The 57,671-nt window shown below is 60.0% G+C and carries 41 protein-coding genes and 1 tRNA gene (2 of these 42 running past the window's edge); 25 read left to right on the top strand and 17 right to left on the bottom strand.

All coding sequences use genetic code 11. The features are described 5' to 3' along the window. From ROSERS_RS05695 to ROSERS_RS05670, 6 genes are all read left to right on the top strand, one after another. Nucleotides 1–115, top strand: the end of a protein-coding gene (locus ROSERS_RS05695) for a protein-tyrosine phosphatase family protein (protein ID WP_011955866.1). It extends 431 nt beyond the left edge of the window; only the last 115 of its 546 coding nucleotides appear in the window; the start codon falls outside the window, past its left edge; the stop codon is at nucleotides 113–115. A gap of 83 nt (nucleotides 116–198) precedes the next feature. Continuing rightward, nucleotides 199–2,226 carry a hypothetical protein gene (locus ROSERS_RS05690; protein WP_232282775.1) on the top strand — a complete coding sequence of 676 codons (2,028 nt, stop codon included), beginning with the start codon at nucleotides 199–201 and terminating at the stop codon, nucleotides 2,224–2,226. Beyond that, nucleotides 2,223–3,413: a glycosyltransferase gene (locus tag ROSERS_RS05685; protein WP_011955864.1), complete on the top strand. Its 1,191-nt coding sequence runs from the start codon at nucleotides 2,223–2,225 to the stop codon at nucleotides 3,411–3,413. The genes ROSERS_RS05690 and ROSERS_RS05685 overlap by 4 nt, the downstream gene beginning before the upstream one ends. Before the next feature lie 14 nt (nucleotides 3,414–3,427). Next, nucleotides 3,428–4,141: a class I SAM-dependent methyltransferase gene (locus tag ROSERS_RS05680; protein ID WP_011955863.1), complete on the top strand. Its 714-nt coding sequence runs from the start codon at nucleotides 3,428–3,430 to the stop codon at nucleotides 4,139–4,141. A gap of 1 nt (nucleotide 4,142) precedes the next feature. Beyond that, a complete protein-coding gene (locus ROSERS_RS05675; protein ID WP_041333107.1) occupies nucleotides 4,143–4,340 on the top strand; it encodes a hypothetical protein in 198 nt (65 codons plus the stop codon). 129 nt (nucleotides 4,341–4,469) lie between these two features. After that, a complete protein-coding gene (locus ROSERS_RS05670; RefSeq protein WP_157040981.1) occupies nucleotides 4,470–6,098 on the top strand; it encodes a hypothetical protein in 1,629 nt (542 codons plus the stop codon). An 80-nt stretch (nucleotides 6,099–6,178) separates the two neighbouring features. Here the strand turns inward: ROSERS_RS05670 and ROSERS_RS26675 are convergent, their stop codons facing one another. Next, nucleotides 6,179–6,478: a hypothetical protein gene (locus tag ROSERS_RS26675; RefSeq protein ID WP_232282774.1), complete on the bottom strand. Its 300-nt coding sequence runs from the start codon at nucleotides 6,476–6,478 to the stop codon at nucleotides 6,179–6,181. Between ROSERS_RS26675 and ROSERS_RS05665 the strand changes: the two genes are divergently transcribed. The 5 genes from ROSERS_RS05665 to ROSERS_RS05645 all read left to right on the top strand — a co-directional run bounded on the left by ROSERS_RS05665 (nucleotide 6,471) and on the right by ROSERS_RS05645 (nucleotide 19,353). Next, nucleotides 6,471–8,123 carry a phospholipid carrier-dependent glycosyltransferase gene (locus ROSERS_RS05665; RefSeq protein WP_232282773.1) on the top strand — a complete coding sequence of 551 codons (1,653 nt, stop codon included), beginning with the start codon at nucleotides 6,471–6,473 and terminating at the stop codon, nucleotides 8,121–8,123. The two genes, ROSERS_RS26675 and ROSERS_RS05665, sit on opposite strands and share 8 nt — an antisense overlap. A gap of 157 nt (nucleotides 8,124–8,280) precedes the next feature. Beyond that, nucleotides 8,281–10,866, top strand: coding sequence for a phospholipid carrier-dependent glycosyltransferase (locus tag ROSERS_RS05660; protein ID WP_232282772.1), 2,586 nt, complete (start codon nucleotides 8,281–8,283; stop codon nucleotides 10,864–10,866). Nucleotides 10,867–10,961: 95 nt separating this feature from the next. Next, complete coding sequence (locus ROSERS_RS05655; RefSeq protein ID WP_011955859.1) at nucleotides 10,962–12,161, top strand: glycosyltransferase family 4 protein; 1,200 nt, start codon at nucleotides 10,962–10,964, stop codon at nucleotides 12,159–12,161. 89 nt (nucleotides 12,162–12,250) lie between these two features. Continuing rightward, complete coding sequence (locus tag ROSERS_RS05650; RefSeq protein ID WP_011955858.1) at nucleotides 12,251–17,497, top strand: Ig-like domain-containing alpha-2-macroglobulin family protein; 5,247 nt, start codon at nucleotides 12,251–12,253, stop codon at nucleotides 17,495–17,497. A 47-nt stretch (nucleotides 17,498–17,544) separates the two neighbouring features. Further along, complete coding sequence (locus ROSERS_RS05645; RefSeq protein WP_011955857.1) at nucleotides 17,545–19,353, top strand: glycosyl hydrolase; 1,809 nt, start codon at nucleotides 17,545–17,547, stop codon at nucleotides 19,351–19,353. A 52-nt stretch (nucleotides 19,354–19,405) separates the two neighbouring features. On the opposite strand, the gene ROSERS_RS05640 is transcribed toward ROSERS_RS05645, so the two are convergent. From ROSERS_RS05640 to ROSERS_RS05630, 3 genes are all read right to left on the bottom strand, one after another. Next, on the bottom strand, nucleotides 19,406–20,308 hold the full coding sequence (locus ROSERS_RS05640; protein ID WP_011955856.1) for an ABC transporter permease: 903 nt from the start codon (nucleotides 20,306–20,308) through the stop codon (nucleotides 19,406–19,408). A gap of 27 nt (nucleotides 20,309–20,335) precedes the next feature. After that, nucleotides 20,336–21,259 (bottom strand): ABC transporter permease, encoded by a 924-nt coding sequence (locus ROSERS_RS05635; protein WP_011955855.1) that lies wholly within the window; start codon nucleotides 21,257–21,259, stop codon nucleotides 20,336–20,338. An 80-nt stretch (nucleotides 21,260–21,339) separates the two neighbouring features. Continuing rightward, nucleotides 21,340–23,229 carry a peptide ABC transporter substrate-binding protein gene (locus ROSERS_RS05630; RefSeq protein WP_011955854.1) on the bottom strand — a complete coding sequence of 630 codons (1,890 nt, stop codon included), beginning with the start codon at nucleotides 23,227–23,229 and terminating at the stop codon, nucleotides 21,340–21,342. A gap of 411 nt (nucleotides 23,230–23,640) precedes the next feature. On the opposite strand from ROSERS_RS05630, the gene ROSERS_RS05625 reads away from it, so the two are divergent. Further along, nucleotides 23,641–26,955 carry a S41 family peptidase gene (locus ROSERS_RS05625; RefSeq protein ID WP_011955853.1) on the top strand — a complete coding sequence of 1,105 codons (3,315 nt, stop codon included), beginning with the start codon at nucleotides 23,641–23,643 and terminating at the stop codon, nucleotides 26,953–26,955. A 374-nt stretch (nucleotides 26,956–27,329) separates the two neighbouring features. Further along, complete coding sequence (locus ROSERS_RS05620; RefSeq protein ID WP_011955852.1) at nucleotides 27,330–28,151, top strand: class I SAM-dependent methyltransferase; 822 nt, start codon at nucleotides 27,330–27,332, stop codon at nucleotides 28,149–28,151. A gap of 102 nt (nucleotides 28,152–28,253) precedes the next feature. On the opposite strand, the gene ROSERS_RS05615 is transcribed toward ROSERS_RS05620, so the two are convergent. Continuing rightward, a complete protein-coding gene (locus ROSERS_RS05615) occupies nucleotides 28,254–28,463 on the bottom strand; it encodes a YgaP family membrane protein (RefSeq protein WP_011955851.1) in 210 nt (69 codons plus the stop codon). A gap of 152 nt (nucleotides 28,464–28,615) precedes the next feature. On the opposite strand from ROSERS_RS05615, the gene ROSERS_RS05610 reads away from it, so the two are divergent. Next, entirely contained in the window at nucleotides 28,616–29,704 is a 1,089-nt protein-coding gene (locus tag ROSERS_RS05610; RefSeq protein WP_011955850.1) for an aminotransferase-like domain-containing protein, read from the top strand. 47 nt (nucleotides 29,705–29,751) lie between these two features. Here ROSERS_RS05610 and ROSERS_RS05605 read toward each other — a convergent pair whose 3' ends face one another. Next, nucleotides 29,752–30,546 carry a response regulator transcription factor gene (locus ROSERS_RS05605; protein ID WP_011955849.1) on the bottom strand — a complete coding sequence of 265 codons (795 nt, stop codon included), beginning with the start codon at nucleotides 30,544–30,546 and terminating at the stop codon, nucleotides 29,752–29,754. A 353-nt stretch (nucleotides 30,547–30,899) separates the two neighbouring features. Between ROSERS_RS05605 and ROSERS_RS05600 the strand changes: the two genes are divergently transcribed. Next, complete coding sequence (locus ROSERS_RS05600; RefSeq protein ID WP_011955848.1) at nucleotides 30,900–31,292, top strand: hypothetical protein; 393 nt, start codon at nucleotides 30,900–30,902, stop codon at nucleotides 31,290–31,292. Nucleotides 31,293–31,306: 14 nt separating this feature from the next. Next, nucleotides 31,307–31,924, top strand: a complete 618-nt coding sequence (locus tag ROSERS_RS05595; protein ID WP_011955847.1) for a sulfite oxidase-like oxidoreductase — start codon at nucleotides 31,307–31,309, stop codon at nucleotides 31,922–31,924. Nucleotides 31,925–31,973: 49 nt separating this feature from the next. Here the strand turns inward: ROSERS_RS05595 and ROSERS_RS05590 are convergent, their stop codons facing one another. Together ROSERS_RS05590 and ROSERS_RS05585 are read right to left on the bottom strand one after the other, a co-directional pair. Then, complete coding sequence (locus ROSERS_RS05590; protein WP_011955846.1) at nucleotides 31,974–32,891, bottom strand: sugar phosphate isomerase/epimerase family protein; 918 nt, start codon at nucleotides 32,889–32,891, stop codon at nucleotides 31,974–31,976. An 18-nt stretch (nucleotides 32,892–32,909) separates the two neighbouring features. After that, nucleotides 32,910–34,058 (bottom strand): Gfo/Idh/MocA family protein, encoded by a 1,149-nt coding sequence (locus ROSERS_RS05585; RefSeq protein ID WP_011955845.1) that lies wholly within the window; start codon nucleotides 34,056–34,058, stop codon nucleotides 32,910–32,912. A gap of 189 nt (nucleotides 34,059–34,247) precedes the next feature. On the opposite strand from ROSERS_RS05585, the gene deoC reads away from it, so the two are divergent. From deoC to ROSERS_RS23965, 7 genes are all read left to right on the top strand, one after another. Further along, nucleotides 34,248–34,994, top strand: coding sequence for a deoxyribose-phosphate aldolase (gene deoC, locus ROSERS_RS05580; protein ID WP_011955844.1), 747 nt, complete (start codon nucleotides 34,248–34,250; stop codon nucleotides 34,992–34,994). A 364-nt stretch (nucleotides 34,995–35,358) separates the two neighbouring features. After that, nucleotides 35,359–36,435: a zinc ribbon domain-containing protein gene (locus ROSERS_RS05575; protein WP_011955843.1), complete on the top strand. Its 1,077-nt coding sequence runs from the start codon at nucleotides 35,359–35,361 to the stop codon at nucleotides 36,433–36,435. Between the two features lie 20 nt (nucleotides 36,436–36,455). Then, the gene (glgA, locus tag ROSERS_RS05570) at nucleotides 36,456–37,970 is read left to right on the top strand and encodes a glycogen synthase GlgA (protein WP_011955842.1); all 1,515 of its coding nucleotides are present in this window, start codon (nucleotides 36,456–36,458) and stop codon (nucleotides 37,968–37,970) included. Between the two features lie 2 nt (nucleotides 37,971–37,972). Then, entirely contained in the window at nucleotides 37,973–39,571 is a 1,599-nt protein-coding gene (locus tag ROSERS_RS05565; protein ID WP_011955841.1) for a hypothetical protein, read from the top strand. Nucleotides 39,572–39,580: 9 nt separating this feature from the next. Then, nucleotides 39,581–39,880 (top strand): DUF507 family protein, encoded by a 300-nt coding sequence (locus ROSERS_RS05560; RefSeq protein WP_011955840.1) that lies wholly within the window; start codon nucleotides 39,581–39,583, stop codon nucleotides 39,878–39,880. Nucleotides 39,881–39,943: 63 nt separating this feature from the next. Continuing rightward, nucleotides 39,944–40,018 (top strand) — tRNA-Lys (locus ROSERS_RS05555). Nucleotides 40,019–40,219: 201 nt separating this feature from the next. After that, entirely contained in the window at nucleotides 40,220–40,609 is a 390-nt protein-coding gene (locus ROSERS_RS23965; protein WP_049767471.1) for an alpha/beta hydrolase-fold protein, read from the top strand. Between the two features lie 1,923 nt (nucleotides 40,610–42,532). On the opposite strand, the gene ROSERS_RS25855 is transcribed toward ROSERS_RS23965, so the two are convergent. The 3 genes from ROSERS_RS25855 to groES all read right to left on the bottom strand — a co-directional run bounded on the left by ROSERS_RS25855 (nucleotide 42,533) and on the right by groES (nucleotide 44,784). Next, complete coding sequence (locus tag ROSERS_RS25855) at nucleotides 42,533–42,670, bottom strand: hypothetical protein (protein ID WP_157040979.1); 138 nt, start codon at nucleotides 42,668–42,670, stop codon at nucleotides 42,533–42,535. 173 nt (nucleotides 42,671–42,843) lie between these two features. Then, nucleotides 42,844–44,484 (bottom strand): chaperonin GroEL, encoded by a 1,641-nt coding sequence (groL, locus tag ROSERS_RS05540; protein ID WP_011955839.1) that lies wholly within the window; start codon nucleotides 44,482–44,484, stop codon nucleotides 42,844–42,846. A gap of 3 nt (nucleotides 44,485–44,487) precedes the next feature. Continuing rightward, nucleotides 44,488–44,784: a co-chaperone GroES gene (groES, locus tag ROSERS_RS05535; protein WP_011955838.1), complete on the bottom strand. Its 297-nt coding sequence runs from the start codon at nucleotides 44,782–44,784 to the stop codon at nucleotides 44,488–44,490. A 213-nt stretch (nucleotides 44,785–44,997) separates the two neighbouring features. Here groES and ROSERS_RS05530 point away from each other — a divergent pair, with 213 nt between their 5' ends. Next, nucleotides 44,998–47,385, top strand: a complete 2,388-nt coding sequence (locus ROSERS_RS05530) for an ABC transporter permease (RefSeq protein WP_232282771.1) — start codon at nucleotides 44,998–45,000, stop codon at nucleotides 47,383–47,385. Nucleotides 47,386–47,388: 3 nt separating this feature from the next. On the opposite strand, the gene ROSERS_RS05525 is transcribed toward ROSERS_RS05530, so the two are convergent. From ROSERS_RS05525 to ROSERS_RS05505, 5 genes are read right to left on the bottom strand one after another with little or no spacing between them, the layout of a single operon-like run. Then, on the bottom strand, nucleotides 47,389–48,813 hold the full coding sequence (locus ROSERS_RS05525) for a dipeptidase (RefSeq protein ID WP_011955836.1): 1,425 nt from the start codon (nucleotides 48,811–48,813) through the stop codon (nucleotides 47,389–47,391). 11 nt (nucleotides 48,814–48,824) lie between these two features. Further along, a complete protein-coding gene (locus tag ROSERS_RS05520; protein ID WP_011955835.1) occupies nucleotides 48,825–51,368 on the bottom strand; it encodes an SDR family NAD(P)-dependent oxidoreductase in 2,544 nt (847 codons plus the stop codon). 40 nt (nucleotides 51,369–51,408) lie between these two features. Continuing rightward, nucleotides 51,409–52,833, bottom strand: a complete 1,425-nt coding sequence (locus tag ROSERS_RS05515; RefSeq protein ID WP_011955834.1) for a pyridoxal phosphate-dependent decarboxylase family protein — start codon at nucleotides 52,831–52,833, stop codon at nucleotides 51,409–51,411. Next, a complete protein-coding gene (locus ROSERS_RS05510) occupies nucleotides 52,830–54,167 on the bottom strand; it encodes an MFS transporter (RefSeq protein WP_011955833.1) in 1,338 nt (445 codons plus the stop codon). Before ROSERS_RS05510 ends, ROSERS_RS05515 begins: the two co-directional genes overlap by 4 nt. 43 nt (nucleotides 54,168–54,210) lie before the next feature. Then, nucleotides 54,211–54,876, bottom strand: a complete 666-nt coding sequence (locus ROSERS_RS05505) for a TetR/AcrR family transcriptional regulator (protein WP_041333098.1) — start codon at nucleotides 54,874–54,876, stop codon at nucleotides 54,211–54,213. 413 nt (nucleotides 54,877–55,289) lie between these two features. Here ROSERS_RS05505 and ROSERS_RS05500 point away from each other — a divergent pair, with 413 nt between their 5' ends. Further along, nucleotides 55,290–56,069: a Uma2 family endonuclease gene (locus tag ROSERS_RS05500; RefSeq protein ID WP_011955831.1), complete on the top strand. Its 780-nt coding sequence runs from the start codon at nucleotides 55,290–55,292 to the stop codon at nucleotides 56,067–56,069. Between the two features lie 109 nt (nucleotides 56,070–56,178). On the opposite strand, the gene ROSERS_RS05495 is transcribed toward ROSERS_RS05500, so the two are convergent. Beyond that, on the bottom strand, nucleotides 56,179–57,671 hold the end of the coding sequence (locus tag ROSERS_RS05495) for an SdrD B-like domain-containing protein (RefSeq protein WP_011955830.1). Its footprint extends 14,008 nt past the window's final position; only the last 1,493 of its 15,501 coding nucleotides appear in the window; the start codon falls outside the window, past its right edge — the gene reads right to left on this strand; it ends in the stop codon at nucleotides 56,179–56,181.

The following is a 57,671-nucleotide window of genomic DNA, read 5'->3' as shown; positions in this document are numbered from 1 at the left end:
GAGCGTTGCGGCGCTGGAACAGGTGCGTCGTGCGCGACCGATCATTGGTCTCAACGAGCGCCAGATGCAACGTCTGATCGAGTGGGAACAGGCTGTGCGCGGATATCTGCTATAATTGCCGACCTGATGAAGCCCTTTGAAGTTGCGCCACATACACATATCCTTCGTTTCCGCGAATGGATGACGCGATACGCCGTCATGCCATTGTTGCTGGCGCTCGGATGGGTCGGGGCGCTCGCGCTCCTGGGATCGTCTGATGTTCTCTGGTGGGCGCTGTCGAATGCAGGGCGACTTGCATTGCTGGCAGGATCAGCGCTGGCGTTGTGGGTGGCGCCGGGTATGGCGCTGATCCGGTTGCTCTGGCGCGATCACAATCTGTCCGTGATCGAGTATATCGGCGTGGCGTGGGGCGTCGGCACCGCTCTGCCGCCGCTTCTGTTGCTTGCGATGGATATCGTGAACCTCCCATGGAATCGCACCGCAACTGTGGCATACGTTGCCGTGGCTGCGATGATCTGGCTGTTCACGATATGGCGGCAGGCGCCGCGTGCGAGCGATGAGCGCCGCAATGTTCCGCTGCGTCTGTCGGGTTCTGTAACGGCGGTGATGGTTGGTCTCGTGGTGCTGGCGCTGATTGCCCGGCTCTATACCACGCGCAATCTGCTGGTTGGGGCGAATGTCGATAGTTACCACCATACTCTGATCGTTCAATTGCTGGTTGAACACCAGGGATTGTTCCGTTCTTGGGAACCGTATGCACCGCTGGTGACGTTTACCTATCATTACGGTTTTCATGCCAGCGCTGCCTTCCTGCACTGGCTTACCGGTATTCCTGTCACTCAAGCGGTTCTCGACGCCGGGCAGATGATGAACGCGGCAACGCTCCTTGCCGTCTTTGCGCTGACTGTTCGACTGACCGGCAGCAGTGTTGCCGGTATGTGGGCGGCATTGATTGTCGGTTTCTACAATACGCTGCCGGCGTTCCTGGTGTTTTGGGGACGTACCACGTCTCTCACCAGTCACGTGGTTCTTGCTATAGTTTTGGTTATGTGGATGGCTGCCATCGAAACAGAACGCCATGACTGGCGACTGATCGCGCTGACTGCAATCGTCAGCGCCGGTCTTGCTCTGTGCCACTACCAGACGACGATCTTGGCAGCGCCAATGATCCTGGTCTACCTCCTGGTGATCCGGCTGCATTCACCGCCAGACGCGATTCTGGCGACGCTGGGGCGTGTCGTGGCGATCGGCGCCGGCGCCGGGTTGTTGATCCTGCCGTGGATGCTGAATGTGAGCAGCGGTCACCTGGACCGTAATGTGGCGCACCTGACAGGTCCAGCAACGGTAGCCAGGCAGATGTTCGAATCAACGATACCGGCGGTTGCACCACTCTTCCTCAAGGGTCCGGTGATTGGCGCAGCCATTGGCGGGATGCTGCTCGCAGGGCGACAACGTTTGTGGCGTGCGCTGCTGCCTGCCGGGTGGACGCTGGCAATGCTGGCGACGGTCATGCCGCATGTGATCGGATTACCGGGCACAGGTGTGGTTGATGGGGGATTTATCGCAATGACGTTCTACCTGATGGCGGCGCCGCTGGCAGGAATGACGCTGGCAGCAGTCTGTACGGCGCTGGAGCGTGTCGCATCGCGCCTGATATTCGTTCCGATCGTGGTATTGATAGTCGTGAGCGCCTGGGGTGTCGGCTGGCAGCGCAATCTCGTGTCTGATTATATGCGTATGGTCACGCCGGCCGATGTTCAGGCGATGGCATGGGTGCGTGAACATACGCCGCCCGACGCTCGCTTCGTTGTGAACAGCTACCCGATTTATAGCGGCGATATGGTCGCTGGCGTTGATGCCGGTTGGTGGATACCGTTCTTTGCCAGACGTCAAACGAACGTGCCGCCTATGACGTATGGCAGCGAACTGGCTGCCGATCCGCAGTATGCAGCCGAAATCCATGCCCTGGCGCGCGATCTGCGCCGCCGTCCGTTGACTGATGTGCGAGGCGTTCTGGTGGATCTGACTCTTCCCGAAACGATCGAACGGTTGCGCGCTGCCGGTTATACCTACGTCTATAGCGGCGCACAGCTGCTTGCTGGTCCTGGTCCTCTGGTGTTTGCTGCACCTGACCGGATCGATACTGCGCGGTTACGCACAAGTCCGCATTTCCGCCTGGTGTACGATCACGGTGGTGTTGAAATCTTCGAACTGGTGACGCAATGAAGATTACTCTGATCGGTCCGACCTACCCGTTCCGTGGCGGCATTGCGCACTATACGACCCTGCTGACGCATCATCTGCGCCAGCGCCACGATGTGCGGTTGATTTCCTACATCAAGCAGTATCCGAAGTGGCTCTATCCCGGCAACACAGCAATGGATCCCAGCCCCGACGAAAGCGCGCTGCGTGTGGAGTGCGACCGGGTGCTGACGCCAATGAATCCGCTGACATGGTGGCGCGCCTTTCGTATGATCCAGCGCGATAACCCGGATCTGCTGCTGCTCCAGTGGTGGACGCCGTTCTGGTCGCCGATGCTGTTTGTGCTGACCCGTCTGGTGCGACGTTATACGAATGTGCGCATTCTGTTCTTGTGTCATCACGTCATCGCTCCCGACGGCGGCATGTTCGACTGGTATCTGGCACGGCGCATTCTGTGGCGCGGTCACGCATTCATTGTGATGAGCGAGGAGGATTTTGCCCTGCTCCGGCGTGCGCTTCCGTGGGCGCGCATCCGGGGTGTCACCCATCCACCCTACGATGTGTTCAGTCGCACATCGCTACTGCGCGTCGAGGCGCGCGCCCGCCTTGGGTTGGATCCGGATGAACCGGTGCTGCTCTTCTTTGGCTTCGTGCGACGCTACAAAGGGTTGCGTCACCTGATCCAGGCGCTGCCGCTGATACGACAGCATGTTCCGGTGCGTTTGCTGGTCGTTGGCGAGTTCTGGGAAGATGACCGCCCCTACCGCGAACTGGTGCGGAACCTGAATCTTGGTGATGTGGTGCATTTCCACAGCGAATATGTCCCCAACGAGCAGATTGCAGTCTACTTCTCCGCCTGCGATGCGGTCGTTTTGCCCTATCTGGAAGCGACCCAGAGCGGCGTGGCGCAACTGGCGATCGGGTTCGAGAAGCCGATGATCGCCACCTCTGTCGGCGGTATGCCCGAAACGATTCATAACGGTGAAACCGGGTTGATCGTGCCTCCCGGTGACAGTGCAGCGCTGGCGGATGCAGTGGTGCGCTTTTTTCGCAATGGACTGGCTGAGCCGTTCACCCGGAATATCCGCACGGTGCGCGAGCGCGACTCCTGGCTGCCGCTGGTGCATCTGATCGAGGAACTGGCAGAACCGGCGAGTGCGCCGCAAACTGAACAACCTGCGCCGCAAACAGCGTCGCCAAGAGTGCTGTAGGACATTCTTCCACTATGAGGAACGCTGTCTATCGCGGTCAGCCGATCCGGTATGGGTATACGGGGATTGAAAAACGCCTTGCTGCCCTCCAGGCGATGCATTCCTGGCAGGGCGCGCGGGCGCTCGATGTCGGGTGCGGCAACGGCGCCTACACGCTGGAGATTGGGCGCGTCGCAGCGCTGGTATGGGGTGTTGATATCGACCGACGCTGGTTGTATGAATTCTTCGGTCAACCGTGTATCGCGCCATCGATTGGAGCGGCGCAGGCGGAGAGTGAGCGGTTGCCCTTCGGCGATGCTGTTTTTGATGTTGTGTTTTGCATTGAAACGCTTGAGCATGTCGCGCACGAGCGCATTACATTGTGTGAGATGCGGCGTGTCCTGCGTGATGGCGGAACACTGCTGCTCACAGCGCCGAATAAATGGTTTCCGTTTGAGACCCATGGCCTGCGCGGCATACCGCACAGTTATTTCATACCATTCGCATCGTGGCTTCCTGAGCCGCTCCATCGTCGGTATGCCAGCGCCCGCACCTATACGGCGCGCAGCATCCGAAGGGTGCTTGAAGAGACCGGCTGGCGTGCGATTCGGGTTGATTGGATGATGCCGCCGTTCGATATGCTGCGCCCACGTGAACTGCAACCGCTGTTTCGCGCTATCGCCAACACCCTTGATCGGACGCCTCTCCGTCGGTTCGGCGTCTCGCTGATTGTTGCAGCGACCAAATAGCATGCGTATTGTCTTTCTCTGCACGTCCAGTCTTGATTATCCGTCGCCGCGCGGACGCTGGCTGCCACTGGCGCGCTATCTGGCGCAGGCGGGGCATGAGCCGCATATGCTGATGCTGCATCCAACCTTCGACCGGTTGCGCAGACGGCGCTTCGTGATCGAGGGGATGCATTGTGCGTATGTCAGTAAACGCATTTGAACAAAACTTGACATTACCATCTGCCAGTGCTATAATCGCGGGCAGCCTGTAGCAAATCGTCCAGTTTGGGGTGATTATCTCTGTTACCCGGACGCTTTCTTTGAATAATTTTTGTGTACAAAGATGCTTTTGAACCAATACATAGACGCTGTATTTGCGAGAATACACAAACTTTCACCTCGCACCGTGTTTTTGACACTAATCTTTCTTTTCATCTTAGTTGTAACTACTAATGGGATAGGACCGACTCCCAAACACTATCAAGAACTATCTCAAAATCCATTTGTTGACAGTGTTGACATCGTCGACTACTGGCAAGAAAGTGTGCTTTTGCCTCTTATCGCTTATTATACTCAAATGAATTCAAAAACTTCTTTCTACATTTTATGTCTTCTCATCTATGTGATATCGTGGCTGATATTTGCTAAGCTAACTCTTAATCGGTTTGGTGTTGCACCCGCCTTGATTTTTACCTCTGTTCTAATAACCAGTCCGCTGACGACCACTACACTTTCGTGGCTGGGAAGCGTAGATAGCCTGACCTTTGCCCTGACAATGCCCTTCATTTTTACACATTCGAAGTTGTTAATACTCATTCTTTCCATTCTCGGTCCGATGAACCATATTGTTTTCATAATAGCGACGGGTGAAATTCTGGTGCTGAGGCTGATTAGTCGCAACAAGATCGTCACAGACCATCTTATAACCGCAATAGCCGGATATATAGTAGGTTTTGGATTGCTTAAGTTATTTCTGGCGTCAAATCAGTTTCATATCAGTGAATCTCGCTTAGATTTTATTCTTAACAATATAGAGCTTTGGATATATATGAATACCGCCCCATCTCACTATACGTCTTTCCTTTCACTCTTTAGTATTCAGTGGTTGGTAATTATTATTTGTGTGTTGATATTTTATAGGATAGATAGAGTTTATTATTCTCTTCTTATTACACTGCTGATATTGAACATGGGAATAACTTTCTTTACAGCAGATACGACGAGAGTTTTTTCACTCCTTTCCTGGGGCGTGCTCGCTGAATGCATGTTCTATTCTTACCGACTCGCTCTAACTCAAGAGGATAAAAATTTTCAAAAACAATATCTGGTATCTTTATTCATTATTGGACTTATATCTTTATTAGTTCCTCGTTACTATTCTTTTTTAGGATCCATCTATCATCCACCGTACTTTCAGTTTGCTGTAGATGTTGCGAACTCTCGCGCAAGTTTGACATGGATTGCAGCAGTATTTTTCATCTTCTCTGTCGGAGTACTATCTCTTCTCAAGGTCAAGATGAAACTTGTCTGGTTCTATTCAATATCTTATTTCCTGCTTACAGCAGGAATATCCCTTTCGTTGGTATTCTATTCACCATCCTATTTTCGATCTGTGGCTGCTCGTCTTCCATCTGAGGTGGGCAGGAATAATGATGGAATAAAAGAAGCCGTTGAGGGAGAACGAGGATTTCTAAGCTTCGGTCCGTACATCAATCTAAAATCGGGTGATTATGTTGCGGTGTTCACATACAAAAGCCAACCGTCCTACGAAACAATTATCGGCTGGGTTGACGTTACCACTGATAAAGGTCAAGACGTAATTGTAAAGAAGGAGGTCTATGGAACGGAAGATGTTCTCAGTCGTATTGAAATACCGTTCAGTCTTCAAGAAGATGAGAAAGATGTTGAGGTCAGGTTTTGGTACGAAGGAACAGGCTCTGTTTCGTTGCACATGCTGGAAATTAGACAACAAAAGTGACTCTGTTACCAGATTAGACCTTCGCAGGTCTGGTCTGGCGTAAACGTCTCCATAACACCATACCAGATCAGGTTGACATTTCAGCGTAACCAAAGAAGGGATGACAATTTTGTGGAAGCGGTGCGTTTGAGGCGACAGATGCCCCGCCATCTTCTGCCGGTCGTTGCCGTAACAGTCGCCGGAACCGGCACCCTGCTGGTCGCTGCGCCGGGATGGGTCATTGCCGGCGCCGTCTTCCTCATCTGCGGCGCGTGGTTATCCGCACTCGCGCCCGGTCGCTCGTCCGGCGTTCGTCCGGCAGCGCCATCGTCCATACCTTCCCCCAATCCCTGGCAGCACGTCGCTCTTGGGAGCATCGTCACCATTGCGCTTGTGAGCATACTTGTCCCCGGAATAGCAGATACAGAGAGCCGCTATCATGTCGATGAGAGCTACTGGGTTCCGGTGGGTGTTCAGGCATTTCGAACCGCATTTATCGAGCGCGATCTAGACCATCAGTTTTGGTTTGATTATCTCATGAAATTCGGTTCACCCCATCCGCAGATCGGCAAATATATCATCGGCGCCGGAGCATACCTGGCCGGGTATCACGATGTGCCGTTGCTGCCGTATGACTTTGGGCAAGACCTGGCGTGGAACAAGGCGCACGGACGGGTCTTGCCGCCGGAGATTGTCGGCGCGGCACGTCTCTCCGTTGCACTCACCGGCGCGCTGTGCGGGGCGTTCCTCTACTGGCTCGGCGTCCAGGTCGCCGGACCTGTCACCGGCATCCTCGCCGTCGTTTTGTTTATTGCAACGCCAGCCGTATGGAATCTCGCTCGCCTCGCTATGCTGGATATTCCCGCGCTGATGTTCGGACTGCTTGCGCTGAATCTGGGTATCCGCGCAGTGACCGCTCTGCGCACGGGGTCCGCCAACGCTGGCGCGTGGATTGCAGCCTGCGGCGCCGCCTGCGGCGCTGCCGTCGGCGCTAAACTGAATGCGTTGCTTATTCCCGGCATCTGCATCCTTGCGATGTGTTTGACCGGCGTTGCGCACCAGCACCAATCTGACAGGTACACATTGATCTCGGGCGTTGTGTCACTTCTCCTCTGGACGTGGGTGGTTTTCTTCTTATCCAATCCCATGCTTTACCCCCATCCCGTCGCTGGCATACAGCACATGCTTGACATGAGCAGAATAGCGGCCTCAGGCGAGTTCGCTCCGCTCCCGACGCTGGCATCGCGCATCAGCGCAGTCTGGACGAGTCTCGGCGACGGTGGAGGTATCGGCAGCGGCGGCTTGCCTGGCAGTCGGCTCTGGCTGATCATTGGCGCTATCTTCCTGGCTCGCGCATTCCTGCAACGGCGACAGGAAGCGCGCTTTTCGGCGCTGTCGGTCATAGCGCTTTGGGGAGGCATCAGTTTTGTGGGCATCACGCTCTGGATTCCTCAGAATGTGAACCGCTACTACCTGCCATTAGCGCCGATCGCCGCACTGCTCCAGGCATATGGCATCATTGAAATCATCAATGTTTATCGGGGTAGTCTGCTTTCTATTTACTCCAAAATTGGTTTCTCTCTAGGACTTGTGTTAATTTCCGTCGCAATAAACTATTACGAAACAACCTATCCTGCTGCAATAAATTCTTACGAAATAAATCACCGCTTTTACCCTGCTGCCGAACTCCCTTCCCAACTCGGGAGAGTCATTGGTAGCAGCAGAGAGATTACCAACGATATGAAAGCCTCTGGTTTCTTGAGTTACGGTCCGTATGCCAACTTGCCACCAGGCAGCTATGTTGCCATATTTGAATACAAGAGCGATGCACGTTCTGACACAAGCATTGGATTGGTTGATGTTACCGCCGACATGGGAAGGACGGTGATAACACAGCAAAAGGTGTACGGAACGAATGGGTCTCCGAGTTCTATTGAAATTCCATTTATCCTCCAAGAGAGACAGAAGATTGAAGTCAGGTTTTGGTATGACGGAAATGGAACAGGGTCTACTTCTCTGCGAAGCCTTACCATTCGTCCCAGATAGACGTCGTCAGGGTTGATGCTGGTACGTCTGATCGAGGAACTGGCGGAACCGGCGAGCGCGCCGCAAACTGAACAACCTGCGCCGCAAACAGCGTCGCCAAGAGTGCTGTAGGACATTCTTCCACATGCTGCTCGCTCGTGATCTGCAGGACAAGCCAATGACAACCAGTCGTTTCACCATTATTGCGGCTTCCGCCGTCGCCCTGATCATTCTTGCGCTTCTCGCATCGGGGCTGACGTATCCTGTCCAACCGATCACCCCCGCCGGTCTCGCCGAAGCGGACGGCTTCTGGTCGCTTGAGTTCAACAACGAGCGATCCTATCGCTGGACAAACGGGCATGCGCGCTTCCATCTTCCGGGTTTTGAAACCGCTTCGTCACTTTATGTGACGCTGACCCTTACTGCCCCCCAGTATCCCGGTGCGCGTCCCGTTGCAGCCCGGCTCCAGGTTGACGACTCGGCGCCTTTCCACTTCACCGTCGCGCCGGAGTGGCGCCGCTATCACATCCTCGCTGCGGTAACCGCACCACGCTGGCGCACGCCAGTGGTGCAACTTACCACCGCTACCTGGACGCCTGGCGTCCACGACCGCAGACAACTGGGGATTGCAGTAAGTGAAGGCGCCGTGCAGCGTCTTGGTTCTCCGCGCCTTCTTGCTGCCGTTGAGCGCGGATTGTTCCTGGCGGCGCTTGTTGCGCTGTTCTCGGTCATCGTGCGTCGTCCGCAACCCTACGGCGGGATGCTTGCGGCGATTGCGGTCGTTGCGCTGGGGATGCTCGGCGCGTGGACGCCTGCGCGTCTCGTGCAGATGCTGCCGACGAACTGGTCGCTGGCGGGCGAGATGCTCGCAGCCGCAGCCGCAGTGGAAGCAGTGCGTTTGAGGCGACGGATGCCCCCCTATCTCCTGCCGGTCGTTGCCGTAACAGTCGCCGGAACCGGCACCCTGCTGGTTGCCGCGCCGGGATGGGTCATTGCCGGCGCCGTCTTCCTCATCTGCGGCGCGTGGTTATCCGCGCTCGCGCCCGGTCGCTCGTCCGGCGTTCGTCCGGCAGCGCCATCGTCCATACCTTCCCCCAATCCCTGGCAGCACGTCGCTCTTGGGAGCATCGTCACCATTGCGCTTGTGAGCATACTTGTCCCCGGAATAGCAGATACAGAGAGCCGCTATCATGTCGATGAGAGCTACTGGGTTTCAGTGAGTGTCCAGGCATTCCGCACTGCATTTATCGAGCGCGATCTGGATCATCCATTCTGGTTCGATTATGCCTCGCTCCACATTTTGCGACATCCGCAGATCAGCAAATATATCATCGGCGCCGGAGCATACCTGGCCGGGTATCACGATGTGCCGATGCTGCTGTATAACTTCAGGCAAGACCTGGCGTGGAACAAGGCGCACGGACGGGTCTTGCCGCCGGAGATTATCGGCGCAGCGCGCTTCTCCGTTGCGCTCACCGGCGCGCTGTGCGGGGCGTTCCTCTACTGGCTCGGCGTCCAGGTCGCCGGACCTGTCACCGGCATCCTCGCCGTCGTTTTGTTTATTGCAACGCCGGTTGTATGGGATTACGCCCGCTTCGCTATGCTGGACATCCCTGCGCTGATGTTCGGACTGCTTGCGCTGAATCTGGGTATCCGCGCAGTGACCGCTCTGCGCACGGGGTCCGCCAACGCTGGCGCGTGGATTGCAGCCTGCGGCGCCGCCTGCGGCGCTGCCGTCGGCGCCAAACTGAATGCGTTGCTTATCCCCGGCATCTGCGTGCTTGCGATTGGTTTGACCAGCGTTGCGCACCAGCACCAATCTGACAGGTACACATTGATCTCGGGCGTTGTGTCACTTCTCCTCTGGACGTGGGTGGTTTTCTTCTTATCCAATCCTGGGCTTTACTCTCATCCTGTCGCTGGCATACAGCATATGCTTGACATGAGCAGGATAGTGGCTTCAGGCGAGTTCGCTCCGCTCCCGACGCTGGCATCGCGCATCAGCGCAGTCTGGACAAGTCTCGGCGATGGTGGATATATCGGCAGCGGCGGCTTGCCTGGCAGTCGGCTCTGGCTGATCATTGGCGCTATCTCCCTGACTCGCGCGTTGCTGCAACGGCAACCGGGAGCACACCTTTCGGCGCTGTCAGTCATAGCGCTTTGGGGAGGCGTCAGTTTTGTGGGCATCACGCTCTGGATTTCTCAGAATGCAGATCGCTACTACCTGCCATTAGCGCCGATCGTCGCATTGCTTCAGGCATATGGCATCATTGAAATCATCAATGTTTATCGGGGTAGTCTGCTTTCTATTTATTCCAAAATCGGTTTCTCTCTAGGAATTGTGTTACTTTCTGTTGCGATGAATTATTATGATACAACTCACCATTTTTATCCTGCTTCTCATCTTCCTTCTCAAATATGGCAAGTCAGCGGTCTCAGCAGAGAAATCACCGATGATACGAAAGAATCCGGTTTCTTGAGTTACGGTCCGTATGTCACTTTGCCGCCAGGCGGCTATATTGCCATATTTGAATACAAGAGTGATGCACGTTCTGACACAAGTATTGGATTTGTTGATGTTGCCACTGACAAGGGAAGGACGGTGATTACTCAGCAAGAGGTGTATGGAACGAACGGTTCTCCGAGTTATATTGAAATTTCATTCAGCATTCAAGAGAGACAGGAGATTGAAGTCAGGTTTTGGTATAATGGAAATGGAACAGGGTCTACTTCTCTGCGAAGCCTCACTATTCGTCCCAGATAGACGTCGTCAGGGTTGCTGCTGCTCACGGCGCCGAATACATTGAACGCCCCTGCGTCGGTTCGGCGTCTCGCTGATTGTTGCAGCGACCAAATAGCATGCGTATTGTCTTTCTCTGCACGTCCAGTCTTGATTATCCGTCGCCGCGCGGACGCTGGCTGCCACTGGCGCGCTATCTGGCGCGGGCGGGGCATGAGCCGCATCTGCTGATGCTGCATCCAACCTTCGACCGGTTGCGCAGACGGCGCTTCGTGATCGAGGGGGTGCATTGTGCGTATGTCGGTCAGATGCATGTGTATGGTTTGCCCGGTGAGCGACGGCATTTCAGTGCATCAGAACTGGCTGCCGTCTCTCTGCGCGGGGCGCTGGCGCTGGCGCTGGCAACGGTCCGATTGCGCCCCGACGTTATCCACGTTGCGAAGCCGCAGCCGATCAATGGGCTTGCCGGGGTGCTGGCGGCGCAAAGCGGGGGTGCACTGTATGTTGATTGCGATGACTACGAAGCCGAGGCGAATCGTTTCGGCAGCGCATGGCAGCAACGAGTAGTAGCGTGGTGGGAAGATCAGTTGCCGCGCATGGCGCGCGGGGTGAGTGTCAATACCCGCTTCCTCTATAACCGCCTGCATCGTCTGGGCATCCCTGAACAACGGCTACGCTACGTTCCAAATGGAGTAGACATAGAACGCTGCGAGCCGCATGATGCACGCCGGGTCAGAGCGTTGCGCGCTGCGCTTGGACTGACCGACAACCCGACGGCAGTCTATCTTGGAGCGATCAGCGCTGTCGCGCACGGTGTGCATCTGCTGATCGATGCCTGGACGCTCCTCCGCGAACGGATGCCGTCTGCTCGCCTGGTGATCATCGGCGATGGCGATGATCGTCCGGCACTGATGACCTATGCCCGGATGCGTGGTCTGCAGCAGACGGTCATCTGGGCAGGTCGTGTCCCTGCTGAAGCCGCTCCGGTGTGGCTGGCAGTCGGTGACTGCTCGGTTGACCCGGTGGACGATACCCCTGCCGCAGCAGCGCGTTCGCCGCTCAAGATCGTCGAGAGCATGGCGGCAGGCGTGCCAGTTGTAACCGGTGATGTCGGCGACCGGCGCGATATGCTTGGATGCAATGCCGGGTTGATCGTCTCCCCTGGCGATCCGCACGCGCTGGCGGACGGAATTGCGACGCTGCTGAGCGACTCTGCGCGACGCGCTCGTCTGGCGCGAGGGGCGCGTGCACGGGCGGAGAGGTACCGCTGGGATCGTCTTGCGGAGGTCTGGCAAACCCTCTACGAGATCAGTGCATAACAGGAGCGGGGTGTGCTATACTGCGACGGAGACGGCGCCTGTTGATGCATGTGCTGGTTCGCGTCGCCGCTCGTCGCTGAGGAGTGCGTGTGCGTTTTCTGCGACAGGTCGGTTTGATCTGGACTGCCGCCCTGCTGGTCGTTGTTCTGGCGTCTCTGGCGCTGCCTGGAGCGCGCTTTCTTCTTCTCCCCTGGCTCTCCGACTCGCCTGTGGTTGTGGCGGTCTCGCCGCCTGATGGGGCGCGTGATGTTTCGCCGCGCACAGCGTTGATCATTCAGTTCAACACGCCGATGAATCCGCCCGGCGTCGAACGTGCGTTGCGCATCGAACCCGAGAGCGACGTCGTCTACGCCTGGGATGATTCGCGTACAACGCTGACTGTCACACCAACGAAGACGCTCCAGGCAGGCATGCGTTATCGGGTCAGCATCGATGAGACGGCGCTGAGCCGGTTCTTCCGCCCGCTGGAGGAACCGTTCGTTTTCACATTCGAAACAGCGCCGCCGCCAGCGGTGACTTCTCTGTGGCCCCGTGATGGCAGCGTTGAGGTTCCTGTCGATACGCTCATCAGTGTGCGGTTCAGCCGATCCATTGTTCCTCCCGACCGGCTTGCCGTTCCTGAATTGTCACCTGCGTTCCGCACCGATCCGCCGGTTTCCGGCAGTGTTGTCTGGATCGATCCTGCCACGCTTCTCTTTCGCCCGGATCAACCGCTTCGTCCCGGTGTTCGTTATACCTGCTCGCTATCGCCTGATCTGACCGATCAGAGCGGTACGCCGCTTGGTCGCGCCTATTCCTGGTCGTTCACCACGCTGGCGCCAACCGTGCTCAGTGTGTCGCCGCCGCCAAATGCGCGTCAGGTTGCGCTCCGCGAGCCGCTGCGCATCGTTTTCTCGCAGCCGGTCGATCGGCAGGCGCTCGAAGCGGCGCTGTCGGTGACACCGCCGATGCCCGGCGCTCTCGAGGACGCCGTGTTGCCCGACGGAACGCAGGTTGTCACGTACACCCCGACTGCTGAATGGCAGGCTGGCGTTGTGTATACGATTGCCCTTCCAGAAAAGACGGCGGATGGAAGTCCGCTGCTGGTAAAGCCGTATCGATGGAGTTTTATGACGGCGCCAAAGCCAGCGCTGATCGGAAGGTTCCCCGGTGAGGGTCAACTGCTTCCGCCGGGAGGCAGTGTGCGGTTGATCTTCAGCACCCCAATCGATGCTGGCGCCCTGCGCGACAATCTGCGCGTCGAACCGCCGGTTGCACATCTGCGGGTCGTCACGAACGACGGTGAAGCGCGCATTGATGCGCAACTTCAGGCTGCCACCCTGTATACGATAACAATACCGGCTTCGCTTTCAGATCGCGCCGGTGTTGCGCTGGAGCGTGACTATCAGGTTCGCTTTTTTACCGCACCGGCTGCACCATCGCTCACGCTGCCGGAAGCGAATGGTCGCGTTATACGGTCGCTCCCTGATCGAGCGATTGACCTGCTGACGCGGCGGACGAACCTCTCGGAATTGCGGTTGACGCTCTATCCGCTCGATGAGGCGACGTTGTTGCGTGCGTTGAGTTTCAGCGATGCCGAGTGGACGTCGTTCGAGCCGGCGCGCTATGGTCTGTCACCTTTGCGTTTCTGGACACAGCCGCTGACCGATCCGCTCAATACAGTCGTCGAAGAGCGAGTGACGGTGACCCTCGATGGTGGCGCGCCGCTGCCGCCGGGTTTCTACTTCCTGCGCATACGCTCGCCTGAGCGTGCTGGCGCTGGCGTTCTCCTGGCGGTGTCGCGTGTCACGCTCTCGTTTCAGGTCGTCGGACAGCGCGCCATCGTATGGGTGACGGACATCGCCAGTACATCGGTCATTTCCGACACGCCGCTGGCGCTCTACCGGCAGGGAACACTGATCGCCGTCGGACGCAGTGATGAGCGCGGGGTGTGGGAAACCGATCTGTCTGGCGTCAATCCGCGCGATCTTGTCGCTGTTGCTACGCTTCTGCCCGCCTTCGCCACACCGGAGGCGCCGGTGCAATCGGCGCCTGCGCCACGCCTGCGAGTCATCCTGGCGACGGATCGATCCATCTACTCTCCGGGCGAATCGGTGGCGATCCGTGGCTTCATTCGCCAGGAGGGATCACAGGCATTCGAGATTCCTGATCCGGGACAGTCGCTGGACCTCGACATCCAGGGTCCGTCGGGTGTCCGCCTGCGAAAGCGGATTGTTCTCGATGCCTCAGGAATGATCGACGCGACGCTGGCGCTTCCCGCCAATGCGCCGTCTGGCGTCTATCGCCTCTTCACTCCTCGCGATGAGCGTGCGGCGCTCCAATTTTATGTGCATCCGCCTTCGTCGCCATTACGTGCGTCAATCACGCGCATAACGCAGGATCAGGTCGTCGTCTCTGTCCGTACACCGGAAGATCTTCCGATTGCAGGCGCAACGATTACCTGGACAATCGATCCAGAACCGATACTGCTGCCGGTCAGGGATGACTTCGTGTTCAGCCGACCGGAAACGCCGCTTGCATCTCTGTCAGGTGTCGGCGTCACTAATGAACAGGGTATGCTGACACTCGCGCTCCCTTCAGACTGGTATCACGTTCGCATCCAGGCGCAGATTGTCGAAGCTGGCGGACTGGCGGCGACGCTTGATCGAACGATCTATACAGCACCCGCACCGGCAGTCGGTCTGCGGGCTGCGACATCGCTCGTGGGTGCAGGAGGTCAGACAAGCGTCGAGGTGGTGACCCTGGCGGGCGATCAACCGCTTGCCGCGCAGCGCGTGCAGATCGATGCAGTGCGGCTCAACGGCGAGACTGCCAGTGATATGGGCGTGTCGCCATCCGAATGGCAACTCCTGAGTCGTGTGATCACCACCGATAACGATGGACGGGCGACATTCGCTGTGTCGCTTCCTGAACCGGGGGTATACCGGGTTCGTGCAGCGCTGGTCGGCGGCGGTCTGGCGTCTCCGCCGACCGATATTGTTCTGCGTGCGTATCAGCCCGGTTTTACTGCCTGGAGCGAACCTCGCACCAGCGTGTCGCTGGTTGCTGATCGCGCGCGGTATCAACCTGGCGATACGGCATTGCTTTTGCCGCTGGCGCCGATCCCGGAAGGTCTGGCATTGCTGACGGTTCAACGGGCGTCAGGGGATGTTGTGACCGAACTTCGCACTGTGCGCGCTGGAGAACCGCTGACGCTCACGTTGACCCCCGCCGATGCGCCGGTTGTCCGGGTTACGTTGACGTCTGGGGTGCAGTCGCCAGCGTATCGGCGGTTACAGGTCGATGTGCCGGTGACTGCGATCACTCCATCGCTCCTGGCGACAGTGACGACCGATGCACAGACGTATGATCCGGGAGCAACCGCAGCGCTGACGATCACCGTTACGGATGCGCGTGGCGCTCCAGTGTCTGCGGATGTGCTGGTGCGAATTACGGCAGGCGATGATGATCGGCAGGAACCCGTCGTCTGGCGCACCGGGCGAACGGACAGGAACGGCGTGATCCGCTTCGATGCACCGTTGCCCCAGACCCCAGGCACACATGAGGTGCGGGTATGGGTTGCGGGTGAACGTGGCTTTGGTGTAACCGGAGCTGCGTTGCAGGCAAGGCAACCAATTGTTGGGCAGATTGTTGCGCCACAGTTCGCGCGCGCCGGGGATCGGTTCGTTGTCGGCGTGCGTCTCACCACGCAAGAGGATGTCCCGCGTCAGACGCGCATCACAATGCGGATGCCAGATGGAACCGCCGTTGTGCAGACAACCGCAGTTCCCACAGAAGGCGCTGCGTTAGCGACGTTCACGGTGCAGGCGCCGTCATCTGGCGCTGCCATGGCGGTGCAGGCGATTGTCGAGGCCGATGACGCTTTCAGTGAGACACTGCGAACTGATCTGTCTGTGTTACCGCCAGCGACGACGGTGCTCAGCACAGGCAGCGCGCTTGTGACCGACCGGTTCGAGGCGGCGATACCGGCGCCCCAGGCAAGGTGGGGAAGCCTGGATATCGCCGTTGCGCCCTCCCTGGACGCGCTGGCGCTTGAACAGGCGCGCGCGCTTGCCGCACTGGCGGATCGCCACGCGCTCGACAATGTGGCGATCATTCTGATGGCGGCATCACTGGCGGATGCTCGCCAGGAAACACAGATAGCGGTCGATCATCTGGCGAAATTGCAGGCAGCCGATGGCGGATGGACATGGAAGCGGCAGGGATCTTCGAGTCCGGTCGTTACCGCAGCGACGCTTGAGGTGCTCGCCAGGGCGAAGGAGTCTGGTTTTGCCGTTCCGGATACAACACTGGAACGCGCAATCAACCTGGCATCCCGACTGGCGAATGATCCCGTCCTTTCGCTCGAAACGCGCATCTGCCTGAGTTATGCGCTGACGCAGCTTGACGCTCCTGTCCCGCGCGAATGGGACGAAAACGCTTTGAATGCGTCCGGGCTGGCGTGTCGCCTGTTGATGCTGCCGCCGGATCAGGCGCGCATCGACCCTGCGCTTCCCCGTCTGATCAGTCTGGCGCAACGCACACAGACGGAAGCGTGGTGGACGGCGCCAGACGGCGGCGCATTCCCGCACGATGATGTTGCAACGACTGCAATTGCAGCGCGTGCAGTTCACCACGCATCACCGCGGCATCCGCTGACTGCTAATGCCGCGCGCTGGCTGATCAGCCGTATGACGCCAGCGGGATGGGGCGACGCATATACAACGGCGCGCGTGGTGCAGGCATTGCGCGCGATTGCGCCTGCCAGCACACCGGCGACCGTTGCGATGACGCTCAACGGTGCGCCTGTCGTAGCACCTGCCGCGCCTGACGCTGTGTTACGGATCGTTCCTATTCCTCTCAGCGATCTGCGCCCGGTCAACACGCTCGTGGTGACCGGCGATGGCAACCCGGCGCTCGTTGCCTGGCAGGTGACCTCTGCGGATCACGCAGCGCTTCCTGCGGAAGGCGTCGGTCTGATCCGCGAGTTTCTCGATCCGCAAACCGGCGTTCTGCTGGATCCGGCGCGTCTCCGGGTTGGACAACTGATCAAAGTACGACTGACCTGTGTTGCTCACACCGAGCGACATTTTGTGACACTGCGCGATGCGTTCCCTGCCGGATTCGTGCCGGTCGATGCTGGATCGAGTCCGGTGTTTCGTCAAATCGATCTGTTTTCAGACCGGATCGAACTAGCGGTCGAGGCGCTTGCACCCGGCATCTATCAATACACCTATCTGGTGCGCGCGGTAACGCCGGGATCGTATGCTGTTCCGCCGCCGGAACTGATCCTGCCCGGCGCTCGCGCGCTGACCGGAACCGCCACAACGACCGTCGTGCAAATTGTGGCGCCGTAGCAGACGCGTCTCCCCCCCGCTTCCGTGAATGGTATAATTGGCGCGTTATGCGCTCAACATCACTGTTTCGCATCGGTCATATCCTGCCGGTTCTTGTTATCGTCGCACTGATCGCGCCTGCGGTCACGCCGCCGTCCGAGTCTTCGCTCGCGGTCGCGGAAACGCCGCGTCTGATGTCGAACGACTCTCCCTTCGGGATCAACTCACATCTGGCAACCCGCTACTGGGATCCCGCCTCGATGTCCATCCCGGCAGATGTCGTGGCGCGTCTGGGGGTCGGTTGGGCGCGCGAAGATGTCCACTGGTTTCGCATTCAGCCAACACCCGATGCGCCCTACGACTGGACGTACACCGATGAAGCGGTACGCGCACTCAGTCGGCGCGGCGTGAATATTCTCGGCGTCATCGGGCATCCGCCCGGCTGGGCGACACCATTCCCCGGTGATGCGCCGCACGGCGTTTCGTTCTATGCCCCCGATCCGCAGCGGTTTGCCGCCTTCGCCGCCGCTGTCGCGCAACGGTACCGCAACTACATCTCTCACTGGGAGATCTGGAACGAGCCGGATAATCCGCTCTTCTGGAAACCCGCCCCCGACCCCGCAGCATACGCAACGCTGCTGCGCCTGTCGGCTGCTGCGATCCGCTCGGTCAACCCGCAGGCAACCATCCTGATCGGCGGGGTGTACTCGTTCGAGCCATCCTTTTTGCGTCAGGTAGCGGAAGCCGGCGCCTGGTCGAGTTTTGACATTCTCGCCATTCATCCCTATGTCAGCCCAAGCGCGCCTGAGATCGGGAACCTGATCGCCGGGGTTGAAGCGGCGCGCGCCGTCGCCGAACGGTACGGCGCGCGTCCGATCTGGGTCACCGAGATCGGATGGTCGAGCGGGCGCGGCGACCGCGATCCGGTCGGCGTGGTCAACGAGCAGGATCAGGCAAACTTTCTGGTGCGGGCGACCCTGCTCCTCTGGCGCGCCGGGGTCGAAAAAATCTTCTGGTACACCCTCAAGGATGATCCCGGCAATCCCTATGGACTGGTCGATTTCGGATCTGGCTACTTCGACTACAGCCGCCTGAAGCCGTCGTTTACGGCATACCGGGTCATGACGGAATATCTCGCCGGTGCAGAACTGGTGGTGGTACGCGACCTGTTCGACCGATCATCGGTGATCGATTTCGAGAACTTTGGTTCCTGGCGACGCGGCGATCAGACCTATGGCGACTTCGCGCCGACCGGCGAACGGATGCGCAGCGGGCGCGGCGCTGCACAACTCCGCTATTTCTTCCCTTCCCGCGCAAATGAGTACGTCGTTTTCCGGCGCGAACGTCCCATACCTGTTCCTGATGGCACATATGCGTTAGGTGTATGGGTCTATGGCGATGGCTCCGGGAACACGCTGAAAGTCTGGATCCGCGATGCTGAGGGAGAAGTGTTGCAGTTTGCCCTGGGCGCGGTCGGACCACCCGGATGGCGCATTCTGGAAGCGCCGATCGGCGGAACTGTGCCACCCTGGGATCGGATCAGTGGCGATGGCAACGGACGGATCGACGCTCCGGCGCGACTCGACGCAATCGTGCTTGATGATGCCCCTGATGCGTTCGTCGGCGGCGGAACGATCTACCTGGACGACATGTTCGCCATCAGCGGACCGGAAGCCTACGATGCGCAGTTCCGGCGCGGCGACATCGCCATCGATGTCTTGTGGGCGCCTGCGCCGGTACGCGCCAGCATCAGCACCAGTGCATCCACTGCCGCGCTGATCACACGCGACGGCGCCACAGCGACGATTGTCGCCAGCGATGGGCGCCTGGTCATTGATCTCGGTCCGGCGCCGGTGTATGTGGTTCACCGGCGCTGAAGGACGGGCGTCAGGCAGAGGTCGCCAGCATATTCGCCTTCACCGCCCGACGCTACTTCCGCAGGCGCGGATCGAGTGCATCGCGCAATCCATCGCCAACGAACGAGAAACTGAGCATGATCAGGGCGATCATCAGCGTGGGCAGCAACCCCATATGCCAGTAGACACGAATATATGCTGAGGAGACGCCAACCATTTTACCAAGGCTTGCAGTCGGTTCATCAATGCCGAGACCGAGGAAACTCAGCCCCGCTTCGGTAAAAATGGCAGTCGGGATGCCCAGGGTTACCGCGATGATGAGCGGAGTAAGCGCGTTGGGGAGCAGATGCCGCCAGGCTATCTGCCACGATGGAACGCCGATAGCGCGGGCGGCTTCGATAAACTCTTTTTCGCGCAGCGAAAAGAGTTGCGCGCGTGTCAGGCGACAGATATCCACCCAGCCGATCAGGGCGATCGCCAGGATAACATTGAACATACCGCTGCCAAAGATCGAAATCAGGAAAAGGGCGAACAGCAACTGCGGGATAGCGGTGAACAGTTCGACAACCCGCATGACGAAGAAATCGACCCATCCCCCCAGGAATCCCGCGCTCAGCCCCAGTGCAGCCCCAATAACCAGCGCAATCGCCTGCACCGATATGCCAACGATCAGCGAGGTGCGGACGCCGTGGATCAGCCGTTTCAGCATATCGCGCCCGACATCGTCAGTCCCCAGGATGTATCCCGCCTCTCCGGGAAACTTGCGCGCATCGATAGGGCGGGCAAAATTGGGTTGTGGCGCCAGAACATCGGCGAACACAGCCAGAAATACCAGGAACCCGACGACGATCAACGCCCCCATCGCCAGTTTGTTCTTCGAGAAGCGAATGGCGGCATCGCGCCAGAGGTTGCTCGGAGGGCGAGCGATGATCGGGTCAACAGCAGTGACAGCATCCTTTGTCGCAATTGCGCTCATAGCACTCTCTGACAGTAGTTCATGGCGCTACGTTAGTTTCACGCGCGGATCGATCAGGGTGTACAACAGGTCGGTAAGCAGATAGACAATACCCCACAGGGCTGCAATCAGCAGCGTCAACGCCATGATCATCGGATAATCCCGGTCGAGAACGCTCTCGACAAAGAATTTGCCCAGACCCGGCACGCGAAACATCGTCTCGACGAAGATCGTGCCGGTGATCAGATCGGGAATGCGCGGACCCAGCACGGTAATAATCGGAATGAGCGCATTCTTGACGGCGTGGCGCATCACGACCATCCGCTCAGCCAACCCTTTGGCGCGTGCAGTGCGAATATAATCCGCCGTGAAAACATCGACCAGACTGGCGCGGGTGTAGCGCGTGGCGATCCCCATAGGTCCCAACCCAAGGGCAATCATCGGCATAATGATCTGACGCCAGTCATCGCCCCATCCGCCAATCGGCAGCCATTGAAGTTCGACCGCAAACACCAGGATCAGCCAGAGCGCAATCACAAAATTGGGCACGGTGAGACCAAGGGTTGCAAGAAACGTGGCGACATAATCGACAATCGTATTCTGACGGATGGCAGCGAGAATCCCGATCAGGATGCCGCTCCCAAGCGCCACGATGACGGTGACGCCGCCAAGGGTGATGCTGATGGGCCAGGTGCGCCCGATGACCTGGGCGACGGTTTCGCTTGGGCTTGAGAACGAATAGCCGAAATCGCCGCGTAGCGCATTTGAAATATAGTTAATATACTGAATATGGAGCGGTTGATCAAGACCGTATTTGCGAAGAATGTTCGCTTTAGCCGCCGGCGGCAGCGGCATATTCGGCTCGTCGAACGGTCCTCCGGGAGTTGAATGCATGAGTAAAAACGCGACGACCGACACGAGAAAGAAGACGAATGCCAGCCCTGCCAGACGCTTCAGAATGTAGGCAACCATGAGCAACTCCGTAAGAGGTGAGAGGCAGGGAAAGGTTGCATGGCGACGCTCCCCGACCCCTCACCCCCGTTCTGACCCGCTTATCTCGGAGGCGCTTTCCGATACTTCGTGACCTCGTTGCTCATATACATGGTTTGCAACGAGTCGCTCATTGATGTGAAGCCGGGCCACTGCAAACCGGAGAAACCGGCGATATTCGGCTCGAAGCACTCACCGACGACATAGGGCTTATAGATGTCGGCGACGGTACGGTGGTAGATGAAGACCGCTGGCGCTTCTTCGCACAGCAATCGCTCCGCATCCTGGAACACCTTGATACGATTTGGATCGGTGCTCTCCGACGCCGACAGCACCATCTCGTCGAATTTCTTGTTGAACCAGTTGTGGCGACCCGTGCTGAGCCAGACGCCGAGCATGTTCGACGGGTCGAGGAAGTCGATGCCATATGACACCATGCCGAACTGGATCTGAGTCGGCTTGGCATTGAGCGCATCCATGAAGGTCTTGAAGTCCTTGTTTGAGACCTCGACTTCGATGCCGTACTCCTGGGTGATGGCTGCGGCAATTGCTGCGGCGAGCGCCTGGCGGATCTGCGGCTCATTGCGCAGCCACAGGGTCAATTTGGGGAACCCTTTGCCGCCTTCGTAGCCAGCTTCCTTGAGCAGTGCGCGCCCAAGTTCAGGGTCGTAGCGCTGAATATCCTTCAACCCCTCTGAGTTCGATGCCGGGAAACCGGGCATCAGGAAGGAGTATGCCGGGATGCCCTGTGTTGGCGTGATGATCGTCTTGATCAGCGTATCGCGGTCGACGATATGGCTGAACGCCTGGCGCACGCGCACATCGTTGAACGGCGGATTCTGGCAGTCGAAGAAGAGGTAATCGGTGCGGAAGTCGCCAGCGGTCAGACGCACCTGCTTCGAGAGTTCGGGGTCTCTGGCGATGATCTCGTTGTCGGCTGTTTGCAGTTGCTCACCGGTCACGCGGTCAACTTCGCCCGCCTGGTATCCGGCGAACATGGCTTCGGGGCGTGCCGCAATCTGAACGACGCGCTCAATCCGCGGACGGTTCGTGCCTTTGTAGGTCGGGTTGATCTCGAACACCACCCGTTCGCGCGGCTTGAACTCTTTCAGAATGTACGGTCCGCACGAAATGGTCTTCTCCGGGTCTGCCGTGTAGAGACCGGAGCCGTACTCTTTCAGTTTCGCGGCGCTGAGCACTTCGCTGTAGACCAGTTTGGCGGGCAGGAAGGGCGCTGGCGTTTCAGTTTCGATCACCAGGGTGTGCTTATCTTTCGCTGTGACGCCAAGCTCTTCCAGCGGCAGTTCGCCAGCAACGCACTTGTCCCAGTTCTTGATCGCTCCCGGCGCACTGTAGTACCAGGCGAAGTCCCAGGCATGCTGCGGGTCGGCAGCGTAGCGGAAGGTTGCCACAAAGTCCTCTGCCGTCACCGGTGTGCCATCGCTCCAGACCAGATTGGGGTCCAGGTTGAACGTCCAGACCTTGCCGGTCTCATCGGACGACCACGAGAGCGCGGCAGCCGGTTGCACCTGGAAGTCCTTGTTCAGGCGCACGAGGGTATCGCCGGTCAGGTTGGTGATGCTGCCGAAGCCTCCCGACTTGTAGATCGTTTCCATCTGGTTAGGGCTGGTGAAGTCGGCGGTGATATCGAAGTAGACGACGAAGGTCTGATGTTCGAGCGGGGCGGCGTTCTCCGGCAGGGTGACGCCGAGCGAGTTCGTGACGGTGCCCGCCGGTGCAGCAGTTGGTGCGGGGGCGGCGGTTGGCGGCGGCGTTGGTTGAACCGGCGCAAGGGTTGGCGCCGTCGTTGGCGGGGGAAGCGTCGCTGGCGGCTGGGTTGGTGCGGTTGCGCCGCCGCCGCCACAGGCGGCAAGCGCCGCTGACCCGATGCCGATAGCTGCGGCGCGCAGAAACGTGCGTCGGTTCAGTCGTGCTTTTCTGTCGTGTGTCATGCGCTGGTGTTCCTTTCCGTGTCCTTGTTGAAGGCGGAGAATCTATCACGCACACGCGCTTGCGTGTTGCGCTTCCTCAGTGCGTCGCCGGTGGCATGGCAGCGTTCGTGCATAGGAACAGGTTGGTTCTGCGCAATAGTTATAGATACGGTCAAGCCGCGCCTGTGCAGCGCTATGGTGGCTTCCTGGACACCCACGGCAGGTTCGCGATGACAATCGTTGTCGGGAATCATTCACCAGAAGCGAAGAGTGGAGAAATCATAACACTACCTGAATCGCTTGTCAATGTTTGGTTAAGTCCGAAACGCTGCGCACGCGCCTGGTTCACCTTTTCCCGATCATTCCCCAATTGTGGTACACTTCCCCCATCGGATGTTATCGGGCATTCTGGCTTCATCGATTGGGAACAGTATGAGCACGCACGGATATTATCGCTGGCCAACCATTCATGACGACACCGTTGTCTTTGTTTGTGAAGATGATCTCTGGTTGGTTGCCGCATCGGGCGGCGTGGCACGACGGTTGACCGCGAACCCTGGCAGTGTGCAGTCGCCAGCGCTCTCCCCCGATGGTACATTGCTGGCATTTGTCGGACGCGATGAGGGTCCGGGGGAAGTCTTTGTGATGCTGGCAGTGGGCGGTGAAGCGCGTCGGCTGACGTTTCTCGGTGAAACAATGCGCGTATGCGGATGGAGTCGCAATGGGCGCGATATTCTGTTTGCCAGTTCTGCGCATTCACCGTTTTCGCGATCTCCCCTGCTGTACGCTGTCGCTGCCGATGGCGGCGAGCCGCGCCTTCTTCCGACCGGTCCGGCGGTTCACGTGTCGTATGGACCAGACGGCGGCATGGTCATCGGGCGCAATGAGAGCGACCCGGCGCGCTGGAAGCGGTATCGCGGCGGACGCACCGGCGATGTGTGGATCGACCCGGATGGCAGCGGCGAGTGGCGGCGTCTGATCTCGCTCCCCGGCAATATCGCCATTCCGCTGTGGGTTGGCGACCGGATCTATTTTGTGTCCGATCACGAAGGCGTCGGAAATCTCTATTCATGCCTGCCGACCGGCGAGGACCTGCAACGCCATACCTGGCACCGCGAATACTATGCGCGTTTTCCGTCCACCGATGGACGGCGGATCGTCTACCATGCTGGCGCGGATCTCTACCTGTTTGATCCGGCAACGAATGGATCGCGCAAGATCGAGATCGAACTGCACAGCCCGCGAACGCAGCGAAAGCGTCGTTTTGTCGATCCGGCGCGTTTTCTTCAAAGTGTTGCACTGCATCCGGAGGGGCACTCGCTCGTCGCCGTCGTTCGCGGCAAGCCGTTTACATTCGGCAACTGGGAAGGGGCTGTGTTGCAGTACGGCGATCCTGGCGCAGTGCGCTATCGCCTGGCTGACTGGTTGCCCGACGGCAGGCGGATTGTGGTGGTAAGTGATGCCGCAGGCGAAGAGATGCTGGAAGTCCACCCGGTCACATTGGGCAATGGTCAGGTCGCTCCCAGAACGGACGTCGCGGATGTCCAGCCTGGAACGGGATCATCGACATTGCTGTTTGAGGAACCGGTGCGCCTGGACGGACTCGATATCGGTCGTCCTCTGACGCTCGCCGTCTCACCCAAAGCGCCGCTTGTCGCGCTTGCGAATAACCGGAATGAATTGCTGCTGGTCGATCTGAATGATCGCTCCGTGCGGCTGCTTGATCGCAGTCGATATGCCTCTATGCCCGGCATCGCCTGGTCGCCAGATGGACGCTGGCTTGCGTATGGCTTTTGGGAAACGGAGCAGACATCGGTTATTAAACTGTGCGAGATCGCCACCGGGACGATCACCCCGGTCACGCGACCGGTGCTGGTCGATCGATCTCCGGCGTTCGATCCAGAGGGAAAGTATCTCTATTTTATTTCATACCGCGATCTCGATCCGGTGCGTGATGATATTCATTTCGACCTGGGATTTCCCCGCGGTGCGCGTCCATTTCTGGTGACGTTGCGCGCCGATCTGCGTTCGCCGTTTGTGCCGGGTCCGCATCCGCTGGAACGACCGACGGCGAAGCCTGCTTCAGGTGAAGCGTCGTCGGGTCAGGAAGAAGCCACTGCTCCGAAAGAGGCGTCGTCCGAGAAAAGCGTCGTGATCGATCTCGAAGGCATCGCCGACCGGATTGTCGCGTTTCCCGTACCGGTTGGGCGGTATGGGCAGATCGCGGGGATACCGGGAAAGGCGCTCTTTACTGTTTTTCCAATCGAAGGCATGCTGAGTCAGGCGCACATGTCGGGCAGTGCGTCAGCGAGTCGCGGGCGTCTCGATGTCTACGATTTCGAGACCCTGAGTAGCGACACGTTGATCGATGGCGTCTCGCGCTTTGCCCTTTCACGCGATGCGAAGACGCTGATCTACCGTTCCGGCAATCGGGTGCGCGTTGTGAGAGCAGGCGAGAAACCGAAGGATAACAGCCCTGAGCCTGGACGGAAGAGCGGATGGATCGATCTCGCGCGCATCAAACTGCTGGTCTCGCCGCCGGCGGAGTGGAGGCAGATGTACCGCGAAGCCTGGCGTCTCCAGCGCGATCATTTCTGGACGCCGGATATGTCGGGAGTCAACTGGCTGGCGGTCTATCAGCGCTACCTGCCGTTGCTTGATCGGGTTGCAACGCGCGGCGAATTTTCCGATCTGCTGTGGGAGATGCAGGGCGAACTGGGAACATCGCATGCCTACGAATATGGTGGTGATTACCGTCCTGAGCCGCGCTACAGCCCAGGCAGACTGGGCGCAGATCTGCGCTACGACGCCGAAACCGACAGTTATGTGGTCGAGCGAGTGATCCGGGGTGATGTATGGGACGAGCGCGCCAGTTCGCCGCTGGCGCAGCCAGGGATCAACATCGTGCCCGGCGACCGCCTGATCGCAGTCGGCGGGCATCGGGTCGGGCGAAACGTATCGCCGCACGAATTGCTGATCAACCAGGCGGGCAGCGATGTGTTGTTGACCTTTATGAAGATGGACGGTACGCTTCGATCGGTGACCGTTAAGGCGCTCTACGACGAGAGTCGCGCGCGCTATCGGGAATGGGTCGAACGGAACCGGCAGATCGTCCACGACGCAACGCAGGGGCGCGTCGGGTATCTCCATATCCCCGATATGCAGGCACACGGGTATGCCGAGTTCCACCGCGGCTTTCTTGCCGGGGTGGTGTATGAAGGGTTGATCGTCGACCTGCGGTATAATACGGGCGGCTTCGTTTCGCCGTTAATCGTCGAAAAACTGGCGCGAAAGCGCCTCGGATACGGTGTTTCACGCTGGGGCGAACCCGAACCCTACCCGCCGGAGTCGGTAATGGGACCAATGGTGGCGATCATTAACGAAGCGGCCGGATCCGACGGCGATATCATCAGCCACGTGTTCAAAATGATGAAACTCGGTCCGCTGATCGGCAAGCGCACCTGGGGCGGGGTCATCGGCATCTATCCACGCGATACCCTGATCGACGGCGGTGTGACCACGCAACCGGAGTTTTCCTTCTGGTCGGCGGAGGCGGGCTGGCAACTGGAGAATCGCGGCGTTGAACCGGATATTGAAGTCGAAATGCGACCACAGGATTACGTTGCGGGCGTCGATCCGCAACTCGAGCGCGCGATTGCCGAAGTGCTGCGCCTGATGCAGGATCACGCGCCCAAACTTCCCGATTTCGGCGAACGACCACGCCTGCCCTTGCCGGAGGAACGTTGAGGGTTGAAGGTTGGAGCGTTGAGGGTTGGAACGTTGAACGTTGAAGGTTGGAGCGTTGAGGGTTGAAGGTTGAAGGTTGGAATGTTGCAGGTTACGGGTTGCAGGTTGAAGGTTGAACGTTAGAAGGTTGAAGGTTGAACGAACGTTAGAAGGTCGAGTTTTGCACGTTGAACCCGGTTCTCAGTTCTCGGTTCCTGGTTCTCAGTTCTCGGTTCCTGGTTCTCAGTTCTCGGTTCCTGGTTCCTGGTTCTCAGTTCTCGGTTCCTGGTTCTTGGTTCTCAGTTCTCAGTTCTCAGTTCTCGGTTCCTGGTTCTCGGTTCTCGGTTCCTGGTTCTCGGTTCCTGGTTCTTGGTTCTCGGTTCTCGGTTCTCCACATGCCAGGCATTTCATTTGATCGTGCAGTTGATTATTACGACGCCACCCGTGGCTATCCGCCGGGTGTGGCGGAGCGTCTCCGCGACGCGATCATTGCAGCCCTTGAACTGAGCCGGAGCGCACAGATACTGGAAGCTGGCGTCGGGACGGGACGTATCGCCATTCCATTCATCGAGGCAGGGTACTTCTACGCCGGAGTCGATCTCTCGCGTCGGATGATGGGGCAACTGCGTCGGAAACTCGATAGTCGAGTCCACCGTGTGCATCTGATATGCGGCGATGCGATGCACCTCCCCATAGCCGACTCAACCTTCGACGCCGTGGTGATGGTTCACGTGCTCCATCTGGTAGAAGACTGGCGCCAGGTGCTGAATGAAGCGCATCGTGCGCTACGACCAGGGGGAGCGATCGTGCTTGCCGACGAGGTACGTGGCGAATGTGACGGCGCGGATCACACGCCCCGCGCCCAGGTGCAACGCGCATGGTCCGCCATTCTTGATGAACTGAACGTGCCGCCGGATCAGCGCCGCGATGGTGCACCGCATGGTCTGGACGAACGCTTTCGGGATCATCTCCATGCGCTCGGAGCGACGGTTGAGCGTACAACGCTGATCACCTATCGCCAGCAACTGCAGACAGTCCGTGAGGTTGCACGCAGGTATCAGGAGCGGATGTACAGCAGTTGCTGGATACTGCCGGACCATATCCACGCTGAGGCGGCGCGACGCCTGCAACACTGGATCGATGAGCAGTGTCCCGATCCCGATACGCCGCGCGACGCACCGGCGCGGATCGATGCGATGATTGCGCGCCGGACATAGCCTGGAGGATCATCGCTGCGCGTCAACACCCCGGAATTCGGTTCCAGTAAAAAAACTGGAGGGTGCATCCCCTCCAGTCACCTCGTCCGGGAGGCTGCAACATTACCGCTTGCTGTGTTCGGCAGTATTGACGTGGAGAACCGCATACAGCGGGCAAAAACCGGTCACTGCGCTGAGAATCAGCAACACAGCGATAACGGTAAGCATAATCTGCCAGATGCCGGTCAGCCCAAAGAAGCCGAACAGAAACATCAACAAGCCGACGCCAAGACGAATGTCGCGGTCAAGGACGCTTTCATTGACAGGTAGCACGATGTCCCCCTTCTAGCATGTGGTGGATGAGCGGTAACCTTGTGCGGTTCATCACAAAGAACCGACAGCCCTAGTATACACACCGGAACGAACATGTTGTAAAATTCTTCACAATCCTGGGTGGTATTCTCTTAACCAAAAAAGGAAGGATCATGCACGACACCATCATTTTCACCCGTGGCGTTCCGCCAGCCGAAGCATTTCCAACCGCGCAGATCGCCGAATGTCTGGCGACGGCAGTCGAGACGGATGCGGCAGTCGTTCTCCAGTACGGTCACCAGCCCGGCTATGCACCGCTACGGGCGCTGCTCGCCGCCGACTACGGCGTGAAGGACAACGAAATCATGGTCGCCAATGGATCATTGCAGTTGCAGGATCTGCTGGCGGCGCATCTGGTGCGTCCAGGGACGACGGTGCTGACCGAACAGCCCAGTTACGACCGCGCCATTACGACGTTTCGCCGTCGTGGTGCGCGGGTGGTCGGTATTCCCCTCGAAGCCGATGGGCTTGACGTGGCGCGTCTCGAAGCCGAGGTCAAACGGCAGACCCCGGCATTCCTCTACACGGTTCCCGATTTCCAGAACCCGGCCGGGGTGACGACATCGCTGGAAAAGCGGCGCGCAATTCTGGACATCGCCGAACGGTATGGCTTCTGGGTGATCGAGGACATTCCGTATCGATTGCTGCGCTACCGTGGCGAGAGCGTGCCGATGATGCGCGCGATCAATCCCGGACGGGTGATCACCATCACATCGTTCAGCAAACTTCTCAGTCCTGGCATGCGCGTCGGCTATCTGGTGGCGCCGTCGTCGCTGGTGGCGGCGGTGACGAAGGAAGCGGAGAACACGTATCTTTCGCCGGTGCTCCCGACGCAGGCAGCAGTTGCAGAGTTTATCCGGCGCGGCTGGATGGCGCCGAACATCGAGCGGCTGAAAGAACTCTACCGCCCCCGCTGGGAAGCGATGATGAACGCGGTGCGGCGCTACCTGAGCGGCGTCGCCGCTTCCGAACCGGATGGCGGCTTCTTCATCAGCGTCACCCTGCCGGCTGATGCCAATACCCGCAACCTGGTTGCACGCGCGAAGGAGATCGGTCTGGTATTGACCGAAGGGCAGGCGTTCTTTGCCGACCCTGACGAAGGTCCGGCGCCGGATGGCGAACGCTTTGTTCGGCTGCCGTTCTGCGCGGTGACGCCGGAGCAGATCGACGAGGGCGTGCGCCGACTGGCGTCGCTGCTGTAAACGACACGGGCGCGCGGTCACCGATGTGCTGCGCGCCCGCACTGCGTCTACTCATTATTGATCGCCAGCAGATACCCCTTCCCCCGCACATTCAGAATGTAGCGCGGCGAACTGGGATCTGGCTCCAGTTTCTGGCGCAAATGGTGGATGTGGGGCTTGATCAGTTCGCCGGCTTCGAGATCGCTGGCATCGTACCCCTGGGCGCATTTGACCAGCTGACTGTAGGAAAGCATCGTGCCCGCGTGTTCCGCCAGGCAGAGGAGCACGCGAAACTCGGTCGGCGTAAGCGCCAGCGTCCGCCCGCCAAGCGTGGCTACCTGACGCCATGTATCGAGTTGCAACTGCCCGATGACGATCGTCCGCTCCGTTTGCGGCGCCGACGGCGTCTCGGCGGTGGCAGCGACCGAGCCGCGCAGTTCCTGAACCGCCGCTTCGACGGCGTTCAGCAGCGCACGGCGGCGTTGTTCGGCAGCGTGCGCCTGCAGCGCCGCCTGAACACGCTCGATCACCTTCGCCGGTTCGGTGTTCTTCAACAGATAGTCGAAGATGCCCTGGCGCAACCCTTCGACAGCGGTTTCAAGCGAGCCGTGCCCGGTCAGGATAATGATCGGCACGTCAGGGTGGCGCGCACGAGCTGCGGTGACCACCTGCATCCCGTCAACGCCAGGCATCTTGAGATCGATGATCAGGAGGTCGAACGCCTGCTCTTCGAGGAGGGCGATCGCCTCAGCGCCGCCGGAAGCGGTCGTTACGTCATAGCCGGCACGTGTCAGCATTGCGCCTAGCGTCAGCCGAATGTTGGCTTCATCGTCAACCAGCAGGATTCGCTCTGATTGGCTCATTGCCTTCCCTTTCACAGGCGCACAGTGCATGCGGCGCGAACAAACATCATGCATGGTCTGTTCGATGGATGGTAGCACCAAAAGTGGAGAAATGTCAACTCAGATCGCGCATTGGAATCTCATGTCAAAAAAACATCTAGCACATGCCCACCTTTTGTAGTATACTGTTATCAACCAAATCGTTACCTTGTGAGAAATTCCACAAGCTTTTCTCGCGCCAGAAGGTATGCCGACCGGGAAAGGCTCCTCCCACGAACGCAGGAAGCCGCTGTCGGCGGAAGCGTCTGGATGTGTGCGCAGTCCGCTGATACGTGTGGTCGCCGATGACCCCTAGTTCAGAAGGAGGCAGGTCAATGATCGACCAGAGTGTGCGTTCGTTGCTTGAGGACGTGGTCGATACGCCGCTCAAACTGCAACTTGTGCTGCTGTTTGTTGAGCATCAGCAGTTGCGCGCCACTGCCGCGCAGGTGGCGAATCGCATCTACCGCGATATCTGGAGTACGCGCGAGGCGCTGCGCGAACTGGCAGAGAGCGGGGTGCTGTCCGAGACAATGACGAGAGACGGTCCGGTCTACGCATTTTGTCCATCGTGTGAACTGGCAGAACCGATCCATCGGCTGGTCCAGTGCTACAACGAGCCGCTGGAACGTGATCGGCTGCACCGCACGCTGCGCGAGATCGCCGGTGATGCATCGTACCGCAGGGCGATACGCATGGGTATTGCCTTTGAAAGCCTGAGTTTTTAGAAATCTGGAGTGGTATGTTTGACGCATTCAAGAAGAACGATGATCGTATTCCCCCCGACAGGCGCGATCGTGTTCCTCCGGGTCAGTACGTAACCGAGAAGTTTCCCGTTCTTCACTACGGCGACGTTCCAATCTATCACGATGTTGAAAACACCTGGGATCTGCGCGTCTGGGGTGAGATTGAGGCGCCAGCACGCTTCAGTTTTGCCGAGTTCCGCGCCCTGCCTACGATCACCATCACGACCGATATTCACTGTGTGACCCGATGGAGCAAACTCGATACCCGCTGGGAAGGCGTGCAGTTCAAGGAGTTTCTCAGGCATCTGCCGCCGCTCAAGCCGTCGGCGCGGTATGTGATGGCGCACTGCGAGCAGGGTTTTACGGCGAATGTGCCGCTCGAGGTGTTGCTGGAGGACGATGCGCTCCTGGCGTATAAATATGAAGGCGAGGAGTTGACCCCGGAACACGGCTATCCGCTGCGTCTGCTGACGCCGCGCAAGTATTTCTGGAAAAGCGCCAAATGGCTGCGCGGCATCGAGTTCATGGCAGAGGATCGCCCTGGTTTCTGGGAACGCTACGGCTATAACAATAATGCCGATCCCTGGAAGGAAGAACGCTTCGCCGATGAATGATGGCGCGGCGGGTTGCTGAAGCCCGGCTTCAGCAGCCCGCCATGGTCACTCACACCAGATACGGGCGCAGCACATTGCGCGCAAGCAGGAATCCTCGCTTCACCAGTTCTTCGGTTCCCTCAAACCGGCGATCCTCGTGCTCGATACTCACCACAAAGTCGTACCCGACGGCGTAAAGCGCAGCGATAAAGCGATCCCATCGCACTTCACCCAGCCCCGGCAGGCGCGGGATCTGCCATCCCATACCGGCGGACATCACTCCGTGCGCATACAGTCCATCACGGTTGATCTCCATATCCTTGGCATGGACATGGAAGATCCGATCCTTGAATTCGTACACTGCGCGCTCATAGTCGATCATCTGCCAGACGAGATGCGATGGGTCGAGGTTCAAGCCGAAGTTTTCGTCCGGGATAATGCGGAACATTTCGCGCCAGATCGCCGGTGAATGCGCCAGGTTCGTGCCGCCGGGCCATTCGTCGTAACTGAAGATCATCGGGCAGTTTTCGATGGCGATCCTGATATGGCGCTCAGCGGCGTAGCGCACCAGCGGGGGCCAGACTGCCGCAAACTGTTCAAGGTTGTCGGGAACGTTCTTCGCCGGGTCGCGCCCGATGAAGGTGCCGACGATCCCGACTCCCAGTTTGCTGGCGGCGTCGATGACCTTCTTGAGATGGGCGTTGACCTGCGCCCGATGCTCCGGGTCGGGATGCAGGTTGTTGGGGTAGTAGCCGAGTGATGAGATTGTCAGACCGGTACGCGCCATCAGGTCACGGATTTCGGTCGCGCGCGCATCGGTGAGCGTCTCGACATCGATGTGACAGACGCCGGCATAGCGCCGTTCCTTACCAGAACCGGCGGGCCAGCAGGCGATCTCAATGGCTTCAAAGCCGTTCGCCGCACCCCATTCGGCGCATTCCTCGAGTGAGAGATGCGGCAGCGCAGCCGTGAAGAATCCGAGTTTCATTGCAGTTCCTCCATGCTGTTAGCGTTCGATTGCCACCCAGCGCTCCTCGCGCGCGCTGCGCAGGATCGCTTCTCCCAGCAGTAGTTCCTCATGACCGTCGGCGAATGTCGGGTAGTCGGGCGTCGTTGGCGGCGCGCCTGCGGCAACCGCGCGGTAGACCGCTTTGTAGAGTTGTTTGAAGGTATCGGGGAAGCCTTCGGCATGACCGCCGGGGTAATCGGTTGTGCTGCGGGCAGCCGGGAGCAGTAACGCCGGATCGCGCAGCAACAGTCCGCTTGCGGTCTCGCGACGCCCCAACCACAACTCCTCAGGACGCTCCGAATCCCACGCCAGCGCCGAACGCTCGCCATCGATCTCGAAACTCAGCCGGTTTTTGCGCCCCGGACTGACCTGTGACACTGTCAGGACGCCGCGTGCACCGCTTGCGAAGCGCAGCAGGATGCTCGCATAGTCTTCAGTATGGATAGGTTGATCGATCGTCTCGGTAACGGTTACCTCTTTGCCGGTGAAGGTGTCGATAGGTCGGGTGGGTTTGCGGCGCACCGGAATGAATGTTGCCAGGTCGGCCATCACTGCACTGACCTTCTCGCCGGTGATGAAGGTCGTCAGGTCGAGCCAGTGCGAACCAATATCGGCCACGGCGCGCAATTCGCCGCCGAGTTCCGGCTCCAGCCGCCAGTTCCAGTCGGTGGGCAGCATGAGCCAGTCCTGGAGGTACGATCCCTGAATAATGCGCGGTGCGCCGATGTCACCTGCCTGCACCAGGGCGCGGGCGTGCTGGCAGAGCGGGTAGAAGCGAATATTGAAATTGACGGCGTGGACGATGCCTGCTTCGGTTGCCAGGTGCAGCAGTTCCGCCGACTCGGCGGACGTCATCGCCAGGGGCTTTTCGCAGACTACGTGCTTACCGGCGGCGATTGCCGCTTTGACCTGCGGGAAGTGCAGGTAGTTCGGGGTGGTGATGTGAACCACAGTGACCCGCGGATCAGCCAGCATATCCTCAAAACTGGCATAGACCGAAATGCCCATTGCATCGGCTTTCGCGCGGGCGCGTTCGACGCTCGAGCCGACCACGCCGAGCACCGGAATGCCGAGCCGGCGGAGCGCCTCGACGTGCACAACGCCGATAAATCCTGTACCGACAACAGCGGCGGCGATCTCTGGCATAGAGCACCTCTCTCCAGGCAGTGAACGACGCCTGATTTTCGCCCGATCATGGCTCCCTGTCAAGAAACCGCCAATGCGGACATGCACGAAGGAGTGGTACAATCGCCGCGTGCATGAGCGAATGCCTGCATCGTCAGGCGGCTCGCTTCACGCAGAAGAACAGGACAAAACCTGCAAGGAGGCAACCGGATGTCCGAAGTATCGATTGAGACCCTGACCTACGAACAGGTGGCGAAGACAATCGACCATTCCCTGCTGCGTCCCGAACTGACGACCCAGGAGGTCGCTGCGGGGTGTGATCTCGCACGGCGCTACCACACTGCGTCGGTGTGCGTCAAGCCATGTGATGTACCGCTGGCGGCGCGTCTTCTGGCGGGCAGCGATGTGGCGGTTGGCACGGTCGTCGGATTTCCGCATGGCAGCAGCGCGACCGCCGTCAAGGTGTTCGAGGCTCGTCTGGCAATCGAGCAGGGCGCCGTCGAACTCGACATGGTGATCAACATCGGCTGGTTGCGCTCCGGTCACGATGACGATGTGCTCGAAGATATTCGCGCTGTGGTGATTGCCACCGAGGGGCGGGCATTGGTGAAAGTCATTCTTGAGAATGCGTATCTCAGCGATGCCGAAAAGGAACGCGCTTCGCGCCTGGTCGAAGCGGCAGGAGCGGACTTCGTCAAGACCTCGACCGGCTTCGCTCCGTCTGGCGCAACCATTCCAGACCTGATCCTGATGCGACGGAGCGTGTCGCCGCGGGTGCAGGTGAAAGCGGCTGGCGGTGTGCGCACGCTTGATGCGCTGATCGATGTGTTGCGCGTTGGGGTGACCCGTGTCGGCGCAACAGCGACCGCCACCATCCTCGACGAGTTCTGTCGGCGCAAAGGGTTGCCGGTGATCGGCGAAGGAGCGAAGGCGCCGATCACGACGGGAGGGTATTAATTGTGCACATGGAACGTTGAGCGTTGCATGGTGCACGTTCGCGCGCATGCCCTGAACGAAGCGTGGGGGTTGCAGGTTGAAGGTGGGAAGGTGAGTGGGGGTTGCAGGTTGAAGGTGGGAAGGTGAGTGGGGGTTGCAGGTTGAAGGTGGGAAGGTGAAACGTATGCCGGTTTCAGATCCCATCGTCGTGGGCGGCATACGGCGAACCGGGCGCTTCAGCGCGGCATTGCGTATGCACTCCAGCACAGGGTGATATAGTGTCCAATTCTGCATAGATGTTCTCGAAAGCGCGCCACCTGGCGCGCTTTTGTTGTCGTCGGTGATCGCTGCTCAATCGTGTTCTTGGACGGCGTATAATAGCGGTATGAACAGCAGCGAGCAGTCTCTTTCGCGCTTTTGCACATTCTGCGGTGCAGACCTGCCGCCCGGTCATCCGCGTTTCTGCATCGAATGCGGTCAGCCGGTTGAGTCGTCGCTGCGTGTTGAGGATGCTGCACCTCATGCGACGACCGGACCGACAGTACGCCTGGCAAATGCTCGCACCGGGCAGATCGTTGTCGGCGGCACGGTGAAGTTACCGTCATCAGGCGCTGTACCGCCGGGGTTGTGGTTTACGCCGGAATTGCCCGGTCCTGACGATATTGTTGCAATCTATGCGCCGTTACGCGCAGTTGTGGGAGGCTGGAGCGGTCTGACCGACCACGGCTGGAAGAAATGTGACCAGGAGTGGGCAGCGGATGGAACCAGCCGCACGCTGGTGCGATTCACAGTTGAGCGCGTCTGGTTTGCAGCGCCGGGTGCAGCGCACAATATGCGCTTGCAGGTGCAGATCGGGGCTGTGGCGCACGCCGATGAGGGGCGCACACGACGCGGATTCCGCTACCGGATTGGCGCCGATCCGCCGATGGATGTCGTTGCTGCCTGGTGGATCGAGGGGCAGACGCCGCGCTTTGATCTGCCAGTGCCGCAGATCCAGATCATGGCGCCGCCGCGTGTTCCGCGCGTGTCGGATTATCCTGAGACGGTGCGCCGCATGAACGCCCGCGAGGCGGAAACGTGGGCGCGTCAGGGGGAAGTGCACGGGCTGTTCCGTATGCCGAACAGCGCCCAGCAGCGCACGCCAGCGGGTCGCGGCATCCCGCTGATCGAAGTCTCGGCGCTTGGCGCGTTGCTTCGTTTTGGCGGGGCAGTCGAGCGCCTCTACCGGGTGCAAATGTTTCGTCCGCTGGTGTGTGACGCTGCAACCTGGAAGCGCCTCAAACAGCGGATCGCGCAGGAGGCGGCGAGTCTGGGTCTCGATATGAACACAGACGCAATGATCGAATGGTGGCTTGATCGCGAGGGGTACGATGGTGCGCTCTTCGAGCGCAATGCGCATCCGTATGGCGGCGGTCGCGCCGCGATCGCCTTTCGCCGCAGCCAGATCGCCTTGATTGAATAATATAGAGGAGAAGAACAGTCATGCCACGCCCCAAACGCACGCGCGCCGTGCCCCAGGAAGGTCCGGCGCTGCGGATCGCCATGATTGCATCGGAATGCGTGCCATTCGCCAAAACCGGTGGATTGGCGGATGTTGTGGGTTCACTGCCGAAGGCGCTGCGCGCCCTGGGTCACGATGTCATTGTGATCATGCCGCTCTATAGTTTTATTAATCGTGAGCGCTACAACATTCGCCCGTTCCTGGCGCCGATGGGGGTCTGGATGGGGGATACCGAAGAATGGTGCGCCGTTCAGACCACCACGCACGACGGAGTACCGATATTTTTCATCGAGTTCGAGAAATATTTCGGACGCCCCGGATTGTACCACGACGCCGATTATAACGATTATCTCGATAACCCGCGCCGCTTCGGCTTTCTGACGCGCGCCGGATTGCAACTTTGCATCGACATGGGGTTCCGCCCCGATATCGTTCACGCGCACGACTGGCATACGGCGCTGGCGGCGGCATACCTCAAGATCTGGCACTGGAATGACCCGGTGCTGGGTGGCGCGGCGAGTGTGTTGACCATTCATAACATTGCGTACCAGGGTGTGTACGATGCTGTGCACTATCCCTATCTGGGATTGCAGTGGGGTAATTTCACTCCCGACAAGTTCGAGGATCACGGGCGGATCAACTTTCTCAAGGGGGGTATTCAGTATTCCGATATGATCAACACGGTCAGTCCGACCTACGCCCGGGAGACGCGCACCCCGGAAGGCGGGCATGGTCTGGCGATGTACCTGAATGACCGGGGCGACGCCTATCGGGGCATTCTGAACGGCGCCGATTACACCCAGTGGAATCCAGAGACCGACCCCCTTATTCCGGCGCGGTACAGCGCCCGCAACCTGACGGGCAAAGCGATCTGCAAACGCGAATTGCAACTGCGGATGGGTCTCGACCCCAACCCCAATATCCCGATTGTTGGCGTTGTCAGCCGCCTGGCGCATCAGAAGGGTCTCGACCTGCTGGCGGGCGCGATTGAAGGGTTGGTGAACCAGGCGCTGGTGCAGTTTGCCATTCTGGGTGCAGGCGATAGGGGTCTGGAAGGGTATTACGGGCTGCTGCCGATCCGTTTTCCGGGACGAGTCGGCAGTTTCATCGGCTACGATAACCAGCTGGCGCACTGGATCGAAGCCGGCAGCGACTTCTTCGCCATGCCGTCGCGCTATGAGCCGTGCGGATTGAACCAGATCTATTCGTTGCGCTACGGCACGCTGCCGATTGTGCGCGCCACCGGCGGTCTGGAAGATACGGTGCAGCAGTACGACGAGCAAACCGGCGCCGGCACCGGCTTCAAGTTCTACGAACCAAGCGTCCATGCTGTCTATTACACCATCGGCTGGGCGATCAGCACCTACTTCGACCGACCGCACCATATGCAGCAGATGATTCAGACAGCGATGGCGCAGGATTTCTCGTGGGAGCGCAGCGCCAGAGAGTATGTGCAGTTGTACCGTGATGCAATTGCGCGCAAACGGGGGATGTAACCATGCTCGAACAGGTCGATCTGACGCTCACGCTCAGCAAACGCGACTATCGCCAGCGCCTCGTCGATCTCCAGACACGCCTGTACGATATGGAACAGGCATTGTTCGAGGCGCGCATCCCGGCGCTGTTTGTGTTCGAAGGGTGGGCTGGCGCCGCCAAGGTGCGCACGATCAGCGTCATTACCCGCCGCCTCGATCCGCGCGGGTTGCGGGTCTACCCGATTACGCCGCCGCGCACCTACGAGATGCAGTATCCCTGGCTCTATCGCTTCTGGCTGAAGACTCCCAGTTACGGTCAGATTGCGATTTTCGACCGCTCCTGGTACCGTCAGGTACTGGGTGAGCGGGTGCGCAATGTGTTGAACGTCGCCGACTGGCGCGCGCGGTGCGAGGACATTGCGGCGTTCGAGCGGCAACTGTCGGACGATGGCGCCGTGATCTTGAAGTTCTGGCTGCACATTTCGCAGCGTGAACAGGGGCGACGGTTCAAAAAACTGCTCGGTGACAAAACGACCGCCTGGCAGGTGACGGAGGAAGACCTGTGGCAGCATCGCCACTACGAACGGGTGCGTGATGTGGTCGAAGACATGATCGCGCGCACTGACACTCCGTATGCGCCCTGGATCATTATTCCGGCAACGTGTGGGCACTATGCGCGCGTGGCGGCATTCGAGGCGATCCTGAGCGCGCTCGAGGCGCGCATCGGGCGTCGTCCGGTGGTTGGTGTGGATGCCGAAGCGCGCGAAGAACTGCTCGACTCGCGCGGCACATCCTTCCGTCGCAGCCTCGATGTGTTGCGCACGCGCGGCGCTCGCCCGACAACAATGGCGCTTCCGGGCGACGGCGCGGCTGCAACGCCCCCACTGCCAATCGGCGTCAGCATTCTGCGACGAGTCGATCTGAGCCAGCGTCTTGATCCTGGAAAGTACAGCCGTCAACTCAACAAATTGCAAGCCAAACTGCGCCTCCTTGGCTTTCAGGTCTATCTGCAGAAGCGTCCGGTTGTGGTTGTCTTCGAGGGGTGGGACGCCGCCGGGAAGGGTGGAACCATTCAGCGCATCACCGAGAAACTCGACCCGCGCAGTTATGTGGTGCACGCGATTGCTGCGCCGACCGGCGAAGACAAAGCGCACCATTATCTCTACCGTTTCTGGCGACGCTTGCCGCCGCGTGGACAGATCGCCATCTTTGATCGCTCGTGGTATGGGCGGGTGCTGGTCGAGCGTGTCGAAGGGTTTGCGCGCCCGGAGGAGTGGCAGCGCGCATACGCCGAAATCAACGAGTTCGAGCGCCAGCTGGTCGAGTTTGGTACAATTGTTGTGAAGTTCTGGATGCATCTCAGCCCGGAAGAGCAGTTGCGGCGTTTCGAGGAGCGACAGTCGATCCCGTACAAAGCCTGGAAACTGACCGAAGAGGACTGGCGCAACCGCGAGAAATGGCCGCAGTATGAGGTGGCGGCAGACGAGATGCTTCTGCGCACCTCGACGCCAGCTGCGCCATGGACGATCATTGAAGCCGAGGATAAGCGATTTGCGCGGATCAAGGCGTTGCGCACGCTGGTGCGTCGCCTGGAAGCGGAGTTGGGTCGGGTGAAACTGTAGGAGCCTGCTATGCGCCTGAGTGAAGACAAAATTCGCCGGATCGCCGAGCGACTGCACGATGAACTGGAACAACGCGGGTTGGTGGCGTACAAGGATCCGCGCGGCGCGACCCCCGGCGCCGGGCGCGCGGCGCGCGTCAAAGCGATCTATGATTTCATCGTTGCCGATCTGAAGATCGAGGAGGAGATCGACGCCGAAGTCGAACGGATTCTCAGCACCTACTCGCGCGAAATCAAGGGCACCGAGCGCGATGTGCTCTTTCGCAAGCACAAAGAAGAAGTGGCGCGCAAACGGGGGTATATTCTCTGATTGTGCGTCTGACCGCCGGGTCGCCTGCAGCATCGTCCAAAAACATGCTATAATACACAGCGAGGGCTGGTAGCTCAGCGGTAGAGCAGCGGTCTTTTAAACCGACGGTCGTGGGTTCGATCCCCACCCGGCCCACCACCCCTCCATTCGACCCGGCAGCGTCCACACCATCAGCGCTTTGGCTTCCATTGTTTCAACAACACGCAGGAAACTCATCGAGGTCGCGTTTCCAGGCGAGGCGGTCGGCGCTGCATCGTCCCGCTTGGACAAACGATAGCGGTATGGCGCGGGCCGCTGGCTCCTGCGCCGGTAGCGCGGTCCGCGACATTGTCGGGAACCGTGCAGGTCGAGCGGCGGTTCAGCGCAGCCCTGGATATGGAGCGCGACCTCACACTCTATCTTCCGCCGGGCCACGCCGTTTCTGGGAACTACCCGGTCATCTACGCAGCTGATGGTGAAGCGGTAGCAGGACTGGCGCAGGTCATCGAGCCGCTTATCACTGCGGGATCAATCCCGCCGCTCCTGATTGTCGGCGTCCACTCCGGCGAAAGCGATGTGCGCGCCATGGAATATTTGCCGCACATCAATCCGCAACGGTTTATGGCCCACGCCCGTTTCTTTGTGACCGGGGTTGCATCATGGGACGAGAAAGAGTTGGGCGCAACACCAGAGCGTATGCAGCGCGCGGTATTCGGCTTCTCCAACGGCTATTGTTTGCCGTCGGGGTAAACCCCTCGGCTAGCCAAGGCGAAGCCCGCCTGCGCGGGCTAGTGTGCCGTTGGGGTAATGGAGATTGTATCCCCGCTAGCCGTCGGGCTGAAGCCCTCGGCTAAGCGCGGCGAAGCCCGCCTGCGCGGGCTAGTGTGCCGTTGGGGTAATGGAGATTGTATCCCCGCTAGCCGTCGGGCTGAAGCCCTCGGCTAAGCGCGGCGAAGCCCGCCTGCGCGGACTGGGGCGCCGTCGGGGTAAACCCCTCGGCTAGCCAAGGCGAAGCCCGCCTGCGCGGGCTGGATTGACAGGCCGCGTCAGCGGCCTTCGTCCTGGTAGCCGAGCCCTTCAGGGCGACGGCTCACCGTCGGGGTAAACCCCTCGGCTAGCCAAGGCGAAGCCCGCCTGCGCGGGCTGGGGCGCCGTCGGGGTAAACCCCTCGGCTAGCCAAGGCGAAGCCCGCCTGCGCGGGCTAGTGTTTGCCGTCGGGCTAAACCCCTCGGCTAGACGGGACGAAGCCCGCCTGCGCGGGCTGGATTGACAGGCCGCGTCAGCGGCCTTCGTCCTGGTAGCCGAGCCCTTCAGGGCGACGGCTCACCGTCGGGCTAAACCCCCTCGGCTAAGCGCGGCGAAGCCCGCCTGCGCGGGCTGGATTGACAGGCCGCGTCAGCGGCCTTCGTCCTGGTAGCCGAGCCCTTCAGGGCGACGGCTCACCGTCGGGGTAAACCCCTCGGCTAGCCAAGGCGAAGCCCGCCTGCGCGGGCTGGATTGACAGGCCGCGTCAGCGGCCTTCGTCCTGGTAGCCGAGCCCTTCAGGGCGACGGCTCACCGTCGGGGTAAACCCCTCGGCTAGCCAAGGCGAAGCCCGCCTGCGCGGGCTGGATTGACAGGCCGCGTCAGCGGCCTTCGTCCTGGTAGCCGAGCCCTTCAGGGCGACGGCTCACCGTCGGGGTAAACCCCCTCGGCTAGGCGCGGCGAAGCCCGCCTGCGCGGGCTGGATTGACAGGCCGCGTCAGCGGCCTTCGTCCTGGTAGCCGAGCCCTTCAGGGCGACGGCTCACCGTCGGGCTAAACCCCTCGGCTAGCCAAGGCGAAGCCCGCCTGCGCGGGCTGGATTGACAGGCCGCGTCAGCGGCCTTCGTCCTGGTAGCCGAGCCCTTCAGGGCGACGGCGTGCCGTCGGGCTAAACCCCTCGGCTAGCCAAGGCGAAGCCCGCCTGCGCGGGCTGGATTGACAGGCCGCGTCAGCGGCCTTCGTCCTGGTAGCCGAGCCCTTCAGGGCGACGGCTCACCGTCGGGCTAAACCCCTCGGCTAGACGAGGCGAAGCCCGCCTGCGCGGGCTAGTGTGCCGTCGGGCTAAACCCCTCGGCTAGACGAGGCGAAGCCCGCCTGCGCGGGCTAGTGTGCCGTCGGGGTGAACCCCTCGGCTACGCGAGGCGAAGCCCGCCTGCGCGGGCTGAATTGACAGGCCGCGTCAGCGGCCTTTGTCCTGCTCGCCGAGCCCTTCAGGGCGACGGCGTGCCCGCACGGGCTGAATTGACAGGCCGCGTCAGCGGCCTTTGTCCTGCTCGCCGCGCCCTTCAGGGCGACGGCGTGCCTGCGCAGGCTGGATGGACAGGCCGCGTCAGCAGCCTTCGTCCTGCTCGCCGCGCCCTTCAGGGCGACGGCGTGCCGTGGGGGGATGTCGAGATTGTCGCCAATCAGCAATTCGAGGGAAGAAAGGAATATGTTAACGCAGTGGCAGGGTATGCATTGACGCACCCTTATCCTGATGGACGAGGTGAGGCGAGCATACCCTGCCTTTCGTGGTTTATCTCTTGTATGGATACATCCCGACTTAGAGCCTATCCGAAAAACTGCAACCTTTTCGCCTGCGGCGTGATTGCCGTGCGTGCCGCCGGGTTATTCGGACAGGCGCTACGACGTGGAAGTCCGACGGGCTTGTCTACGGGCGAGCGGGATGCGCTCCCTCAAGCCCGCGCAGGCGGGCTTCCCGCCTGCCAGCCGCGACTTCAGTCGCCAGGCGGCGAGCGGAAACACCCTGTCGCACAAGGTTCGTCGTTCCGACACTCGAAACAGTCACGCGACCCGGTGTGCTCAGAGCCTATCCGAAAAACTGTAACCTTTTCGCCTGTGGCGTGATCGCCGTGCGTGCCGCCGGGTTATTCGGATAGGCTCTAAATGCTCAATCTCCATTAGCCCGACGGCAAGAGCGAATACCGGATTAGGTGCTCAATCTTCACGACCCATCCCGTCTCAGAACTCCTCCTCCGGCATCGATGGCGTGCGCGCACCGTTCTTCTTCGGCTCCGGCGCATCGGTGATCAGCGCATCGGTCGTCAGGACGATACCTGCAACGCTGACCGCATTCTCGAGCGCGGTGCGCACCACCTTTGCCGGGTCGATGATGCCAGCCTGCATGAGATCAACGTATTTCCCGGTCATCACATCGAACCCGTAGTTCGGATTGTTGTGTTCACGCTGGAGCGTGCGCACCTGATTCACCACCACCGAGCCGTCCTCACCGGCGTTGATCGCCAGCTGGCGCAGCGGCTCTTCCAGCGCGCGGCGCAGAATGTTCAGCGCCATGCGCTCTTCCTCAAACTGCGTCTGTACATTATCGAGCGCCGGGATGGCGTTCAACAGCGCGATGCCGCCGCCCGGTACGATGCCTTCCTCGACTGCGGCGCGGGTCGCGTTCAGCGCATCCTCAACGCGCGCCTTGCGCTCCTTGAGCGCCGGTTCGGTCGGAGCGCCGACCTTGATCACCGCCACGCCGCCTGACAGTTTGGCGACGCGCTCCTGCAGTTTCTCACGGTCGTAGTCCGATGTCGTGGTTTCGATCTGCTGCTTCAGCTGCCGGATGCGCGCCTGGATCGCCTGCTTGTCGCCGAACCCTTCGACAATCACCGTGTTGTCTTTGTCCGACTTCACCCGGCGAGCGCGACCGAGGTCTTGCACTTTGGCGCTGTCGAGTTTGCGCCCGACCTCCTCACTGATGACCGTGCCGCCGGTCAGGATGGCGATGTCCTGGAGCATCGCTTTGCGGCGGTCGCCAAAACCGGGGGCCTTCACCGCCAGCGCGTTGAGGGTGCCGCGCATCTTGTTGACCACCAGGGTCGCCAGCGCTTCGCCATCGACATCTTCAGCAATGATCACCAGGTCCTTCTTGCCGGTCGCCAGCACCGCCTCCAGAATCGGGAGCAGATCATTGACGGCGCTGATCTTCTTGTCGGTGATCAGGATGTACGGCTCGTCGATGACCGCCTCCATGCGGCTCGAATCGGTCACGAAGTAGGGCGAAATGTACCCGCGGTCGAACTGCATGCCCTCGACCAGTTCGTACTCCAGGGTTGTGCCTTTGCCCTCTTCGATGGTGACGACCCCATCATGCCCGATCTTATCCATGATGGTCGCCAGCAACTCGCCGATCTCCGGGTCTTGGGCGGAGATGGTCGCTACCTGGCGAATCTCGTCACGGCTCTTGAGGGTGATCGATTGCTCTTTGATGCGTGCAACCAGCGCCTCGCGCCCTTTATCCAGACCACGTTTGAAGATCATGGGGTTGGCGCCTGCGGCGACCAGTTTCAATCCTTCGTCGATCATCGCCTGCGCCAGCACTGTGGCCGTTGTTGTGCCGTCACCGGCGACATCGTTCGTTTTGCTGGCGGCTTCTTTGAGGAGTTGGGCGCCCATATTCTGGAAGGGGTCCTTCAGTTCGACCTCCTTCGCTACGGTGACGCCGTCATGGGTGACGGAGGGTGCACCCCATTTCTTGCCCATCGCAACGTTGCGCCCGCGAGGACCAAGCGTTGTCTTCACAGCGAGCGCCAGGGTATCAACGCCGTGCTTGAGCGCTGCGCGCGCCTGCTCGTTGAATATCACCTGTTTCGCCATAGGCTATTCCTCCTGAATGATGCCAAGCAGATCGCGTTCTTGCAGGATCAGATACTCTTCATCATCGATTTTGAATTCAGTTCCGGCATATTTGGCGAACAACACCTGTTGACCGACTTCGACGCTGATGGGGATGAGTTTGCCGTCATCGGTGTGCCGCCCCGGTCCGACGGCGATGACTTCACCCTGCATAGGCCGCTCTTTCGAGGCGGTATCAGGCAGGATGACGCCGCCTTTGGTCTTTTCTTCCCTGGGTTTGGGCTTGACGACAACCCGATCGCCTAATGGTCGAACATGCATAGGCTCGCCTCCTTATCGGATTGCGTGTTCTGTGTGTTTTGGGAAATTGACACTAGATTCTATAGCGTCACAGTGTTAGAAGAGTATAAGCGGCATGTTGGTGATATATTAGACATGTGCTTGAGAAGACAAACCACCACCCCTGCTCAGTTTCAGCGCAACTCTGAACGCTCTGCATTCGTCCCACCAGCAGGTATCTTCAAGGAGCATGCCATGATGCTGAGCCCGCGCTGGCGCAAAGTTTTCGCCGATGTCTGGAGCAATAAAACCCGCACCCTCCTGGTCGTCCTGTCGATCGCTGTCGGTGTCTTCGCGATTGGCGCAATCGCTGGCGCCAATGCGTTGCTGTCACGTGAGATGACTGCCGCATACCTGGCAGTCAACCCCGCCGATGTATCGATCTACTGCGATGCGTTCGATGACGACCTGGTGCGTTCAGTACGTCGGATCCCCGGCGTCGCTGAGGCTGTCGGCAGTCAAACCGTCAACGCACGCATCCAGATCGGTTCTGATCAGTGGCGCGATCTGACGATCTATGTTGTGCGCGACTTTGAAGACATGCGGATCAATAAAGTATTCCCGGTGGCAGGCGCATGGCCCCCGCCCCACCGCGAATTGCTGATCGAACGCGCATCGCTGCCGCTGACCGGCGCCGCAATCGGGGATACCGTGACTATTCGACTGACCAATGAAACTCAGCGCCGCATGCGCATCGCCGGAGTTGTGGCGACTCCCAACCTTCCGCCAGCAGCCCTGACCAACCAGACGTATGCATTCATGACGTTCGAGTCGCTCGAATGGCTCGATCAACCCCAGTTCTACACCGGGTTGGATATCACCGTGACCGGTGATCGCTTCGACAAGCAGCATATTGAAGCCGTCGCCGCCCTGGTGCGGAGCAAGATCGAAAGCAGCGGTCGCGCCGTCTACTTCACCTACCTGCCGGAACCCGGACGGCATCCGGCGTATCAGGTGTTGCAACCGTTATTCTTGCTGCTTGGTTTACTGGGCGCGCTCTCGTTGTTCGCCAGCGGCTTTCTGGTCGTTAATACGATATCGGCGCTGCTGACCCAGCAGGTGCGGCAAATCGGCGTGATGAAAGCCATCGGCGCCCGCTCGGTCGATATCGTCGTTATGTATCTCGCAGGCGTGCTGCTGCTTGGGGGGATGGCGCTGGTGATTGCAATGCCGCTGGCGTATCTGGTTGCCGCAGGTCTCACCATCCTCATCGCCGGTATGATGAACACCGATGTGACCAGTCTGGCAATGCCGCTTGAGGCGTGGCTGATCATGATCGCTGTCGGTCTGATCACGCCGTTGCTGGCAGCGCTCCTGCCGATCTTCGGCGGCGCCCGCGTGACGGTTCATGAGGCGATCAGCGGCTACGGTCTGGGGAAGGGACGCTTTGGGCGTGGTCGCATTGATCGTCTGTTGGAGCGTATTCACGGACTCTCTCGTCCGTTGATGTTATCGCTCCGCAACACCTTTCGGCGCAAAGGACGGCTGACGTTGACAATGATGACGCTCACGCTCTCGGGCGTCATCTTCATGTCGGTGTTCAGCGTGCGCGACTCGATGCTGTTGACGCTGGACGATGCGCTGAAATACTTCAATTTTGATGTCATGGGGATGTTTTCGCGCTTTTATCGCGTCGAACAGATCGAACGCGAGGCGCTGGCCGTGCCCGGTGTGACCGTTGCTGAGAGTTGGGGCGGGAGGTCGGTGCGTCGCGTTCGCGCAAACGGCACAGAAAGCGCAGAACTGTTCATGTACTCGGTGCCCGCTGACACGCGCATGATCATTCCGACCGTTCTTGAGGGACGCTGGTTGCTCCCTGATGATGAAAACGCACTGGTGATCAATTCGAGTGTGCTCAGCCTGGAACCTGATATCAAGGTCGGCGATACCGTGACGCTGAAGATCGACCGCCGCGAGATGGAGTGGAACGTGGTCGGCATTGTGCGCGGCATTGGCGGGCAGGCGATGGTGTACACCAACTATCCATACTTTGCGCGCGTCAACGGCTTCGTTGGACGCGCCGCCATCCTTGTGGTGCAGATCGAACCGGCGGACGCCGCCAATCAGGAGCGGGTCGCAAAGGCGCTCGATGAGCATTACAAATCGCTCGGCATGCGGCTTGCGTTCACGCAGACCGTCGCAAGCATCCGGCAGCAGAACGAACTGTTCTTCAACATCCTGGTCGCCTTTCTGCTGGTCATGGCGCTCCTGCTGGCAACTGTCGGCGGATTGGGCTTGATGGGAACGATGAGCATCAATGTGCTCGAACGCACCCGCGAAATCGGCGTTCTGCGCGCCATCGGCGCATCGAACGGCGCGGTACAGCGCATTGTTGTGACCGAGGGTATCATCATTGGCGTGCTGAGTTGGGCGCTGGCGATGATCGTTGCCGTTCCGCTGGCGAAACTGATCTCCGATGCCGTGGGTATGGCGTTCTTCCAGACACCGCTGACCTTCTCGTTCTCGGTTGGCGGTGCGATCATCTGGCTGGTGCTGGTGACGATCGTCGCGGCAATTGCAAGCCTCGTGCCGGCATATCAGGCGACGCGCCTCACGGTACGCGAGGTGCTGGCGTATGAGTAGCGCTCAGGGAGCAGAGGGTTGCGCCCCAGAAGACGCCGCCAGCAGCGCCAGGTAGTGGGCGATCATTTCGCACCCGCGCGCAAAGCAGTCGAGGTTCAGTTTTTCGTTCGGCGCATGCATATTGTCGTCGGGCAAGCCGAAACCGGTTATGACCAGCGGCGCCCGCAGCGCCTCCTGCAGATCGGCGGCAACTGGCAATGTGCCCCCGCCGATCGTGAAGGCTGCCGGCGCACCGAAGGCTGCCTCGAACGCCCGCGATGCAGCCTGTATCGCTCCGGCGCGATAATCGATGAGGACAGGATGGGATGCACTCAGCACCTTCACATCGAGTGTAACGGTTGGCGGCGCCTGCTCCTGCAAAAACCGGGTGACGAACTGTACGATTTCGTGCGGCGCCTGGTATGGAACAAGCCGCATTGAGATTTTCGCCGTCGCCTGTGCCGGGATGACGGTTTTCTTCCCTGGTCCGGTGAAACCGCCGCCGATGCCGTGAATATCCAGGGTGGGTCGAATGCTGGCGCGTTCGATAGCGGAAAAGCCGGCTTCGCCTGCGAGCGCCGGTACGCCGGTCATCCTCAGAAGAGCAGCGTCATCAAGTGGCAGTGATGCCAGCAGACGCCGTTCGGTATCATCGACGGCGCGCACCCGGTCATAAAAACCTGGCACGCGCACGCGGCGGGTTACGCCATCCTGAAGCGCCGCCAGCAACCGGACCAGAACATTGAAAGGGTTTTCTACTGCGCCGCCAAAGGTTCCTGAGTGCAGGTCACCCGCAGGTCCGCGAACCGTGATCTCCAGGTAGCAGTTCCCCCGCGTTCCGTACAGGATGAGCGGTTGCTGCGGGGTAAACATTGTCGAGTCGATGATCATCACGGCATCGCATTGCAGACGTTCCGGTTGCGTGCGAACAAAACGCCGCAGCGCCACGCTGGACGTTTCTTCTTCACCCTCGATGATCAGTCTGACATTCACCGGCAATCTCCCGGTCACATGCAGCCATGCCTCGAGCGCAGCGATTGCCGCCATAACCTGCCCCTTATCATCAGACGCGCCGCGGGCATACATGGCGTTGTTTCTCACTGTTGGAACGAAAGGCGGCGTGTACCAGGCATCCGTCGGATCGGCAGGTTGCACATCGTAGTGCCCGTAGATCAGCAACGTTGGCGCCGTATTGCCTGCTCCTAACCACTCGCTGATGACCATCGGATGCCCATCGTCGGCGATGATCGCGGTATGATCCATGCCGATGCGTCGCAGATAGTCTGCCAGCCACTGTGCAGCAGTTGTCATATCTGCGGTGTGCGCCGGATCCATGCTGACACTGGGAATCGAGAGAATCTCGTGCAGCGCCTCCAGAAGCGATTGCTGCTGTGTGCGTAGATGCGAGATAACCGTGTGAAGCGTCTCTGATGCTGCTCCAGGTGGCATGGTTTCTCCCTTCACTCAACGATCCAGGGCAATCCGGCGACTGCCGTGCTGCGCTGTTCCGGATCGGTATGCACATCGATGATCGCCGGCACTCCCGACTCGAAGGCGCGTCGAATGGCGGGCGCAATCTCCTCCGGTCGTTCGACACGTTCGCCATAGCCGCCGAGCGCCCGCGCCAGTTCGTCGTAACGGCGTGGTCCCAGATGCGTACCGATCACTGCCGCATCGCCCCACCGTCGCCGTTGTCCATCGCGCGTCTCACCCCACCCTTCGTCGTTGGCGATCACCACGATAATCGGCAGCTGGTGGCGCACTGCAGTATCGAACTCCAGTCCACATAGCCCAAAAGCGCCATCACCCATGATCGCCACCACCGGGCTGTCGGGATGTGCCAGTCTGGCGCCGATGGCAAAACCCAATCCCACCCCGATATGTCCGGTGCTGCCCACCCACGTCACCCCACCAGGAACGGTGGCATCGAGATACTGAATCGCAAACGCCGCGCTGTAACCGCCGTCCACCACTTTGATCGCCTCACGCGGCAGGCATGTTGCCAGCGCCTGCATCAACTGGATCGAATGCATGGGGCGGTCGGACGGGCGGGCTGGAAGGTTTGCGGCAGCCGCAGTTTCCTGACGCATCATGGCAATGCTCCCGTGTGCCATGGGGGGCCACGCCGCTTCCATTGCCCACTCCCCGCCCGCCGCAACGAGGTCGTTGAGTTGTCGCAGCACCTGCGCCGCATCACCAATAATCCCAACATCGATCGGTCGCGTTTTGCCGATGCTTTCAGCGTGAATATCTACCTGAACGACGGGAGCGTCCAGGTTGAAGAGGGGAAAACGCCCGTATCCAATCGTCCAGTCGAGACGTGTCCCGATCACCAGGAAAGCGTCTGCCATCGCAGCTGGCGTGGGATAGAACCCGGCTGAAAGCGGGTGGTCATCGGGGATGATGCCGCGCGCCAGGTTGCGACTGAGCACAGGGATGCCGGTTGTCTCGACGAAGCGACGCAGTTCGTCGTCGCCGTGTGCCCACCAGACGCCGCTGCCGACGATCAGGAGCGGCCGTCGTGCGCGTCGAATCAGGTCAAGCGCCCGGCGCACCAGTGCCGGATCTCCTGCTGGTCCCGTCGTCACACGATAGTTGCGTGGAAAGGTCACGGCATCTTCGTCCACCATCGCCTGCATCACTTCCAGCGGAAAGTCGAGAAACGTCGGACCGGGGCGGCCCGTTGTTGCGTGACGCAACGCAGCGGCGGTGTATTCCGGCAACCGTTTCACATCGAAACATGTGCGCTGCCATTTGGTGACCGGGCGCAACAGTCGAAGTTGATCGATCGCCTGCATGACACCGATGTCGCGCCCTGCCAGCGACCCCTGGGCACAGGCAATAATCAGCGGAACCTGCGCCTCATATGCGACTTCAATTCCGGCGATAGCGTTGACCAGACCTGGTGCGGCATCGACGGTGAGCAGCGCCGGTCGGCGGGTAAAGCGAGCGAAGGCATCCGCCATATGCGCGGCGTGCATCTCGTTGCGCACGTCGATAACACGGATGCCCTCTTCGCGGCAGGCATTGACCAGCTGGTAGTTATGTCCGCCAACGATGGTGAAGGCATGCGTCACCCCCGCTTCGCGCAGCGTGCGTACCACCAGTCGTCCGCCATCGACGCGCCCGCGCGGCATGGCAGGTCGCGCGACATCTTCGCTGGTCATACGATAGATGAATGTGACGAACTCTTCGTGCGACATCCGCTGACGCAAACCGGGCAGCGCGGTGCGGTCGGGCGGACCGACGCGGCGGCGCAGCGGCGGCGGATCGGCATCGGCAACCTCGATGATCGCATCGACCACGTCCTGCGGATCACTGCTCTGCTCCCAGGCAGCGGCGAGCGCGTCCGCCATGCGGGTGGCACGGGCATAGTACGGGCTGTCAGGACGGATCGCGGCTCTGGCAGCGGTGATCGTACTGGCGGGCATGTCGGTTTTGAACATGCCGCATGGCTGGATGACCGATACACGGATGCCGAAGGGGGTTACTTCCTGATAGAGACAGTCGGAGAAACCTTCGACGGCATGCTTGGTGGCGGTGTAGACGCCCTGGAAGGGAAATCCCACGACGCCGCTGTCCGACGAGATATTGATAATATACCCGCCACCAGATGCGCGCATATGAGGAAGAACCGCCTGCGTCACGATCATCATACCAATGATATTCACATCGAAGAGGCGGCGAATATCGTCCACTCGTGCTTCCTCCAGCGGTCCGCCGTGTCCGAGACCAGCGTTGTTGACCAGCACATCGATACGCTCGAAGCGCGCCACCGCCATCTCAACAGCGCGACGGACGGCATCCGGGTCGGTGACATCCATCGCCAGACGCAGCAAGCGCGCAGGATCGTCGGTGTGCAGATGCGCCAGCGCGTCAACAGCGCGGTCGGTAGCGACGACGCGCTCCCCGCGATCGATCACTTGCTGTGCCAGGCGGGCGCCAAAGCCGGTCGCGCAACCGGTGATGAGCCAGGTGCGCTGCGGATAGGTTGTTCGATTCATGGTCTTCCCCTTCGGTCTCAACTGAACCGAAACGATATCTTCAGTACAGATTGTTGAAAAAGTCGATCACAATCTCATTTGCTACGGCATCCGGCAACGCATCGAGGACATCGTTGATCAGCGCCATCTCCTGCGGCAAGGCGCCCGGTCGCAAACCGATTGCCGCCATCAGTTCCATGATCGTTGCTGGAGATGGATCGCGCGCAATTGCAGAAACAAGTGTCTGGATGAGCGTCGGATCGGTTGGCGGCGCCTGGCGCACCTCTTCCACGCAGGCGGCGAGATCGGCGAGCAGCGCCTCGACGTTGTGTGCAACGCCATACGTGACGGAGACGTGCAGATTGCGCGGCGAAAGCGGCGTCGAAAACTGCGGCTGAAGATACCACCCGCGCCGACGCAACGCATCAGCCAGATGAAACACATTGATGTTGTTCGAGGCGAAGGAAAACATGCTCATGGCTGGCTGCCCCAGCACAAACAACCCGTCAATCGCGTTGATGCCGGCGATCAACCGCTCTGTCGCCGCCTGCACCGTCGCTACGATCTCCCGGTACCCCGCTTCACCCAGGTGGTGCAGGATCGCCCACGCACCGGCAATCGGTCCAGCCGACCGCGAACTGAGAACCGTCGGGTTGATGAGGGTATAGCCGGTTGTGTCGGTCGAAGCAAACATCTGATACCGCCGCAGGGCGCGGTCGCGGTAGAGGATAAGCGAAGCGCCCTTGGCGGAATATCCGTATTTGTGCATGTCCACAGAGAGGGATGTGACGCCGGGAATGCTGAAATCGAAGGGAGGAACCGCATATCCGAGTTTCCGCAAAAAGGAGAGATAGATGCCGCCAACACACGCATCGACGTGGCAGAGGAGTCCATACTCCCGCGCCAGCGACGCAATTGCGGGAACGGGATCGATAACGCCCTGCGAATAGCATGGCGCCGACGCCACGAGCAGGATTGTGTTATCGGTGATTGCCGCGCGCATTGCTGCCACATCCGCCTCGAATGTCGCCGGATCGAACGCGACGACCACCGGTTTGACGCCGAAGTAGTGCGCCGCTTTGTGAAATGCTGCGTGTGCCGTCCGCGACAGCACCATTTCCGGTTGCGCGATATGGGGTCGGTGAGCGCGCGCCCAATCGCGGGCAGCCTTAACCGCCAGCAGAATACTCTCCGTGCCACCGCCGGTCACATTGCCGGCAACCTGTTCATCGCCCTGGAGCAGACCGGCGATCATGCGCACCACGTCGCGCTCCAGTTGTGCGATGCTGGGGAATATCGTCGGGTCGAGACAGTTTTCGGCGAGATAGAGCATATAAGCGTCTCTAACCACTGCCGCTGCTGTTTCGTGGGGTTGATAGATATACGCAAAGACGCGACCAGACTGCCAGTCCATGTCGTGCGCCTTGAACCTGCGCAGTGTTGCCATGATTTCGTCCGGCGTCATGCTGATCGGCGGAATAGTCACGGTGAACTCCTTTCAAGGGCGAGGTTGCGCCCGACGGCGCGTTCGAGCGGATATTTCCACATGAAGAAAGCGATCAGCAGCGCAGCAATGATGGGTGTGACACCGATCAGGAAACGCACCCCCCATGCAGCGCTTTCCGGTTGAACCTCGCTGCCGGCAACATACCCCGACAGTGAGAGCACGGTAGCGAAGAGCACGCCCTGGGCTGAAAACGCCAGTTTGGTGATCCCGCCGTTGATGCCGAAGAAGATGCCCTCGCGCCGGTACCCATGCCGCGCTGCGTCGTCATCGATAACTTCGGAGATCAGCGGGAACGGCATGATCATTGAACCCGCCAGACCTGGCACAACCAGCAGCGTGCCGATCAGTCCGGTAGTGAAGTCGGTGGCGAGAATCATCGCAAGAAAACCGGGGATGAAACAAAAACTGGTGATAATCCACGACCGGCGCGGACCGATCCGCGCTACGAGCGGTCGCCAGGCGAGCAGCGCCGGGATGGTCAGTAAGATCGGGACGCCGAGCAGGATGGCTTCGGCATCGCCGCCGCTCAGATTGATACCGAAGACCTCGATCTGCCCCTGGATGCCAAGAGCATATTTGCGCCAGAAAGGAAGCATGGCTGCCAGCACGAGCCAGATATATTCTTTGGCGATGTTGGCGCCGATGAACCAGCGGAAGGGAATGCTGGAGAGCGCAATGCGCAGCGATGCGATCAATCCAACGTGGTCGTCCTTGATCTTCGAGAGATCTTCACGAACGCCGACCATCGAGATCAGGTATCCTGCCGCCACCAGTATTCCCATAATGGCGCCCATCCAGATATAGCCGACCCCCTCGGCGAGGATCGGCGCGAGAATGAAGGCGAGCAGAAGCGCAATGGTTGCCAGCACCTCGCGCACGGCGGAAAGGTCGATGCGCGCGCGCAGGTGCGGTGCCACCTCTGGAAAGAGGGCGTTGTAGGCGATGATCGTCAGGCTATAGAGGGTATCGAAGATGAAGAGAATAACCAGGAAATACGCCGCAAGCATCCACGGCGACTGACCGGGCGGCGTCCACAGGAAAAAGAAGGAGAGTCCGAGAGGGACGGCGCCGAAGAGCACATACGGTACGCGCCGTCCCATCGATGTGCGGGTACGGTCGGAGAGTTGCCCCATCAGTGGATCGTTGATGGCATTCCACAGCCCATAGATCGTCCAGATGACCCCTGCCGCAGCAGCGTTCAATCCCAAAACATCGACATAGTAGAACTGAATGCGGTTCCCGAAGACCTGATAGGCGATGGTGTTGGCGAAGTTTCCCATCGAATACGTGATGTAGCGGAACAATCTTCCCATCCCTGTTCCTCCTTGAACTGTCCGGTCAGCGATCGGCTGGTGATCATGGCTCGCCATGCTCCTCCGGCAAGCCGAGCATACGCGCGGTATAGGCGTGCAGGAACCGTTTGAATGCCGCTATCTGTTCGGGATGCAAGGGATCGACGCGAGCGCCGCTTGCGTCGAGCGGACTGCCAGCGAAGTAGCCGTAGAGTATCCAGATGAAACCGGTCAGCATCATGCGCAGATCGACGCCTGATGATCGGATCGTTCCTGCTGCCTGCGCCCGTTCCAGCAGATCGAGCGCCATATCGTACAGCGGCAGCGACACTTCCGCCTCGATTGCAGCCGGCGACTCGTCCTGTTCCAGCCAGCGACGCAGCCAGAGACGCGGCGTTTCCGGCTGTTCGATGGTCAGATCGACCAGCGCATCGACCAGGTCGTACAACCGCCGGAGAAACGTAGCGGGATGGGCAATATCATCGTCCGAGACATGCCGGGTGTGGGCTGCGATCACGGCATGCTCGCGTTCCGCCAATCGCCGGAATACCATCCGGTAGAGTTCTTGCTTGCTGCTGATGTGGTAATGGATCGTCGCAACATTCAACCCGACAGCCGCTGCCAGCGCGCGCATCGAAAGACCGTGGTAGCCGTGCTCTGCGAAGAGCGTCGCGGCAATAGCCACAATGCGATCAGCGGTTCCGCCGGTGTTGTCAGGCGTTGACACCATAGGGCAGGATCTGTGCGGCGACATTTCCCTGCCGGATTCCTGGCGCTGTGCAGGAAAAGGCGGAGAACAGGGAGTGTTCGTCGCAGTATTCAATCAATCGTTTGATGGAGTAAGCAGAGTATATGAGACATGCGCGGAATTGTCAAGGATCAGTTAATCAAAGTGGATCAGGCGACTGCTCGTGGTCTGCTCAGGCGCCGCCAAAAGTGCTATGCCGGAACAGGACTAAAGGGGAGATAGCAAAACGACGCCGGATATTCTATACTTCAAGCAACCCTTTCTTCCCTCCTTCGCCAGGGAGCTCCGGTCTATACCGGGGCTTTCTGGTTTAGAGCGTACTCTTCGTCCAGGTCGCATCAAACCATGCCGCGTGGTATCATACGTATAGATATCTTTACATAGTGAGGTGGGCAATGAGCAGCACGACGGTAGAGACGGCACCGATTGTCTACCCCGACAGCGACGGGATGCCGATGGCGGATAACACGCAACAGTTTCGTGCAATCGTGACCATCCAGGGCAACCTCGACGCGCTGTTCCGCGACCGCGATGATGTGTTTGTGGCGGGCGACCTGCTGTGGTATCCGGTGGAGGGGCGTCCCGACATCCGGCGCGCGCCGGACGTGCTGGTGGCGTTCGGGCGACCGAAGGGCGACCGCGGCTCGTACCGGCAGTGGGAAGAGGGGGGGATTGCGCCGCAGGTGGTGTTCGAGGTGCTGTCGCCGGGGAACACGCTGACCGAGATTGCGGCGAAGTTCGAGTTCTACGACACGTATGGGGTGGAAGAGTACTATGTGTACGACCCGGAGCGGGGCGAGATGACGGGATGGCGCCAGGCGGCAGGGCGGTTGCGGGTCATCGAGGAGATCGACGGGTGGGTCAGCCCGCGCCTGGGGGTGCGGTTCCGGCGCGAAGGGGGCGACGTGCGGCTGTATCTGCCGGACGGGCGCCCGTTTATGAGTTTTGTGGAACTGCAAGCACAACTGGAGCAGGAGCGGCAGCGCGCCGAGGCGGAGCGGCAGCGGGCGGAGGCGGAGCGACAGCGGGCGGAAGAAGCGCGACAGCGCGCCGAAGCGGAAGCGGCAGCGCGAGTAGCAGCGCAGGCGCAGGCGGAAGAAGCGCGGCAGCGGGCGGAGCGTCTGGCGGCGCGGCTGCGGGCGCTCGGCATCGATCCTGAGTCCGAAACGTCGTAGCGCGCTCTGTTTCAGGAGAAAACCCGTCAGCAGGCAGATAGATCCCCTCCAGAGAGCAAGAGAGCACAGGACGAACTCCTGTGCTCTCCTGTTGTTTCTGAAGGTTTCCCTACCGCACGATGAGCGGCAGCATCACAGTATACCCGCCGCCCGTCGTTGATGCGAGAGTCGCCGGTCCGTAGATGTGCGTCGAGCCATCGACGGTCTCTTCGATCAACCAGTAGGTGTAGCGTGTTCCCGGCGCGGCTGTCGTGTCGTTCCACTCGTATGCCGCACCGCTGCTGACGCTGCCCCTCGCCGGGATCAGGCGATCGGTGATCCGCACGGCATCACTGCGGCTGCCGGTTGCGCTGCGTTCCAGGTAGAAGCCGCGCGTTCCGTACTCCGCAGCCGTCTCCCAGCGCACGACGACGCCCTGTGCGCCGCGTTCGGCGCTGAAGCGCGTCAACTGGATGGCGGTCGGTGAGATTGGCGACAGCCCCATGAACCAGGTCGGGTCGATCTGCCCTGGCGTCAGGGTGAAGATCGGCGTCAGACCGGTTGCCGGGTCCGCGTCACTGTCGGTGCTGCGGTCGTTCCCCTGCCGGAAGGGGCTGACGTAGTAGCCGGATGGGACGCTGAACGCGATCCGGTACTCGCCCGGTTCGACATCGGTGAACATGAAGTAGCCATTTGCATCGGTCATCTGTGTGGCGACGACCGTTCCATCGCTGCGTAGCAAGCGTACCTCGATGCCACCGATCCCCGGTTCATCCGCCTCGCGGATGCCGTCCAGGTCGCGGTCGAGCCAGACCAGGCTTCCAACCGATGCCAGTTGATACAGACCGATGTCGATGTCGCGGCGATCCTCGCCGATGGCAAGTGTGATCGGGTTACTGCGCCGGGTCGCCCGATCAATGTCGGAGTCGAGCGCCGAATCGCTTCCTGCTCCACGCGGGCTGATGCTGCGCCCCGGCGTCGCGCCAACCCCCACGGTGTACGTCCCGGCGGGCAGGTTATCGAACAGATAATTGCCGTTCAGGTCGGTCGTCGTGGTGATCAGCAGCGTGCCGGTCGAGTCGTAGAGTGCGACAACAATGCCGCTGACTCCCGTTTCTCCGGCGTCCTGGATGCCGTTGGCGTTGGCGTCGTTCCACACGCGGTCGCCGATGCTGGCGGTTCCACGGTAGCCGAAGTCGACGTCGGTGCGCGCCTGACCGCTACTGAGCGTCACGCCGGTAACAACGCCAGGCGTCCCGACGCCGTCCAGATCGTAGGTGGCGCTGACCCCGTCGGGGAGGGTTGAAGCGTCCACCCGCACGGTGTACGTTCCGGCGAGCAGCCCGCCGATCAGATAGTTGCCGCTCGCATCGGTGGCGTCAAACGGCTCATCGGCATCACGCACGCCGTTGCCATTCAGGTCCAGGTAGACGATAACGCCGCTCAGACCTGGCTCACCGGCGTCCTGCACGCCATCGCCGTTGCGGTCGAGCCACACGCGGTCGCCGATGCTGGCGGTTCCACGGTAGCCGAAGTCCACGTCGGTGCGGGTCGCGCCTGCCGCCAGCGATGCAGTTGCCGCATGCGGCGTTACGGTTGCGCCATCCAGGTCGTAGGTCTGGC

The organism is Roseiflexus sp. RS-1, assembly GCF_000016665.1.
In the GTDB taxonomy this organism is placed as follows: Bacteria; Chloroflexota; Chloroflexia; order Chloroflexales; family Roseiflexaceae; genus Roseiflexus.
Note: the sequence above shows the minus strand (reverse complement) of the source record. Positions and strands in the feature narration are given on the sequence as shown.

What these genes read in the sequence shown, in the direction of transcription:
- deoC (WP_011955844.1), top strand. Translation starts at nt 34,248, where the DNA reads ATGTCCGAAGTATCGATTGAGACCCTGACCTACGAACAGGTGGCGAAG.
- ROSERS_RS05680 (WP_011955863.1), top strand. Translation starts at nt 3,428, where the DNA reads ATGAGGAACGCTGTCTATCGCGGTCAGCCGATCCGGTATGGGTATACG.
- ROSERS_RS05635 (WP_011955855.1), bottom strand. Translation starts at nt 21,259, where the DNA reads ATGGTTGCCTACATTCTGAAGCGTCTGGCAGGGCTGGCATTCGTCTTC.
- ROSERS_RS05530 (WP_232282771.1), top strand. Translation starts at nt 44,998, where the DNA reads ATGATGCTGAGCCCGCGCTGGCGCAAAGTTTTCGCCGATGTCTGGAGC.
- ROSERS_RS05565 (WP_011955841.1), top strand. Translation starts at nt 37,973, where the DNA reads ATGCTCGAACAGGTCGATCTGACGCTCACGCTCAGCAAACGCGACTAT.
- ROSERS_RS05630 (WP_011955854.1), bottom strand. Translation starts at nt 23,229, where the DNA reads ATGACACACGACAGAAAAGCACGACTGAACCGACGCACGTTTCTGCGC.
- ROSERS_RS05675 (WP_041333107.1), top strand. Translation starts at nt 4,143, where the DNA reads ATGCGTATTGTCTTTCTCTGCACGTCCAGTCTTGATTATCCGTCGCCG.
- ROSERS_RS05625 (WP_011955853.1), top strand. Translation starts at nt 23,641, where the DNA reads ATGAGCACGCACGGATATTATCGCTGGCCAACCATTCATGACGACACC.
- ROSERS_RS05500 (WP_011955831.1), top strand. Translation starts at nt 55,290, where the DNA reads ATGAGCAGCACGACGGTAGAGACGGCACCGATTGTCTACCCCGACAGC.
- ROSERS_RS05610 (WP_011955850.1), top strand. Translation starts at nt 28,616, where the DNA reads ATGCACGACACCATCATTTTCACCCGTGGCGTTCCGCCAGCCGAAGCA.
- ROSERS_RS05590 (WP_011955846.1), bottom strand. Translation starts at nt 32,891, where the DNA reads ATGAAACTCGGATTCTTCACGGCTGCGCTGCCGCATCTCTCACTCGAG.
- glgA (WP_011955842.1), top strand. Translation starts at nt 36,456, where the DNA reads ATGCCACGCCCCAAACGCACGCGCGCCGTGCCCCAGGAAGGTCCGGCG.
- ROSERS_RS05640 (WP_011955856.1), bottom strand. Translation starts at nt 20,308, where the DNA reads ATGAGCGCAATTGCGACAAAGGATGCTGTCACTGCTGTTGACCCGATC.
- ROSERS_RS05685 (WP_011955864.1), top strand. Translation starts at nt 2,223, where the DNA reads ATGAAGATTACTCTGATCGGTCCGACCTACCCGTTCCGTGGCGGCATT.
- ROSERS_RS05575 (WP_011955843.1), top strand. Translation starts at nt 35,359, where the DNA reads ATGAACAGCAGCGAGCAGTCTCTTTCGCGCTTTTGCACATTCTGCGGT.
- ROSERS_RS05510 (WP_011955833.1), bottom strand. Translation starts at nt 54,167, where the DNA reads ATGGGAAGATTGTTCCGCTACATCACGTATTCGATGGGAAACTTCGCC.
- ROSERS_RS05620 (WP_011955852.1), top strand. Translation starts at nt 27,330, where the DNA reads ATGCCAGGCATTTCATTTGATCGTGCAGTTGATTATTACGACGCCACC.
- ROSERS_RS05505 (WP_041333098.1), bottom strand. Translation starts at nt 54,876, where the DNA reads ATGGTGTCAACGCCTGACAACACCGGCGGAACCGCTGATCGCATTGTG.
- ROSERS_RS05645 (WP_011955857.1), top strand. Translation starts at nt 17,545, where the DNA reads ATGCGCTCAACATCACTGTTTCGCATCGGTCATATCCTGCCGGTTCTT.
- ROSERS_RS26675 (WP_232282774.1), bottom strand. Translation starts at nt 6,478, where the DNA reads ATGCTCACAAGCGCAATGGTGACGATGCTCCCAAGAGCGACGTGCTGC.
- ROSERS_RS05655 (WP_011955859.1), top strand. Translation starts at nt 10,962, where the DNA reads ATGCGTATTGTCTTTCTCTGCACGTCCAGTCTTGATTATCCGTCGCCG.
- ROSERS_RS05585 (WP_011955845.1), bottom strand. Translation starts at nt 34,058, where the DNA reads ATGCCAGAGATCGCCGCCGCTGTTGTCGGTACAGGATTTATCGGCGTT.
- ROSERS_RS05605 (WP_011955849.1), bottom strand. Translation starts at nt 30,546, where the DNA reads ATGAGCCAATCAGAGCGAATCCTGCTGGTTGACGATGAAGCCAACATT.
- ROSERS_RS05595 (WP_011955847.1), top strand. Translation starts at nt 31,307, where the DNA reads ATGTTTGACGCATTCAAGAAGAACGATGATCGTATTCCCCCCGACAGG.
- ROSERS_RS05560 (WP_011955840.1), top strand. Translation starts at nt 39,581, where the DNA reads ATGCGCCTGAGTGAAGACAAAATTCGCCGGATCGCCGAGCGACTGCAC.
- ROSERS_RS05525 (WP_011955836.1), bottom strand. Translation starts at nt 48,813, where the DNA reads ATGCCACCTGGAGCAGCATCAGAGACGCTTCACACGGTTATCTCGCAT.
- ROSERS_RS05660 (WP_232282772.1), top strand. Translation starts at nt 8,281, where the DNA reads ATGACAACCAGTCGTTTCACCATTATTGCGGCTTCCGCCGTCGCCCTG.
- ROSERS_RS05600 (WP_011955848.1), top strand. Translation starts at nt 30,900, where the DNA reads ATGATCGACCAGAGTGTGCGTTCGTTGCTTGAGGACGTGGTCGATACG.
- groL (WP_011955839.1), bottom strand. Translation starts at nt 44,484, where the DNA reads ATGGCGAAACAGGTGATATTCAACGAGCAGGCGCGCGCAGCGCTCAAG.
- groES (WP_011955838.1), bottom strand. Translation starts at nt 44,784, where the DNA reads ATGCATGTTCGACCATTAGGCGATCGGGTTGTCGTCAAGCCCAAACCC.
- ROSERS_RS05520 (WP_011955835.1), bottom strand. Translation starts at nt 51,368, where the DNA reads ATGAATCGAACAACCTATCCGCAGCGCACCTGGCTCATCACCGGTTGC.
- ROSERS_RS05690 (WP_232282775.1), top strand. Translation starts at nt 199, where the DNA reads ATGCCATTGTTGCTGGCGCTCGGATGGGTCGGGGCGCTCGCGCTCCTG.